Origin of the sequence: Roseomonas rosulenta (assembly GCF_016106005.1) — a bacterium.
Taxonomy (GTDB): domain Bacteria; phylum Pseudomonadota; class Alphaproteobacteria; order Acetobacterales; family Acetobacteraceae; genus Neoroseomonas; species Neoroseomonas rosulenta.
The window spans coordinates 1-56,084 of record NZ_JACADR010000004.1 but is presented as its reverse complement, the minus strand read 5'-3'; the positions used below and the strand labels follow the sequence as shown (position 1 = coordinate 56,084).

57 protein-coding genes (1 of these 57 running past the window's edge) are annotated in these 56,084 nt (G+C 69.4%); 46 read left to right on the top strand and 11 right to left on the bottom strand.

Annotation, left to right across the window (positions count from 1 at the left end):
- Positions 1-798 carry the 3' portion of a bile acid:sodium symporter family protein gene (locus HW578_RS01705; protein WP_198368793.1) on the top strand. 51 nt of this gene lie to the left of the window's left edge, so the window shows 798 of its 849 coding nt (coding positions 52-849); its start codon lies beyond the left edge, outside the window; it ends in the stop codon at positions 796-798.
- A gap of 71 nt (positions 799-869) precedes the next feature.
- Here HW578_RS01705 and HW578_RS01700 read toward each other — a convergent pair whose 3' ends face one another.
- From HW578_RS01700 to HW578_RS01690, 3 genes are read right to left on the bottom strand one after another with little or no spacing between them, the layout of a single operon-like run.
- The gene (locus HW578_RS01700) at positions 870-1,235 is read right to left on the bottom strand and encodes a hypothetical protein (RefSeq protein ID WP_198368792.1); all 366 of its coding nucleotides are present in this window, start codon (positions 1,233-1,235) and stop codon (positions 870-872) included.
- Positions 1,232-2,584: a recombinase family protein gene (locus HW578_RS01695; protein WP_198368791.1), complete on the bottom strand. Its 1,353-nt coding sequence runs from the start codon at positions 2,582-2,584 to the stop codon at positions 1,232-1,234. The genes HW578_RS01700 and HW578_RS01695 overlap by 4 nt, the downstream gene beginning before the upstream one ends.
- Positions 2,581-3,087, bottom strand: coding sequence for a DUF2924 domain-containing protein (locus HW578_RS01690; protein ID WP_198368790.1), 507 nt, complete (start codon positions 3,085-3,087; stop codon positions 2,581-2,583). The genes HW578_RS01695 and HW578_RS01690 overlap by 4 nt, the downstream gene beginning before the upstream one ends.
- Positions 3,088-3,456: 369 nt before the next feature.
- Between HW578_RS01690 and HW578_RS01685 the strand changes: the two genes are divergently transcribed.
- From HW578_RS01685 to HW578_RS01600, 18 genes are all read left to right on the top strand, one after another.
- Entirely contained in the window at positions 3,457-4,653 is a 1,197-nt protein-coding gene (locus tag HW578_RS01685; RefSeq protein ID WP_198368789.1) for a hypothetical protein, read from the top strand.
- On the top strand, positions 4,616-5,731 hold the full coding sequence (locus tag HW578_RS01680; RefSeq protein ID WP_198368788.1) for a hypothetical protein: 1,116 nt from the start codon (positions 4,616-4,618) through the stop codon (positions 5,729-5,731). The genes HW578_RS01685 and HW578_RS01680 overlap by 38 nt, the downstream gene beginning before the upstream one ends.
- Before the next feature lie 180 nt (positions 5,732-5,911).
- Positions 5,912-6,502: a sigma-70 family RNA polymerase sigma factor gene (locus tag HW578_RS01675; RefSeq protein ID WP_198368787.1), complete on the top strand. Its 591-nt coding sequence runs from the start codon at positions 5,912-5,914 to the stop codon at positions 6,500-6,502.
- 39 nt (positions 6,503-6,541) lie between these two features.
- The gene (locus HW578_RS01670; RefSeq protein WP_198368786.1) at positions 6,542-6,745 is read left to right on the top strand and encodes a helix-turn-helix transcriptional regulator; all 204 of its coding nucleotides are present in this window, start codon (positions 6,542-6,544) and stop codon (positions 6,743-6,745) included.
- Positions 6,746-6,903: 158 nt separating this feature from the next.
- Positions 6,904-7,203, top strand: coding sequence for a hypothetical protein (locus tag HW578_RS01665; protein WP_198368785.1), 300 nt, complete (start codon positions 6,904-6,906; stop codon positions 7,201-7,203).
- Positions 7,200-8,123, top strand: coding sequence for an ATP-binding protein (locus HW578_RS01660; RefSeq protein ID WP_369407790.1), 924 nt, complete (start codon positions 7,200-7,202; stop codon positions 8,121-8,123). The genes HW578_RS01665 and HW578_RS01660 overlap by 4 nt, the downstream gene beginning before the upstream one ends.
- A 3-nt stretch (positions 8,124-8,126) precedes the next feature.
- Positions 8,127-8,795 (top strand): hypothetical protein, encoded by a 669-nt coding sequence (locus HW578_RS01655; protein WP_198368784.1) that lies wholly within the window; start codon positions 8,127-8,129, stop codon positions 8,793-8,795.
- 14 nt (positions 8,796-8,809) lie between these two features.
- The gene (locus HW578_RS01650; RefSeq protein ID WP_198368783.1) at positions 8,810-10,495 is read left to right on the top strand and encodes a DEAD/DEAH box helicase; all 1,686 of its coding nucleotides are present in this window, start codon (positions 8,810-8,812) and stop codon (positions 10,493-10,495) included.
- Positions 10,496-10,864, top strand: a complete 369-nt coding sequence (locus HW578_RS27640; protein WP_198368782.1) for a DUF6511 domain-containing protein — start codon at positions 10,496-10,498, stop codon at positions 10,862-10,864.
- A complete protein-coding gene (locus tag HW578_RS01640; protein ID WP_369407789.1) occupies positions 10,861-11,625 on the top strand; it encodes a hypothetical protein in 765 nt (254 codons plus the stop codon). Before HW578_RS27640 ends, HW578_RS01640 begins: the two co-directional genes overlap by 4 nt.
- Positions 11,586-14,018 carry a phage/plasmid primase, P4 family gene (locus tag HW578_RS01635; protein ID WP_198368781.1) on the top strand — a complete coding sequence of 811 codons (2,433 nt, stop codon included), beginning with the start codon at positions 11,586-11,588 and terminating at the stop codon, positions 14,016-14,018. The genes HW578_RS01640 and HW578_RS01635 overlap by 40 nt, the downstream gene beginning before the upstream one ends.
- A 275-nt stretch (positions 14,019-14,293) precedes the next feature.
- Positions 14,294-14,842 carry a RuvC family protein gene (locus tag HW578_RS01630; protein ID WP_198368780.1) on the top strand — a complete coding sequence of 183 codons (549 nt, stop codon included), beginning with the start codon at positions 14,294-14,296 and terminating at the stop codon, positions 14,840-14,842.
- Positions 14,839-15,066 (top strand): hypothetical protein, encoded by a 228-nt coding sequence (locus HW578_RS01625; RefSeq protein WP_198368779.1) that lies wholly within the window; start codon positions 14,839-14,841, stop codon positions 15,064-15,066. Before HW578_RS01630 ends, HW578_RS01625 begins: the two co-directional genes overlap by 4 nt.
- Positions 15,056-15,631 (top strand): hypothetical protein, encoded by a 576-nt coding sequence (locus tag HW578_RS01620; protein WP_198368778.1) that lies wholly within the window; start codon positions 15,056-15,058, stop codon positions 15,629-15,631. The genes HW578_RS01625 and HW578_RS01620 overlap by 11 nt, the downstream gene beginning before the upstream one ends.
- A gap of 46 nt (positions 15,632-15,677) precedes the next feature.
- Positions 15,678-16,655 carry an HNH endonuclease gene (locus HW578_RS01615; protein ID WP_198368777.1) on the top strand — a complete coding sequence of 326 codons (978 nt, stop codon included), beginning with the start codon at positions 15,678-15,680 and terminating at the stop codon, positions 16,653-16,655.
- Between the two features lie 173 nt (positions 16,656-16,828).
- The gene (locus HW578_RS01610) at positions 16,829-17,122 is read left to right on the top strand and encodes an HNH endonuclease (protein ID WP_198368776.1); all 294 of its coding nucleotides are present in this window, start codon (positions 16,829-16,831) and stop codon (positions 17,120-17,122) included.
- Between the two features lie 117 nt (positions 17,123-17,239).
- On the top strand, positions 17,240-18,694 hold the full coding sequence (locus tag HW578_RS01605) for a site-specific DNA-methyltransferase (protein WP_198368775.1): 1,455 nt from the start codon (positions 17,240-17,242) through the stop codon (positions 18,692-18,694).
- Complete coding sequence (locus tag HW578_RS01600) at positions 18,684-20,054, top strand: site-specific DNA-methyltransferase (RefSeq protein WP_198368774.1); 1,371 nt, start codon at positions 18,684-18,686, stop codon at positions 20,052-20,054. The genes HW578_RS01605 and HW578_RS01600 overlap by 11 nt, the downstream gene beginning before the upstream one ends.
- Before the next feature lie 348 nt (positions 20,055-20,402).
- Here the strand turns inward: HW578_RS01600 and HW578_RS27635 are convergent, their stop codons facing one another.
- Together HW578_RS27635 and HW578_RS01590 are read right to left on the bottom strand one after the other, a co-directional pair.
- Entirely contained in the window at positions 20,403-21,305 is a 903-nt protein-coding gene (locus tag HW578_RS27635; protein WP_232478428.1) for a DUF3489 domain-containing protein, read from the bottom strand.
- Between the two features lie 96 nt (positions 21,306-21,401).
- Positions 21,402-21,626 carry a hypothetical protein gene (locus HW578_RS01590; protein WP_232478427.1) on the bottom strand — a complete coding sequence of 75 codons (225 nt, stop codon included), beginning with the start codon at positions 21,624-21,626 and terminating at the stop codon, positions 21,402-21,404.
- A gap of 165 nt (positions 21,627-21,791) precedes the next feature.
- Here HW578_RS01590 and HW578_RS01585 point away from each other — a divergent pair, with 165 nt between their 5' ends.
- Positions 21,792-22,190 carry a hypothetical protein gene (locus HW578_RS01585; RefSeq protein ID WP_198368772.1) on the top strand — a complete coding sequence of 133 codons (399 nt, stop codon included), beginning with the start codon at positions 21,792-21,794 and terminating at the stop codon, positions 22,188-22,190.
- A complete protein-coding gene (locus tag HW578_RS01580) occupies positions 22,187-23,827 on the top strand; it encodes a terminase large subunit (RefSeq protein ID WP_369407788.1) in 1,641 nt (546 codons plus the stop codon). The genes HW578_RS01585 and HW578_RS01580 overlap by 4 nt, the downstream gene beginning before the upstream one ends.
- A 69-nt stretch (positions 23,828-23,896) precedes the next feature.
- Here the strand turns inward: HW578_RS01580 and HW578_RS01575 are convergent, their stop codons facing one another.
- Positions 23,897-24,670: a sulfite exporter TauE/SafE family protein gene (locus tag HW578_RS01575; RefSeq protein WP_198368771.1), complete on the bottom strand. Its 774-nt coding sequence runs from the start codon at positions 24,668-24,670 to the stop codon at positions 23,897-23,899.
- A gap of 226 nt (positions 24,671-24,896) precedes the next feature.
- Here HW578_RS01575 and HW578_RS01570 point away from each other — a divergent pair, with 226 nt between their 5' ends.
- From HW578_RS01570 to HW578_RS01525, 10 genes are all read left to right on the top strand, one after another.
- On the top strand, positions 24,897-26,273 hold the full coding sequence (locus HW578_RS01570) for a phage portal protein (protein WP_198368770.1): 1,377 nt from the start codon (positions 24,897-24,899) through the stop codon (positions 26,271-26,273).
- Positions 26,273-26,938 carry an HK97 family phage prohead protease gene (locus HW578_RS01565; protein ID WP_198368769.1) on the top strand — a complete coding sequence of 222 codons (666 nt, stop codon included), beginning with the start codon at positions 26,273-26,275 and terminating at the stop codon, positions 26,936-26,938. Before HW578_RS01570 ends, HW578_RS01565 begins: the two co-directional genes overlap by 1 nt.
- 11 nt (positions 26,939-26,949) lie before the next feature.
- On the top strand, positions 26,950-28,248 hold the full coding sequence (locus HW578_RS01560) for a phage major capsid protein (protein ID WP_198368768.1): 1,299 nt from the start codon (positions 26,950-26,952) through the stop codon (positions 28,246-28,248).
- A 124-nt stretch (positions 28,249-28,372) separates the two neighbouring features.
- Positions 28,373-28,804, top strand: coding sequence for a hypothetical protein (locus HW578_RS01555; protein ID WP_198368767.1), 432 nt, complete (start codon positions 28,373-28,375; stop codon positions 28,802-28,804).
- Positions 28,801-29,079: a hypothetical protein gene (locus tag HW578_RS01550; RefSeq protein WP_198368766.1), complete on the top strand. Its 279-nt coding sequence runs from the start codon at positions 28,801-28,803 to the stop codon at positions 29,077-29,079. Before HW578_RS01555 ends, HW578_RS01550 begins: the two co-directional genes overlap by 4 nt.
- A gap of 285 nt (positions 29,080-29,364) precedes the next feature.
- A complete protein-coding gene (locus tag HW578_RS01545) occupies positions 29,365-29,961 on the top strand; it encodes a hypothetical protein (RefSeq protein ID WP_198368765.1) in 597 nt (198 codons plus the stop codon).
- Between the two features lie 68 nt (positions 29,962-30,029).
- On the top strand, positions 30,030-30,299 hold the full coding sequence (locus tag HW578_RS01540) for a hypothetical protein (protein WP_198368764.1): 270 nt from the start codon (positions 30,030-30,032) through the stop codon (positions 30,297-30,299).
- Position 30,300: 1 nt separating this feature from the next.
- Positions 30,301-31,038, top strand: a complete 738-nt coding sequence (locus HW578_RS01535) for a hypothetical protein (RefSeq protein ID WP_198368763.1) — start codon at positions 30,301-30,303, stop codon at positions 31,036-31,038.
- Positions 31,035-31,475 (top strand): hypothetical protein, encoded by a 441-nt coding sequence (locus tag HW578_RS01530; RefSeq protein WP_198368762.1) that lies wholly within the window; start codon positions 31,035-31,037, stop codon positions 31,473-31,475. Before HW578_RS01535 ends, HW578_RS01530 begins: the two co-directional genes overlap by 4 nt.
- 36 nt (positions 31,476-31,511) lie before the next feature.
- Positions 31,512-32,765 (top strand): phage tail tube protein, encoded by a 1,254-nt coding sequence (locus HW578_RS01525; protein WP_198368761.1) that lies wholly within the window; start codon positions 31,512-31,514, stop codon positions 32,763-32,765.
- A gap of 35 nt (positions 32,766-32,800) precedes the next feature.
- Here the strand turns inward: HW578_RS01525 and HW578_RS01520 are convergent, their stop codons facing one another.
- Positions 32,801-34,330: a GMC family oxidoreductase gene (locus HW578_RS01520; protein WP_198368760.1), complete on the bottom strand. Its 1,530-nt coding sequence runs from the start codon at positions 34,328-34,330 to the stop codon at positions 32,801-32,803.
- A 161-nt stretch (positions 34,331-34,491) separates the two neighbouring features.
- On the opposite strand from HW578_RS01520, the gene HW578_RS01515 reads away from it, so the two are divergent.
- From HW578_RS01515 to HW578_RS01465, 11 genes are all read left to right on the top strand, one after another.
- Positions 34,492-34,944 (top strand): hypothetical protein, encoded by a 453-nt coding sequence (locus HW578_RS01515; protein ID WP_198368759.1) that lies wholly within the window; start codon positions 34,492-34,494, stop codon positions 34,942-34,944.
- 41 nt (positions 34,945-34,985) lie between these two features.
- Positions 34,986-35,294, top strand: a complete 309-nt coding sequence (locus HW578_RS01510) for a phage tail assembly chaperone (protein ID WP_198368758.1) — start codon at positions 34,986-34,988, stop codon at positions 35,292-35,294.
- An 8-nt stretch (positions 35,295-35,302) separates the two neighbouring features.
- The gene (locus HW578_RS01505) at positions 35,303-38,623 is read left to right on the top strand and encodes a phage tail length tape measure family protein (RefSeq protein WP_198368757.1); all 3,321 of its coding nucleotides are present in this window, start codon (positions 35,303-35,305) and stop codon (positions 38,621-38,623) included.
- A gap of 3 nt (positions 38,624-38,626) precedes the next feature.
- The gene (locus HW578_RS01500) at positions 38,627-39,247 is read left to right on the top strand and encodes a DUF2460 domain-containing protein (RefSeq protein ID WP_198368756.1); all 621 of its coding nucleotides are present in this window, start codon (positions 38,627-38,629) and stop codon (positions 39,245-39,247) included.
- Positions 39,244-40,104 (top strand): DUF2163 domain-containing protein, encoded by an 861-nt coding sequence (locus HW578_RS01495; RefSeq protein ID WP_198368755.1) that lies wholly within the window; start codon positions 39,244-39,246, stop codon positions 40,102-40,104. The genes HW578_RS01500 and HW578_RS01495 overlap by 4 nt, the downstream gene beginning before the upstream one ends.
- Positions 40,101-40,550: a C40 family peptidase gene (locus HW578_RS28155; RefSeq protein WP_198368754.1), complete on the top strand. Its 450-nt coding sequence runs from the start codon at positions 40,101-40,103 to the stop codon at positions 40,548-40,550. Before HW578_RS01495 ends, HW578_RS28155 begins: the two co-directional genes overlap by 4 nt.
- A 3-nt stretch (positions 40,551-40,553) precedes the next feature.
- Positions 40,554-44,570 (top strand): phage tail protein, encoded by a 4,017-nt coding sequence (locus tag HW578_RS01485; RefSeq protein WP_198368753.1) that lies wholly within the window; start codon positions 40,554-40,556, stop codon positions 44,568-44,570.
- A gap of 10 nt (positions 44,571-44,580) precedes the next feature.
- On the top strand, positions 44,581-45,762 hold the full coding sequence (locus HW578_RS01480) for a hypothetical protein (protein ID WP_198368752.1): 1,182 nt from the start codon (positions 44,581-44,583) through the stop codon (positions 45,760-45,762).
- A 77-nt stretch (positions 45,763-45,839) separates the two neighbouring features.
- A complete protein-coding gene (locus HW578_RS01475; RefSeq protein ID WP_198368751.1) occupies positions 45,840-46,097 on the top strand; it encodes a hypothetical protein in 258 nt (85 codons plus the stop codon).
- Positions 46,094-46,807, top strand: a complete 714-nt coding sequence (locus tag HW578_RS01470; protein WP_198368750.1) for a lysozyme — start codon at positions 46,094-46,096, stop codon at positions 46,805-46,807. The genes HW578_RS01475 and HW578_RS01470 overlap by 4 nt, the downstream gene beginning before the upstream one ends.
- Positions 46,808-46,963: 156 nt before the next feature.
- Positions 46,964-47,170 (top strand): hypothetical protein, encoded by a 207-nt coding sequence (locus HW578_RS01465; RefSeq protein ID WP_198368749.1) that lies wholly within the window; start codon positions 46,964-46,966, stop codon positions 47,168-47,170.
- A gap of 237 nt (positions 47,171-47,407) precedes the next feature.
- On the opposite strand, the gene HW578_RS01460 is transcribed toward HW578_RS01465, so the two are convergent.
- Genes HW578_RS01460 through HW578_RS01450 form a run of 3 tightly spaced genes read right to left on the bottom strand, consistent with a single transcriptional unit; the run spans position 47,408 to position 50,765 of the window.
- Positions 47,408-48,307 (bottom strand): plasmid partitioning protein RepB C-terminal domain-containing protein, encoded by a 900-nt coding sequence (locus tag HW578_RS01460; RefSeq protein WP_198368748.1) that lies wholly within the window; start codon positions 48,305-48,307, stop codon positions 47,408-47,410.
- A 2-nt stretch (positions 48,308-48,309) separates the two neighbouring features.
- Positions 48,310-49,200: a plasmid partitioning protein RepB C-terminal domain-containing protein gene (locus HW578_RS01455; protein WP_232478425.1), complete on the bottom strand. Its 891-nt coding sequence runs from the start codon at positions 49,198-49,200 to the stop codon at positions 48,310-48,312.
- Positions 49,197-50,765 carry a recombinase family protein gene (locus HW578_RS01450; RefSeq protein ID WP_369407787.1) on the bottom strand — a complete coding sequence of 523 codons (1,569 nt, stop codon included), beginning with the start codon at positions 50,763-50,765 and terminating at the stop codon, positions 49,197-49,199. Before HW578_RS01450 ends, HW578_RS01455 begins: the two co-directional genes overlap by 4 nt.
- A 173-nt stretch (positions 50,766-50,938) precedes the next feature.
- Between HW578_RS01450 and HW578_RS01445 the strand changes: the two genes are divergently transcribed.
- The 4 genes from HW578_RS01445 to HW578_RS01430 all read left to right on the top strand — a co-directional run bounded on the left by HW578_RS01445 (position 50,939) and on the right by HW578_RS01430 (position 55,872).
- Positions 50,939-51,271: a hypothetical protein gene (locus HW578_RS01445; RefSeq protein WP_198368747.1), complete on the top strand. Its 333-nt coding sequence runs from the start codon at positions 50,939-50,941 to the stop codon at positions 51,269-51,271.
- A 406-nt stretch (positions 51,272-51,677) separates the two neighbouring features.
- Positions 51,678-52,781: a helix-turn-helix domain-containing protein gene (locus HW578_RS01440; protein ID WP_198368746.1), complete on the top strand. Its 1,104-nt coding sequence runs from the start codon at positions 51,678-51,680 to the stop codon at positions 52,779-52,781.
- Positions 52,782-53,204: 423 nt separating this feature from the next.
- Positions 53,205-53,516, top strand: a complete 312-nt coding sequence (locus HW578_RS01435) for a hypothetical protein (RefSeq protein WP_198368745.1) — start codon at positions 53,205-53,207, stop codon at positions 53,514-53,516.
- A 514-nt stretch (positions 53,517-54,030) separates the two neighbouring features.
- Complete coding sequence (locus HW578_RS01430) at positions 54,031-55,872, top strand: TIR domain-containing protein (protein WP_198368744.1); 1,842 nt, start codon at positions 54,031-54,033, stop codon at positions 55,870-55,872.
- 27 nt (positions 55,873-55,899) lie between these two features.
- On the opposite strand, the gene HW578_RS27630 is transcribed toward HW578_RS01430, so the two are convergent.
- Positions 55,900-56,084, bottom strand: a 185-nt coding sequence (locus tag HW578_RS27630; protein WP_232478424.1) for a hypothetical protein, incomplete at its 5' end; no start/stop codon positions are given.

Genomic DNA, 56,084 nt, shown 5'->3' with positions numbered 1-56,084 from the left:
GGGAACCTGCTTGGCCTCGGACTCGACCTTGTGTTGAGCGATGCGCGCAAGACCCTGACCGACCTGCGCTTCGTCGGGCACAGCCTCGTGTGGGGCTTTGTGCTCTGCCCGGCGCTGGCCTTCCTGATGGTGGCGGTGATCCCGATGCCAGCGCCTTACGGGATCGGCCTGATGCTGCTTGGACTCGCACCTTGCGCACCATTCGTCCCGATGGCCGCACGGGTGTCGGGTGGCGACCTCGGCTATGTCGCCGGGCTAATGGTGCTGTCGTCTGTCTGCGTCGTGTTCTACATGCCGCTCATGGTGCCGGTCCTGGTCCATGGATTCAGCGCCGACACCTGGACCATTGCGAAGCCGCTGGTGTTCTTCGTGGCGATTCCGCTTGTGGTCGGCGTGATCGTGCGCCTCCTGTCGCCACGGGGCGCCGACCATGCCAGGCCGGTCGTCAAGGCGATCACCTCGATCGACACCGGGCTGATGCTCCTGCTCATCTTCTGGCTCTACGGACGGGATTTCATCAGCTCGGTCGGGTCCTACGCGATCGGGTCGCAGGTCTTGTTCTATGCGCTGGTGACGGCTGCCGCCTACGGCTTCGCCCGACGCCTGCCGGAGGAACAGCGGACCGTTCTGGCCATCGGCATCGCGACCCGCAACATCGGCGCGGCGCTGGCGCCGCTGCTGTCCGTCGCGGGCACTGACCGTCGCGCCATCGCCATGTGCGTCCTCGCCATCCCGTTGACGGGCGCCGTCGCTTTCGCCGCCGCCGCGATTTTCGGCCGCGCGGCGCGGGCCGTGTAGTTCATGTAGGACACAGCGCCTGCTACACAGCATTGAGGATGGCGAATAACGAAGAGAAGGAATGCCATCCTTCATGCGTGCTGTTCGTCCCATCTTTCGGGGGAGCGTTCCATCAGCCCCGGCAACGTCACCCCCTCCGGCTGCCGCCCATCCAGGATCGCCTCGACGATGTCGGGCGCCAGCAGTGTCAGCCGCAGCACCCGCGAGACGTAGGACGAGTTGATCTTCTCGGCCGCTGCGAGGTCCTTGATTGTGGCGAACTGGCCGGACTCCAGCATTCGCCGCCACCGGAACGCCCGCGCCACCGCTTTGATCAGCGTGATGTCCTGCCGGCGCTCCAGCGCCAGCACGCCGGGCGTGAGCATCGCCTTCCGCCCGCCGCGCGGCTTCACGCGAAGCGGGATGACCACGGTGAGAGTCTGCGCTGCCTCACTCATGCCGCTGCCCTCCCGGCGTCGGGGGCCGGGGCGGTGAGTTCGCGGACCAAGCTGCCGAGCCCGTCCAGCCGCAGCCGAACCGCGGCGCCCTCGGCCCGGACGTCGACCCGGTCGACCAGCAGCCGCACGATCCGCGCCCGCTCGGCGGGGAAGAGCTCGTCCCACAGCGGCTCGATCCGCTCCAGCGCCAGCAGCACATCCTGCTCCGTCACATCCGGCGCTGTCGCGCGCGCCGCCCGCCAGGTCCCGACCACCATCTCGGGCTGCCGCAGCAGCGCGCGGACCTGTGCGACCACCGCCGCCTCGATCTCCCCGGCCGGCAGCCGCGGGATCGCCGGCCGCTCCGTCGCGCCGCCCTTCAGCACGGCCTGGCTGACATAGTAGCGGTACATCTGCCCGCCCCGGCCGCGGCTGTGGCTCGGCGACATGGCGCGGCCGTCACTGTCGAAGATCAGCCCGCGCAGCAGTGGCGCGGTGGTGTTCCGCGTCCGGTTGACCCGCACCCGCGGGCTAACCTGCAGGACGGCGTGCACCGCGTTCCACTGCGCCTGCGTGACGATGGCGTCGTGCTCGCCAGGATAGGCCGTGCCCTTGTGCACCGCCTCGCCGAGGAACACACGGTTGCTGAGGATCCGGTAGACGTCGCTCTTTGTGAGCGGTCGGCCCCGCTTCGTGGTGGCGCCCTCGGCGCGCAGCGCCTGGACTAGCTTGGTGCAGGATTCCGTCTCGACGAAGCCCTGGAAGATCCGCCGCACCAGCGTGGCCTCGGCTTCGTTCATTACCAGCTTCCGCTCGCGCACGTCGTAGCCGAGGGGGACGAACCCACCCATCCACATGCCGCGCTTGCGCGACGCCGCCACTTTGTCGCGGATGCGCTCGCCAATGACCTCGCGCTCAAACTGCGCGAAGCTCAGCAGGATGTTCAGCGTCAGCCGACCCATGCTGGTGGTGGTGTTGAATGACTGAGTGACGGAGACGAACGTCACATTGTTCGCGTCGAACACCTCGACTAGCTTTGTGAAGTCGACCAGCGAGCGCGAGAGGCGGTCAATCTTGTAGACCACCACGACGTCGACCAGCCCCTCCTGGATATCGGCGACCAGGCGCTTGAGCGCGGGACGTTCGAGCGTGCCGCCGGAGATGCCGCCATCGTCGTAGTGCTCGCGAACCAGCACCCAGCCCTCGGCGCGCTGAGACGCGATGTAGGATTCACACGCCTCACGCTGGGCATCGAGGGAGTTGAACTCCATGTCGAGCCCTTCCTCGCTCGACTTCCGGGTGTAGACCGCGCAGCGCAGCTTTCGCACGGTGGCCGGCATCGCAGCGGCTGGCTTCGCGTCGCGCTTCATGCCGCGCTCCGGCTCGGGCGCAGCCCGAAGAACACGCGCCCGTTCCAGCGCGTGCCGGTGATGGCGCGGGCGATGGCGGAGAGCGACTGGTAGGGCTGGCCCCCGTACTCGTAGCCGGCGCGCGTGACGGTTACCACGTGCTCGACCCCTTGGTATTCCCGGATCAGCTGCGTGCCGGCGATCGGCTTGTCGTCGCCGCGCATGCGGCGGACGGTGATCTTCCCGCCGTCGAGCTGTTCGCCGAGCGCCTCGAGCCGCGCCAGCGTCTCGGGCTTCAGGCCGCCATAGGCCAGTTCCTGGATCCGATAGGCGAGCCGGCTTTCCAGGAAGCGCCGATTGTAGGGCGGCGGCTCCGTGCCGAAGAGTTCCCGCCACTGCTGCTTGAGCGCGGGCGTAACGGCCGTCTTCAGGTCGGCGAGCCGGCCCAGCACGTCGGCGGGCGGGATAGCCGGGGCGGTGAATGCCGGCGGCGTGCCGGGCTTGGGCTTGGTGGTTCGCGTCATGCGTCTCTCCGGGTGGTCCGGTTCGCATGCAGGCGCTGGGTGGCCGGGAAGTGTAGCAACCGCTCTCCGCGGTCCGCGGCGTCGCGCGCGAGATCCGCAGCAGCGCGGCTGCGCAGCCGCAGTAGGCCGCGGGCTAGGAGGTCACAGACCTCACGGAGGTGAGGTGGCAGCGATGAGGGCAGCGCGCGGTTAGGCGCGGTGGTCGACTTCGTCATGCTCGTCGTCGCCTGGGGATCGTGGCCGCACATACCGGGGGGCGAGCAGCACCTGTCGGGGTACCCGCTGGAAGGCTTGAACAAAATAGGAACATATGCCAGGAAGGAAGCCTGTTCACACTGCTGACCTCCCCCCAATCAGCGATGGCGACACATGGCTTCCTTCAACCCCAGGAAGTTCTCTGATCCGGACCGCCTGAAGGCCGCCGCGCCTGAGCGGCTCAGGGCCTTCCTCGTCCCGTGGCATGACTACCTCGCCGCCCGCGGCTTCCAGTTCCCCACCCTGCCTGGCGCGGAAATCGACTATGCCGCGCTGGCGCAGATCTTCCTGACGCCAGACCGCGATACGCCGAAGGAGATGGTGGACGCGCTGTACTACGTGCACGAAACCGCCAGCGCGTCAGACGTGGACGAACTGATTGCCGCGGTGCAGGCACAGGGCATCGACATTGCGGATGACCCCGGGGCGACGCCGCTTGATCTGGCGATCGACGTGTGGTGCGCCGCTCCCGATCTGGTTCGGTCGCGCCATGCCGAGGCGCTCGCCATGCGGCAGCGGAATTTCGAGTATTTCGGGCCGCAGCAGCCGCTCAAGGCGCCGTTTCCCGATGTCGACGACGCCCTTCGCCTGAAGATCGAAGCCGAGCTGGACGATTGGTTCGAGGCGCATCGGCGCGGGCGCGGCTGCCGGATCTTCGTCTTCCGTCATTCGCCGATGACCTGGATCCTCGTACGGCACGGCGAAACGATGCGCCGGGAGGCGAGCCAGCGGGACGACGGGGGCGCGGGCACCGAATTCTATCGGCCGCAGTGCCACGATGTCCTGCTCTATGATGAGCGCAGCGGCGACATCGGTGTGCACGCCAAGACCAAGGGCGAGCGCAACCTCTACCTCCGGACCTTGGGGCGCTTGCTGTTCGACGACGAGGAGCACTTCCCGCCGGCGGGACGGTTCACGCTTGATCCGTTGGTTCATCACGGCAGTGCGGCGCTGAACGTGGAGGACATCGACGGCATCACCGGCGTGCGGCTGGTCGAGTATCGGCGCTACTGGGGTGGGGCATTCCGCGAGACGGAGACGCGGAAGGCCGAGGATGTGTTCGGCGCGCTCGCCGCGCGCGCTGGTGGCAGCCTCTCTGGCGGCCGTCTGGTCAGCGCGACCTTCAAGGTGGCATTCGACGGCGCCGAAAAGGAGCGGTCGGTGACCATCAGGCCGCCCGGCATCGCGCGGTTCGAGCGGAACGAGGACAGCGAGCTCATCGAATGCTGGTTGCGTGAGCGCGGCTTCATCCTGACGGGCGTGGACACCGACGATGACGAAGCCGCTACGGCAGTTCTGGCAGACGCTTGATGAGCTCCCTGGTGCGGCCACGGATCGCCGCGATTGGATGGCGCGCCTCGGGGACGAGTTTCCAGCGGCGCAGCGCTACTTGCGGAAGACCGGCCGCCGCGCGACGGCGATAGACTGTCCCTCTCCCGGCGGCGATGGCTGCCCGCGCTCCGTCATCCGCAACGCCGCCGGGACCTTCCGCGCGGTCTGCCGGTCGGTCACGGGGCGATGCGATCCCGTGGATCTCGATCCGCCGGACCTGGACATCCTGGAACTCGACGCTGCGCGCCTGCATAAGGATCTCGTGGCGGCCCTCGCGGTGCAGGCCGCCACCGGGCAGTCACGCGTGGGGCGCGTCCTCCGGGTGGGCGAACACGGCGTCGCCGCGGGCCTCGCAGCACCGGTGTTGTTGGTCCTCCCGGGGCCAACCGAGCCGCTTGTAGAGGAGGAACTGCGTCAGGGGGGGCTGGCCGCGGAGCGCAGTGTGGTGCTCGCGCCGACCGCAGCGGCGCTGCCCGCGTTATTACGCGTGCGCTTGTTGGAGCATGGACACCAGGTGCTCCATCTCAACGACGTCACCGTGATCGACCGCGCCGACGGGCTGCGGCTCGTCCAGCCTGTTGATGTCCTCCTCCACGACGTGCGGACAGCGCTCCAGGCCCGCGTTGGTGCCACGTCGGCCGGTCCGCGCGTTGCGCTGCCGCCGGGGACGACGTGGAGCCAGATCACGCTGCGCTTCACCAGCACCGAGACGGTTGTGTGCAGCGGGCCAGGAGTCGCGCGGCAGATGGATCCCGGTGACTTCGATATGCGGAGCGGCAAGAACGCAAAGGCCATTGCTGCCTGGACCTTCTTCCTGCTGCTCGCGACGAAGAACGGAACCCTCGAGTTCAGGGAGGGGTCCATCGCCCCTCGTGTGCGCAAGCAAAAGGAAGCTCTTTCGCGGCATCTGCAGGAGACATTCGGGATCGCCGGAGACCCAATACCGTGGGATGTGCAGCAGCGTGCCTACGTCGCGGCCTTCGTCGTCGGCGACGAACGCCCTCAGCGTGAACGGGAGCAATGGTTGCGGGGCCTCGCTCAACGACGCCGCCGGTGAATTTTCACCGGCCCTGATCCCGCCATCTGTACATTTTTCGTCGCCCCTAGCGCCATGATTCCGCTGGCCTTCGCCTGCGCCGCCGCGCGTTCGCGCGTCTGATCCGCCCCCCTTCAGCGAAATTTCGCCGGTCCCCATCGATCGGGCCGCGAGCCCGTCCTCGATCGACGGCGAAATCCCATGGAGCATCTCAATCGGTACGACGGGATCGACCCCCGCGTGCTCAAGCACATTCGCGCGACGGCGCGCCGCCTGGCCCGTCAGCATGCCGTGCCCGGCATGGACGCCCAGGACCTCGAGCAGGATCTGGTGCTTGATCTCTGGTGTCGGATGGAGGCCTTCGATCCGGCACGCGCCTCGTTCCGTACCTTCGCGCACCGCGTCATCGCGCATCGCGTGGCCACCCTCACCAGTCCGACGGCCCGCCGCGCGGCGGAGCGGGCGACGGTGCCCCTCGACATGCCGGTGGTGCCGGGCAGCGACATCACGATCGCGGAAATGCTGCCCGCCGATCCGGAGGATGCCGCGCCGGGCGACTCCCACGCCCTGCGGCTCGACGTCGCGCGCTTTATCGCATCGTTGACCCCCGCGCTGCGGCGCTGCTGCGACATCCTGCTGTCGGAGAATGTCGCTGCCGCCACCGAGGCGGCCGGCCTGCACCGCTCCTCCGTCTACGAGAACGCGAAGCGCCTCAAGCGCCAGGCCATCGCAGCAGGGCTCGGCGGGTACCTCGCCGGACCCCGACACTTCGCCAACCGCGCCGGTACGTGACCCGCAACGGACACGCATCATCGGACGGAGCCCTTGGCGATGCGCACGACGACGGCGCGAGCTGACACTCATCTCAATCAGCGGCAGCTCGCGACGCGCTGGGATCTCAGCGCGCGGACGCTCGAAAGGTGGCGCTTCCTCAAGCAGGGGCCGCGCTACCTCAAGCTCGGCGGCCGCGTCGTCTACCGCCTCGATGACGTTGAAGCCTTCGAGAAGGCTCAGCTTCAGGAGGGTGGCCAGTGAGCACCTCCTGACCCCGCCCGGCATCACTGTCGGGTCCTCCTGGGAATGCAACACCGCCGTGCGGCGGAAATACCAGGACGGTCCGCTCCGACCGCGTCGGGGCCCGGCAGTTCCATCCATGACGGCACGGAGCGTGACGCGACAGGAGCCACGTTCCCATGTTCAGGACCATCAAGCCGCTCGATCGGCTGCGCCAGGCGTACGGCCTGTCGGCGCTGCCCGACATGATCGAGACCGAGACCTTCGGCGAGTTCGGTCACCCGATCAGCAAGCCGCTCGTGCAGGCGACGATCGACGACATCGCCTTCGCGATCCAGGCGCTGACGGCGGAGAACAACGCGGCCACCGACCGCCTCTACGCCCTGCGGCGCCTGCATGATCGAGCGCGCCGTGCCGGCGGGCTCGGCAGCGCGCTGGCAGTCGATGCCGCGCTGCGCATCGTGGAGGCCGGCCGGTGAGCGCGCCCTTCAACTCGTCCCCGCCCGGCGGCTTCCGCATCATCACGGCCGATGAACGTCTCGCCGAGCAGCGCGGCATCAAGGGCGTGCTGACCGGCATCTCCGGCATCGGCAAGACGTCGCAGCTCTGGACCCTGGACGCCACGCGCACGTTGTTCGTCAACCTCGAGGCGGGCGAGCTCGCCGTGCAGGGCTGGCCCGGCGACGAGGTCCGCGTGCGCAGCTGGGAGATGGCGCGCGACCTGGCCTGCTGGATCGGCGGCCCGAACCCGGCGATGCGCGCCGACCAGCCGTATGACGTCACGCACTACGCCCGCGTCTGCGACGCCTTCGGCAGCCCCGACCAGCTGGCGAAGTACGACACCATCTTCGTGGACAGCATCACGGTCGCCTCGCGGCTCTGTTTGCAGTGGTGCAAGGGCCAGCCGCAGGCGATGTCGGAGCGCAACGGCAAGCCCGATCTCCGCGGCGCCTACGGCCTGCTCGGCCAGGAGATGATCGGCTGGCTGACGCATCTGCAGCACACGCCGAGCAAGAATGTCTGGCTGGTCGGCCTGCTCAACAAGCAGCTCGACGACTTCAACCGGCCGTACTTCTCGCTGCAGATCGAGGGCAGCAAGACCGGCCTCGAGCTGCCCGGCATCGTCGACGAGGTCATTACCCTCGCCGAACTGCCGCGCGAGAACGAGACGCCGATCCGCGGCTTCGTGTGCACGACGCTGAACGCCTTCGGCTATCCGGCCAAGGATCGCAGCGGCCGCCTCGGCATGATCGAGGAACCGCATCTCGGCCGGCTGATGGACAAGATCCGCCGCCCGCAGACGACGCCGCCCACCGAGCGGCTGCAGTTCACCCCGCTGCCGACGGGCCCTGTCGAGCCCGCCATCACCAACACCACCGCGACGACGACGGAGGGCTGAGCCATGTCCGGCATGAATCCGCTCGACTACAACACCGCCGACGCCCAGAGCGCAGCCTTCGACCTGCTGCCGGCCGGCACGCTCGCGAAGGTCCGTCTCTCCATCCGTCCCGGCGGCGCCGGGCCGGAGGGCTGGCTCACCCAGAGCAAGACCTCCGAGGCGCAGTACCTGAACTGCGAGGCGGTGGTGCTGGAGGGGCCCCACGCCAAGCGCCGCATCTACACGCGCATCGGCCTGCGCGGCAAAGGCGGCCAAGGTGCCGAGGACACCTACGCCAACCGCGGGCGGGCGCTGATCCGCGGCATGCTGGAAAGCGCCCGCGGCGTGCCGGCTAAGGATACCAGCGACCGCGCCCGCGTCGCGCGCACCATCCGCGGCTATGGCGACCTCAACGGTCTCGAGTTCGTCGCCAAGATCGGGATCGAGAAGGACAAGGCCGATCCGCGCGACGAGGGGCGCAACGTCATCGCCGCGGCGATCGGCCCGGAGCACGCCGACTACCTCCGGCTGATGGGCAACCCGCCCGCCATGGCGCAGCCCACCCTGCTGCAGGCGTCGTCCGCGGCCACGCCTGCGGGCACCGCACCGTCCTGGGCCGCGCCGCCGGCACCCGGGACGCAGGGCGCGCCGGGTGCGCCCACCGGCGGCAACGCGCCCTTCTGGGCGCGCTGAGGGGGGACGCCGCCATGATCCCTCGTCCCTACCAGCGGGCGGCGGTCGCCGCCGCCCGCGCCAAGACGGCCGAGCACGGCAACACGCTGGTCGCCCTGCCCGTTGGGGCCGGCAAGACCGCCGTGGCCGGCTTCTACATCAACGAGGAGGCCGCGGCGCAGCCCGACGCCCGCTTCCTCGTGCTGCAGCACACCGATGAGCTGATCGAGCAAAACCGCACCACCATCGGCCGCGTCGCCGGCCTGCCGGCCTCGGTAGTCAAGGCCGAGCGCGATGACTGGTCCGGCCAGATCGTGTTCGGCAGCGTGCAGACCCTGGCCCGTGCCAACCGCCGTGCCCGCATGGGGCAGGTCTCGCATCTCGTCATCGACGAATGCCACCGCGTCGCCGCCGACAGCTACCAGGCGATCATCGCCGCCGCGCGCGCCACCAACCCGGGCGTGAAGCTGCTCGGCCTCTCCGCCACCCCGGAACGCGGCGATCGCCGCAGCCTGCGCAAGACCTTTTCCAACATCGCCTACCACCTGCCGATCTCGGCGCTGATCGCCCAGGGCATCCTGGTCCCGCCCCGGACCCTGACCCTCGACCTCGGGGTCGCCGACGCGCTCGACCATCTCGGCACCGCCGGCGCCGATTTCGACATGGACGCCGCGGCCAAGGTGCTGAACCGGGCGGTGCTGAACGAGGCGGTGGTCGAGCATTGGCGGGACCACGCGGCCGACCGGCGCACCATCGTCTTCTGCGCCACGGTCGCCCATGCCGAGGCGGTCGCCGCCGCCTTCCGCGACGCCGGCATCACCGCCGCCACCGTCACCGGCGAGATGCCCGGCAAGGAGCGCGCTGACCTTCTGGCCCGGTTCGATCGCGGCGAGGTGCAGGTCATCACCAACTGCATGGTGCTGACCGAGGGGTTCGACAGCCAGCCGGTCGGCTGCATCGCCATCCTGCGCCCGATGCTCCACCGCGGCACCTTCATCCAGGCGATCGGGCGCGGGCTGCGCAAGGTGGATCCCGAGCGCTTCCCCGGCGTCATCAAGACGGACTGCATCGTGCTCGACTTCGCCGGAGCGGCGCAGCGGCATGGTTCCATCGAGGGCGACGGCACCCTGCCGGAGGAGGACGAGGAGGAGCCCGGCGAGCCGCCCTACAAGATCTGCCCGAGCTGCGACGCGGAGGTGCCGATGGGCACCGTCGCCTGCCCCTTCTGCGGGCATGTCTGGCAGCGCGCCTTCCGCGACAAGACCCCGCTCAAGCGCTTCCAGCTGACCGAGATCGACCTGCTCGACCGCTCGCCCTTCCGGTGGTGGGACATGCATGGTGACGGCCAGTCGATGATGGCCTCCGGCTTCGAGGCCTGGGCCGGCGTATTCTTCGACGGGCAGCACTGGCACGCCGTCGGCAAGGCGAAGCTCGGCCGGCTGCGCCACATCGATGTCGGCGACCGCACCCAGGTGCTGGCCAGCGCCGACGACTTCCTGCGCCAGGCGGAGACCAGCCTCGCCGCCGGCAAGAGCCGGCTGTGGTTGTCGCATCCGGCGACGGCACGGCAGCGGGAGCTCCTGGCCCGCGCCGGTGACAGCAATCCGGCGCTCGACTTCGGCCTGTCGAAATACGCCGCCAACTGCCGGCTGAACTTCCTGTGGAACCGCGCCGCCATCACCGCGGCGGTGCTCGGCGAGCGGATGGGGAGGGCGGCATGAATGCGGCCCGCCCCGTCCTCGCTCTGCGCGCTCTGCCGGCGGCGCGCGCGTGGCTATGGCTGGGTCGACCCGAGGCAGGCGATGCCGCCACGGCCCTCGGCCTCCTTCTGCTGCATGGCGTGCCAGGGCTTCTGGACACGCTTGGCCGGGAGGTCGCCCGCCTTGGTTGACCTCACCGAACAGGAGCGCGCTGGCATGCGCGCCGCCCTCAAGCCGGTCGCCGAGGTCATGGCCGAGATCGGCTGGACCACGCCGCTCAACGCCCTGACCGCCGAGCAGGTGCTGACGCTGATCGAAGTCGCCATCGGCGGCTTCCAGGACGCCATGCGGGCCGTCGCCGGGCCCGGAGAGCCGGAGATCCCGCTGTGACCAACGTCATCCCGCTTGACTTCAACCACCGTCCGAAGCCACCCACCACCGCCGAGGCGATCAACGCGCTGATCGACATCGCGCTGGTGGCGGAGAACGGCTCCCGGCCGCGGCGCGACTATCTCGGCGGCTCGCGCCTCGGCGATCCCTGCGCCCGCCGCCTGCAGTACGAGCACCTCGACCTGCCGCGCGATCCCGACACCGGCTTCTCGGGGCAGACGCTGCGGATCTTCGCGGTGGGGCATGTCTTCGAGGACCTGGCGATCGGCTGGCTGCGCCGTGCCGGCTTCGACATCCGGACCCGCGGGCGTGACGGCGAGCAGTTCGGCTTCTCCGTCGCCAATGGAAGGATCCAGGGGCACATCGACGGCGTCGTGGTGGGAGCGCCGCCCGAGGCCGCGAGCCTGGTCGCCGCGCCCGCGCTGTGGGAGTGCAAGTCGGCCAACGCGCGGAACTGGAAGGAGATCGTCCGCCGCGGGGTCGCCGCCGCCAAGCCGGTCTACGCCGCGCAGATCGCGCTCTACCAGGCCTATATGGGCCTCGCCCAAACCCCGGCGCTGTTCACCGCGGTGAACAAGGACACCGCCGAACTGCACCACGAGCTGGTGCCGTTCGACGCGGCGCTGGCGCAGGCGACCAGCGACAAGGCGGTCCGTGTCCTGCAGGCCTGCGATGCCGGCGAATGGCTGCCGCGGATCTCGGCCGAGCCGGGACACTTCGAATGCGCCCGTTGCCCCTGGCAGTCGCGGTGCTGGGCATGAGTGCGGCGGAGGTGGAGCCGCCCATGCCCATCGTGCCCAACGCCGCCATGGTCGCGGCCTATGCCGAGGCGCTGTTCGGCTATTGCGAGGGCTTCGTCGCCGTCCGCGCCCTCGCCGAGAAAGGCGGGCCGGACCGCGCGCCGCACACGCCGTTTCTCCCCGCCGATGGCGAGCTGGCCGCCAAGCTGACGGTACAGGCGCGCTGGGCAGCGGACAGCGGCATGGCCCTCTACGTCATCCCCGGCACGGTGGCGGCGCCGGGCGAGGCGCGGGCCGAGCATGTGGTCCAGATGCAGACCGTGCTGGTCGATCTCGACCATGGCGACATCGCCGCCAAGCGGGCGCACCTGCTGCAGCATCTCGGCGTGCCGAGCCTCGAGGTCGCCTCCGGCGGCGTGACGGCGGAGGGCCTGCGCAAGCTGCACCTCTACTGGCGGCTGACGGAACCCGCCGAGGGGCCCGACCTCGCCACCGTCTGCCGGCTGCGGCACGCCATCGCGGTCAAGGTCGGCGGAGATCCCGCCTTCCGGTCTGCGCACCAGCCCATCCGTGTCGCCGGCACGGTGCACGGCAAGGGCACGCCCCGCCTGGTGGAGGTGCTCGCCTCGGGCGGCCCCGATCGTGACCTGACCGACCTCGCCGAGGCGGTCGTCGCCATGCCGCCTATGCCGGGCGAAACCGGCGTGCTGCCCGACGTCGCGCCCACCGATCCAATGGACTTCAACGGCGCCGGGGAACTGCGCGGTGATGTCACCGCCCTGTTCGGGCAGCGCATCCGCGAGGGCGGCGTCGACGGCACCACGCGCTTCGACGCGCTGTCGCGGGTGATCGGCTACTGGATCCGCCGCTGCCGCGAGGGCCACACCACCCCCGCCCAGGCCTGGCAGGAGATCCTCGCCTACAACACCGCGCGCATCGATCCGCCCTGGCCGGAGGACCGGCTGCGCCACGAGGCCGAGCAGCTGTGGCGGCGCGACGCGGCGCGGCAGGGCGCGGAGGCCGCCGCCCAGGACACTGCCGCGGCAGCGGGGGATGGCTCCGGTGACGCCGGTGGCGGCGATGACGAGCCCATCCCCGTGGAGTTCACCGAGGACGCGCTGGCCGCCGCCTTCAGCGACCTCCATGCCGAGGATTGGCGCCACGTCGCCCTGTGGGGCGCCTGGCTGACCTGGACCGGCACGCGCTGGGAGCGCGAGGGAACGCTGCGCGCCTTCGACCTGGCGCGGCGGATCTGCCGGACGGCGGCGAACCGGGCCAACAGCACCAAGGTGCGCGCGAAGCTGTCGCAGGCCTCGACCGTCGCCGCGGTCGAGCGGCTGGCACGCGCCGATCGCCGCCACGCCACCACCACCGAGGTCTGGGATCGCGATCCCTGGCTGCTGAACACGCCCGCCGGGGTGGTCGACCTGCGCGCCGGCACCGTCGCGCCGCACGACCGTGCCCTGCACATGACGAAGATTACCACCGCGGCGCCCACGGGCGATTGCCCGACCTGGCTCGCCTTCCTGGCGCAGGTCACCGGCGGCGACGCCGAGCTGCAGGCCTACCTCCGCCGCGTCGTCGGCTACTGCCTGACCGGTGTGACCACCGAGCACGCGCTGTTCTTCCTCTACGGCACGGGGGCGAACGGGAAGTCGGTCTTCGCCAACACGCTGACCGCCATTCTCGGCGACTACGCCACCGTCGCGCCGATGGACATGTTCATGGCGACCACCGGGGAACGCCACCCGACCGACATGGCGGGGCTGCGCGGCGCCCGCATCGTCACCTCCATCGAGACCGAGCAGGGCAGCCGCTGGGCGGAGAGCAAGCTCAAGGCGCTGACCGGCGGCGACCGCATCACCGCGCGCTTCATGCGGCAGGACTTCTTCGAGTTCACCCCGCAGTTCAAGCTGCTGGTCGCCGGCAACCATAAGCCCGCCATCCGCAACGTCGACGAGGCTATGCGGCGCCGGCTGCACATGGTGCCCTTCACGGTCACCATCCCGCCGGCCCAGCGCGACAAGCGCCTGCCGGAGCGGCTGCTGGCCGAGCGCGACGGCATCCTCGCCTGGGCCCTGCAGGGCTGCCTCGAGTGGCAGCGCGCAGGGCTGCGCGCGCCGGCCACGGTGCTGGCCGCCACCGAGGAATACTTCGAGGCGGAGGACGCTCTCGGGCGCTGGATGGAGGAATGCTGCGAGCGTGTGCCGAGCTCTGTCGAGCCCACGGCCACGCTCTTCGCGTCCTGGAAGGCATGGGCGGAAGCCAACCACGAATACGTCGGGTCCGTCCGGCGGTTCTCGGACAACCTGTTGAACCGGAACTTCGAGCGCGATCGTGACAGGCGCGCGCGGGCATTCCGCGGCCTCCGCGTGCGGGCTCCGCTCGTGCCCACCGACCTCCTGCAGTTCTGAGGGGTGCCGACCATGCACGGCACCCAGGCGGCGTCAGAGGTCATTCCGGTGACGCAAGTGACACAGTCCCAGGAAATACCCGTTCACGCGCGCACGCGCACGCGCGTGACGGTGTTTACCGGAGCCTGTGTCACTTGCGTCACCGAAACAAATAATTGGCCGACCGGCCCCCCGCGAGCGCGTGTCACTTCGCTCTGCCGGGCAGCGACGGCGAGCTCCGCCAAGAACCGCGCCGTCGCCGCCCTCACCACGAACATCCCCTCTCGGAGAACACCATGGCTTCCACGACTCTCTCCATGCCCGCGGGAGGCGCAACCGGTACGCTCGCCGCGCCAGTCGCCGACGGCGCCGCGCGCGGCGCCACCATCCTCGCCCTCGACCTCGGCACCACCACGGGCTGGGCGGTTCGGCTCGGCGAAGACGGCATCACCTCCGGCACCATGACGTTCCGGCCATCACGCTTCGAAGGCGGCGGCATGCGCTTCCTGCGGTTCCGCGGCTGGCTCGACGAAATGCAGCGCGTCACCGACGGCATCGGGCGCGTCGTCTTCGAGGAAGTCCGCGCCCATGCCGGCACCGATGCCGCCCACATCTATGGCGGCTTCCTCGCGCACCTCTCCGCCTGGTGCGAGGAACGCAGCGTCGCCTACGAGGGGGTGCCCGTGGCGACCATCAAGCGCTTCGCGACAGGCCGCGGCAATGCGGACAAAGCCGCCATGGTCGCGGTCATCCGCGCCCGTGGCTTCGCACCGACCGACGACAACGAGGCGGATGCCATCGCCCTGCTGCTCTGGGCCATTGAGGCTGGGGGAGGTGTGGCATGACCCTGCCCGGTGCTCCGCAGCCGCCACGGTCCTCGCTCGACCTTGCGCGCAGCCCGACCACCGACGCGGATGTGAACGCGATGCGGGCCGCGGCCTGGCATCGGCTCGGCGTCGTCGCGATCCCGGTCGACGAGATCACGGACCCCTGGCTTCGCCAGGCGATCATCAACGAAGCCAATCGCCGCTGGGGGCGGCGCAATGGAGGGCAGGGGCATGGCCGGTAAGCGCAAGGCGAAGCGGCCGGCGGCGCCGCGCGAGGATCTGTCGAAGCCCTCCAAGTGGCGGCTGCAGCATGGTCCGGTGGGCGAGCCGGTGCGGGAGGCGGATCCCGAGACGGGGTTGCCGACCGTGCACCGTCGCGCCGTCGACACGCTGGGTCAGATGCTCGCCAACGGCACCATTACGCAGGAAATGCACGATGCCGGCGCGGTGTTCCGGGGCAGGTTCCGCGTCGCCGCGTTGGACCAGCTGCGCGCCATGCCGCTTGTCCGTGTTCCTGGTGGAACCGGAGACCGCCTCACCGACCGCCAGGTGACGGCTCGGGAGCAAATCGCGCACGCCATGACGGCACTCGGCGGCTTTGATAGTGCGGCCGGCTCCTGCGTCTGGCACGTCATCGGCCTCGAGTGCTCGGTCCGCGAATGGGCGTTGCGCCAGGGTTGGGCCGGCCGGACTGTGCCGGCATCACAGGCGCAGGGGATGCTGGTTGCGGCGCTGGGTGTGCTGGCGGGGCACTATGGCTTGCTTTCTCACAGACAGGCAGATCGAAGAACCAGCACTTCCTCCTGAGCAATCCGGTGACTACGCTTTCGTATCGGGAAACTTGGTGTGTTGAATGACGGTAGCCACAATCGCAGATCTTCCTGCGCGAGTTACCGCGGCGAAAGCTGACTGGCTGGCCGCGTCGCACTGGATTGGCTTCACCCCTGTTGGGAACGGCCCTGACGCACCCGGGCAGTGCCAAGCGACCATCGCCGGTCAGGCTGGCAACGGCTACGTGCTTGAGTACATCACCCGCAACTTCGGGACACCCAACGCTGCGTACATCAATGATCCCGAGTACCTAGCCGAACGTGCTCAACATGCCACGGTAGCAGGGCGGCTTGTGGCAGTGCATCGGCTTCGGGCCTCGGCGCTGTCCCTGAAGACCATTATCGGAGAAGCAGACTACGCTCGATTGCAGGACATGTGGGACGAGGATGGAAAGCGCCGGCGGTGGTCTGTCGCCTTCCCAATCATCGAGAGCTTCGAGATCACGACACGGCCTCTTGCCCGAGACGTCTTCTCGCCCGAATCGATGCAACGAGTCTTCGCACATCCGTCAGCGACACTGCGGCCACTCGGTGACGAGGAGCGCGCCGCGATCGCCGGGCTTCCATTGTCACGTCGCCCCACGTCGAATGCCTGGATCGGAATCGAGGCAGATATCGAGGCAGCGGAACTCAGCGAAATTGAGTCGAGGTTTCAACGGCATATCGATGCCGAGCTGGGCGAGACCGCGATCGAGGGAATGACGAAGGAGCAGTGGGGGAAGGTCCGTCTTCGCGCGGCGTGGCTAGCGCAGAAGTTCATCCGAATGCGTCAGAAGAAGGGGACGCTGCGGTGTGATGACTGTGGCTTTGACCCGGCGACCCGGATCAATGGGACGGCCATAAAGCCACGCTCTCTCTTGGACGTGCATCATCTCCATCCGCTCGAAGAGGGACAGCGCGTGACGACCTATGCTGACTTCACGGTGCTTTGCCCGACGTGCCATCGTCTCGCGCACGCCCTGCTACGATCGAAGCAGGCTAATGAGCCGGTCGCCAGCTAGGATCGAAGAAGAAGGAAGCCGCGCGAATGAATGTCGTGTGGCAGGATGAAACTCACATCGCGTAGATTCCTCTCACGATGACGAAGTGCGGGCAACGATCCGCACGACAATCGCCCTGAGCCAATGGCCCGGGCGTTTCGCGTTGATGGGGGCAGGCAGTGGCGAGGCTGCGCATGCTCTCGTCGCGCATCGCCCGCTACGACACGCGCACCGCGCTGCCGCCGCCGAAGCAGCCTGACCCGCGCTACGGCTCCGCCGCGCACCGTGACTGGCGCGCTGCCGTGCTCGCCCGTGCCGGCCATGCCTGCCAGCGCTGCGGTCGGCGCGGCGTGCGGCTCTTCGCGGACCACATCGTCGAACTGCGCGACGGTGGTGCCGCGCTCGACGTGACCAACGGCCAGGCGCTGTGCGGTGCCTGCCACACGACCAAGACCGTCGCAGCCCGGGCCGCGCGCATGGCGCGCTGACCCCGCGCCCCCCTGCTGATGGGGAGCGGGGGATCGGATCTCTGGCGCCTTGGGGCGCCCCTCCGCGACGGGGGACACGCAGGGATTTTTCCCTCCCTAAAAAGGCGGAGTTCACGCATGCAGCGAGCCTGGCCGGCCGATACGGTCGAGCGGCGTCTGGTGGCCTCGCTGCTGCCCTACGCCCGCAATGCGCGCACCCACAGCGAGGCGCAGGTGGCGCAGATCGCCGCCGCCATCCGCGAGTGGGGCTGGACCGTGCCAGTGCTGGTGGACGAAGCCGGGCAGCTGATCGCTGGCCATGGCCGTGTGCTCGCCGCCAAGGCGCTCGGGCTGCTGGATGTGCCGGCCATGGTCGCGCGCGGCTGGTCGGAGTCCGACAAGCGCGCCTACGCGCTGGCCGACAACAAGCTGACGCTGAACGCCGGCTGGGACGCAGACCTGCTCAAGGGCGAGCTGTTCGAGCTGCGCTCCGAGGGCTTCGACCTCGGCCTGACCGCCTTCGGCGCCGACGAGGTGGCGGGGCTGCTCGGCGACCTCGCCGAGGTGGCGGTTTCGGACGCGGGGGAGCCTGGGAGCGGATCCAGCGGCGGTGCCGGCATCGGTGTCGGTGGTGAGACTGAGGGGGACGAGGATCCCGCCGACGCCGAGCCGGTGCCGCCGCGCCAGGCGGTCGCCCGCCTGGGCGACCTCTGGCTGCTGGGCGAGCACCGCCTGCTCTGCGGCGACAGCACCGACGCCGCCTGCGTGGCCCGCGTGCTCGGCGCGGATCGTGCGGCGCTGCTGTTCACCAGCCCGCCCTACGGCAACCAGCGCGCCTACACCACCGGCGGCATCTCGGATTGGGATGCGCTGATGCAGGGCGTGTTCCAGCACCTGCCGGCGGCCCTCGCCGAGGACGGCCAGGCGCTGGTGAACCTCGGCCTGATCCACCGTGACGGGGAGTGGCGGCCCTATTGGCAGGGCTGGGTGGAATGGATGCGCGCGCAGGGCTGGCGCCGCTTCGGGCTGTACGCCTGGGACCAAGGGCCCGGCCTGCCGGGCGACTGGAACGGTCGGCTGGCGCCCGCCTTCGAGCTGGTGTTCCACTTCAACCGGAAGTCCCGCCAGCCGAACAAAATCATCCCCTGCAAGTGGGCGGGGACAGAGAACAAGGGCAGCGGGTTGCGCGCGGCGGATGGGGAGGTGAAGGCGTACACCCATGCCGGCCTGCCGGTGCAGGAGATGCGCATCCCGGACAGCGTGCTGCGCATCACGCGGCACAAGGGGCGCGGCATCGAGACCGAGCACCCGGCGGTATTCCCGGTCGCCCTGCCTGAACTGCTGCTGCAGAGCTACGCCAATCTCGGCGACGTGGTTTTCGAGCCCTTCGCCGGTTCCGGTACGACGATCCTGGCTGGCCAGCGCACGGGGCGAAAGGTCAGAGCGATCGAGCTCGCGCCGGCCTATGTCGACCTCGCCATCGCGCGCTACCGGATGGTGTTCCCGGAGCTGAAGGTCAAACTGGACGGCGACGGGCGCGACTACGACGCGGTCGCTGCGACGCGGGCGGCGGAGATGGCCAATGCAGCCTGACCTCCGCGTCGAGATGCTGCCGACGGCGGCGCTGGCGCCCTATGCGGCCAATGCCCGGCAGCACCCCGAGGCGCAGGTGCAGCAGCTGGCGGCGTCGATGCGCGAGTTCGGCTTCAACGTACCGGTGCTGATCGATGATGCGGGCGTGCTGATCGCCGGCCACGGCCGCGTGCTGGCGGCGAAGGCGCTGGGCCTCGCTAGCATCCCCGCCATCCGGCTCGGGCATCTCACCGAGGCGCAGGCCAAGGCCTATCGGCTGGCGGACAACCAGCTGGCGCTGAATTCCACCTGGGACGAGGGATTGCTGGCCGGCGAGCTGCGCGGGCTGCTCGATGCCGAGTTCGACCTCGGGCTGATCGGCTTCGATGCCATGACGCTCGACCGGCTGCTGGCCGGCCCCGCGGAGGACGAGACCGGCGGTCCAGATCCCGACGCGCCGGCGCCGGAGCCCCCCGCGGTCCCAGTGTCGCGTCCAGGTGATCTGTGGATCCTCGGCCGTCATCGGCTGCTGTGCGGTGACGCCACCAACGTCGCGGACGTCGCCCGGCTGCTCGACGGCGCGAAGCCGCACCTGATGGCGAGCGATCCGCCTTATGGAGTGGAGTACGACCCGTCCTGGCGCAACGAGGCCGGCGTGTCCGCCACCACTCGTACGGGTAAGGTCGCCAACGATGACCGCGCTGACTGGCGCGAGGCTTGGGCCCTGTTCCCCGGCGACGTCGCCTATGTCTGGCATGCCGGCGTGCATGCGCGCACGGTGATCGACAGCCTCGAGGCGGCGGGCTTCGCGATCCGCAGCCAGATCATCTGGGCCAAGCCGCGCTTCGTACTCGGGCGCGGCGACTACCACTGGCAGCACGAGCCCTGCCTCTATGCCGTCCGCAAAGGGGCGACGGGCCATTGGCAGGGGGCGCGCGACCAGGCAACGCTGTGGTCGATCGGCTTCGGCGGCGACGAGGATGCCGAAACGATCCACGGCACGCAGAAGCCGGTCGAGTGCATGCGGCGGCCGATCGTCAACAACAGCGCGGTGGGCGACGCGGTCTACGAGCCCTTCTCGGGCAGCGGCACCACCATCATCGCGGCGGAGACCACCGCGCGGCGCTGCTACGCGATGGAGATTGATGCGCAATACGTGGATGTCGCCGTGCTGCGCTGGCAGGCGCTGACCGGGAAGGCAGCGCTGCTTGCAGGCGAGGATCGGACCTTCGACGACATGGCAGCCGCCCGCGGGTTGAACGAGCCCAGGACGCCAAGACGATTGAACGTCCTTCCTCGAACTACCGTCGCACTATCGCTTTCTCGCGGCCCCAAGCCCCCGAGCACCGAATGCGAAAGGGCCCATCCACCGCGTACGTAAAGACTTTGCGCTCCGGTTCATCCGCGGCGCGCCAACCGAGAATCGTGCCGCCGTGCCACGCAGGTTCGTCTTGGCGCTCATGCAGATAGACTCGGCCGCCTATCGCCTCGTCTGCCGTCGCGTCGCTGACGACCCAATCGCCCGTTTCGTAGCGCTGTAGCTCGAGCCTTCGGTGGTTTTCACCGTGCTTGCAGATGAAATGCAGGTCGACTGCCATCGAGTATCTCCTTGGGATCCGCGGCAGATCAGTTGCGATCGCGCGCGCGACGCTTCAACGCTGACCGATGCCAGGCAGGCCGCCCCGGAGCGCAAACTCGAGCACTCCGGGAGCGGTAGTTGGCGCTCTGCTTATCGCGCTGAAGGTACACGATAGACGCTGTAGGACCCGCGGGCGCCTTCCTTGTTCGGCCCGACCTGGCGGACCCGCTCCAGCACCGTGACCTCGACGCCCTTCTTCTTCAGTCCGGCGAAGAACCCGCGCACCGTGTGCTGCGCCCAGCCGGTCGCCTCGGCGACCTGCGCCACCGTCGCCCCTTCGGGGCGGCGCAGGAGGGCGAGCACCGCCTCCTGCTTCGTCCCCTCGCGCGGCTTGCGCGGCGCGCCCGGCTCCCGCGGCGGGCGACCCGGCTTCGTGGCCAGCGCGGCACGCAGGGCCTCCATCGGGCCATCGAGGGCGCCGATCTTGTCGCCCTCGCGGTTGGCAGCATCGTCCCATGCATCGAGGAGGCGCTGGGCCGCGGTGCGCAGGGTGGGGCGCGCCGCCGGGCGCGGCATGGCGAGGGCCTGGTCCAGCAGGGCCGCCTCCTCCGCCAGGGGCGCAGCCTGGGCGGGTTTGGTCGGGGCTGCGAGGGCGTCATGCGGCGCGGCGCTCTCCGCGCCCGTGGGCGCCGTGTCGCCAACCGTGGCCGGCTCGCCGTTGTCGTCCCCGTCGATGAGGCGGGGATCCACCCCGTTGCGCTCGTCCCGCGGGCGGGTGTCCTCGACCTCCTCCGTCTCGCCCTCCGGCGCCACACCGATGGCGCGCAGTCCCGCGTCGGTGATGCGCAGCAGGCGGGTCCGCCCGTCGATCTGCCAGGCGTCTCGCGCGGCGTAGGCGCTGGCGTGCTCGTCGCTGACCAGCCCCTGCTTGAGCAGGGACTTCGCCACCGTCTGCCGTGCCGCGGCGGGGAGGCGCTCGGGCGGGATGGCGAGGCGGTCGTCGCGCTGGCTCGCCTGGCTGAGGATGATCCGCTGGGTGTCGGAGAGCTTCATGATCGGGCTCCTGGTTCGGCACCCGAGGATCCGGGTGCTACCAGCCCGAGCCCCGCCGGCTCGTGCCGGTCGGGGCGGTGCGGGGGCGGCGTCCCGTCAGGGCGCGTATTCCCCGCGGCGGAAATGCTGGTCGGCGATGTCCTTCAGCTTCGCGGTGGCGTCGGTAAGCCAGGCGGCTTCGCCCCAGAGCACCGCGTTGGGGTCTGCCCCAAAGTGATCCGCGCTGGCCTGCTGCAGTTCGGCGAGCAATTCGTCGAACTCGGCCTTCTTCATCAGGAAGGCCTCAAGGCTGTTGAGCTGGTTCGCTGCGCGCTTGGTCATCGTGGTCTCCGTCCTCCGCATCGCGTGACGGACCATTCGCGCTGAGCCGCGCCCGAGCCAAGCGCATCTGCCGATCATGATGTTGCTGAGTTCAGCGCGATCCGATCATCTCGTGACGCCGTAGCGTCGCGCATCAGGGAGCCGCGCATCGCGGCGCTGCACCCCATGCCCCGCAAGCCCGGCCGCCCGGCCTACACCCCCACCGAGAAGGACCGCGCCACCGTCAAGACGATGTCCGCCTTCGGCATCCCGGACTACGACGTCGCCAAGGTGATCGGCATCGACCCGAAGACGCTGCGCAAGCACTTCTGGACCGAGCTCGAGGTCGGCCATGTCGAGGCCAATGCCAAAGTCGCCGCCTCCCTGTTCAAGAAGGCCACCGGCGACGGCCGCGAGGCGGTGGTGGCGGCGATCTTCTGGCTGAAGTGTCGCGCCGGCTGGCGCGAGCGCCCTGCCACGGACGATCTCGGCAAGAAGGAGCAGCGCGCCCTCGAGGCGGAGACCGCCGAGCGCGGCACCTCCTGGGAGAGCCTGCTCGAACCGGCGAGCACCCGGCTGCAGTGACGGCTTGGTCGCTGGCCTGCCCGGACTGGATCACCCGCATCCAGGCCGGCAGGACGCTCGTGCCTGACCTGCCCCTGCTCAAGGGCGAGGCCGAGCGGGCGGTCACCATCTTCAATCGGCTGCGGTTGCCGGATGTGCCGGGCCGGCCGCCGCTATCCACCGCGGGTGGCGATTGGCAGCGCGACATCGTCCGCGCGCTGTTCGGCTCCTGGGATGGCACCGAGCGGCACATCCGCGAGATCTTCGCCCTCGTCCCCAAGAAGAACGCCAAGACCACCGCCGGGGCGGCGATCATGGTCACCGCCCTGCTGATGAACCGGCGCCCGCGGGCGGAATTCATCATCGTGGCGCCGACGCAGGATGTCTCCGACCTCGCCTACCGCCAGGCAGTCGGGATGATCGAGGCCGATCCGGTGCTGGCGGCGAAGTTCCACGTGCAGGAACACCTCAAGCGCATCACCTACCGGCCGACCAATGCCTTCCTCAAGGTGAAGTCCTTCGACCCGAAGATTGTCACCGGCACCAAGCCGGCGGGAATCCTGCTCGACGAGCTGCACGTCATCGCCGAGGCGCCGGACGCCGACCGGGTGATCGGCCAGATCCGTGGCGGACTGATCTCGCAGCCCGAGGGGTTCCTGATCACCATCACCACCCAGTCGGAGCGCCCGCCCGCGGGCGTTTTCCGCGCCGAGCTGATGAAGGCCAGGAAGGTCCGGGACGGTATCCTGCAGGCGCCGATCCTGCCGGTGCTCTACGAGTTCCCGCCGGAGATCGAATGGCGGGACCCGGCCAACTGGAAGATGGTCACGCCGAATGACGGGCGGTCCATCACGGTCCAGCGGCTGATCCCGGACTACCACGCGGCGGTCGAGGCGGGGGAGGAGGAGCTGCGCCGCTGGGCGTCACAGCACCTCAATGTCGAGATTGGCCTGGCACTGCTGTCGGACACCTGGGCCGGGGCGGAGCATTGGGAGCCGCAGGCGGATCCCGACCTGACGCTGGATCAGTTGCTCCGCCGCGCGGAAGTGGTCACCGTCGGCATCGATGGCGGCGGGCTCGACGACCTGCTCGGCCTCTCGGTCATCGGCCGCGACGCCCTCACGCGGGACTGGCTGCTGTGGTCGCGCGCCTGGGCGCATCCGATCGTGCTGGAGCGGCGGAAGTCGGAGGCTGCCCGAATGCAGGACTTCGCCCGCGACGGCGACCTGCGCATCGTTGGGCGCCTCGGCGAGGATGTGGAGGAGGTCGCGGACCTGGTCGCCGACATCGACCGTGCCGGCCTGCTGCACGCCGTGGGGCTCGATCCGGTCGGCATCGGTGGCATCGTCGATGCGCTGGCAGAGCGGCACATCACTGGCGATCGTGTGGTCGGCATCCCGCAGGGCTGGCGGATCAGCGGGGCGATCAAGACGCTGGAACGCAAACTGGCGGACGGCACGCTGTGGCATCCCGGCCAGGCGCTGATGGCGTGGTGCGTCGGCAATGCGCGGGTCGAGCCGCGCGGCAACGCGATCACCATCACCAAGCAGGCGGCGGGCAAGGCGAAGATCGACCCGCTGGTCGCCGCCTTCAATGCGGCGGAGCTGATGTCGCGGAACCCGGAGGCGCGGTCGGCGCCGGCGGTCTTTGTCATCTAGCCGCAGGCGGGCTGGTGCTTCCGCCGTCGGCGGGTAGCTCGCTTGGCGCGGCGCGGCTGTCCGGACGGACTATCTCAGCACGCTATCCCACACCGGCAGACCGATGATCGCGGCCAGTCCGATCATCGCGTAGCAGGCGTGCCGGAAGACCTTCTCGTCCGCCAACCCGAACATGCGAAGGCCGCCCCAGATCCCCGCGGCATAGGCCGGTACGGTCACAGCCAAAGGAACGAGCAGCGTGTGGTCCAGCAGACCTGCTGCAGCAAATGCTACCGCGACAACGATCCAGTTCACGGCGAGGAACAGCGCGAAGGTGGCGCGGGCCTGCCGCGCATCTCCGTCACGCCCGAGCAGATAGGCGATGACCGGAGGGCCTGGCGCCATGGCGATTCCGCTAAACACGCCGCCAGCCGCGCCCACGCCCGCGGTCAGTGCCGGTCGGCGCGGGCCTCGGAAGCGCCATCCCGAGATCAGCAGCACCAGCATGGCCAGAATGGACAGCGCCACGAGCCACCGCAGGGTCAGCGCATCGAAGGAGACGAGCGCGAGCGCCCCAACGGGTGTGCCGAGCAGGACACCGAGCCCCAGCCAGCCGGCTTCCACCCGGTCGCCCTGCCGCCAAGCCGGCGGCGTGAGCTTGACCATCGCATAGGCTTCCAACGCCCACATGAGCGGCGCCGCCACCCGCGGGCTCATCGCCACCGCGGCGACCGGCACGAAGATGAGGGCCTGGCCGAAGCCTGAGAAGCCGCGCGCCAACCCCGCTGCGAAGGACGCGGCCAAGAGCCACGCCAGCGCGGCGCCCGAGGGGACGAGACCGGTCAGATCCCCGATGGTGGCCATTCTGTAATGTGCCATGCCGGCAATACGAGATGAAAGAACTCAGATGTCCGCCACGGATCGTCAGCGGCCGCCATCAACTGCCTGACTCCTCTGTACCCCTGTCGATGAGGCGCCGCATGGCACGAGACCTTCGCCGGCATCGATCCGGCGTCGTCGGCGCACGCGCGCACGCCTGATGCCTGGTCTGATCGGCAGCCTCGCCCGCCTATGGCGGGAACGGAAAGCTGTGACCTTCGCGCCGGGCTTCTGGGACGCGCTGCGCCCGCCCGCGAAATCTGGCGCCACGGTGAACGCGACCTCCGCGCTGGAGTGCACCACTGCACTCGCTTGCGTGCAGGCCATCGCCTGCGGCGTCGCCATGCTCCCGCTCGACATCTACCGCCCGCGCGATGGCGGCGGACGCGACGTCGCGGTGGACGAACCGCTGTGGGACTTCTTCGCCGGCCAGCCGAATGAATGGCAGACCTGGCCCGAGTGGATCGAGACGACGCTGATGCACGCCGTGCTCTGCGGCGACGGCATCTCCTTCATCAACCGCCCGAACCCGCGCGGTCCGATCCGCGAGCTGATCCCGCTGGTGCCCGGCACCGTCTCGATCGAGCAGCGCCAAGGCTACGACCTCGTCTATCATCTGGTCCTCGCCGACGGCCGCAGCCTGACGGTCGGCCGCGAGCAGGTCTTCCATTTGCGCGCGCCGTCGTGGAACGCGTACTCCGGCCTCGACGCCACCAAGCTGGCCCGCGAGGCGATCGGCCTGGCGCTGGCCACCGAGGAGGCGCACGCGCGGCTGCACGCCAATGGCGCTCGCCCGGGCGGCATCCTCACCACCGAGCAGCGGCTGACCCGGGAGCAGGTCGATGAACTCCGCGCCGCCTGGCAGCAGACCCAGGGCGGATTGTCCAACGCCATGCGCACCGCGGTGCTGTCCTCCGGCCTGAAATGGGAACCGATGGGCATGACCGGCGTCGATGCCCAGCATATCGAGACCCGGCGGTTCCAGATCGAGGAGATCTGCCGCGCCTTCGGGGTCTACCCGGCCATGGTCGGGCATTCCGACAAGGCCAGCACCTACGCCTCGGCCGAGCAGTTCTTCATCGCCAATGTCGTCTACTCGCTCGGCCGCTGGACCCGGCGCTTCGAGGAGCGGATCCGCGTCGACCTGATGACGCGGGAGGAACGGCAGCGCCGGCTCTACGCGAAGTTCTCCCTGCAGGCGCTGATGCGCGGCGATGCCCGCACCCGCTCTGACTTCTACAGCGCGCTGATCACCCTCGGCGTGCTGACGCGCAATGAGGCCCGCGGCCTCGAGGACCTGAATCCGATCCCCGGCCTCGACGAGCCGCTGCGACCGCTGAACCTGGCGACGCAGGCAGAAGCAGAGGCGGCCCTCGCGGCGAAGCAGGCGCCTCCGGTGGCGCCGGCATCCCCTCCCGACGCGGAGGGCAAGGCGGCGGCCATCGCCGCCGTCGCGCGCGTCATCGGCGCGGAGGATCCCGCCTTGGAACAGAGGATTGGCCGGATCCTGTCGGCGGCGAACGAGGCCCGCATCCGCGGCGCCCGCGACGCGCTGGACGTGGTTCTGGGCCAGTTGGAGACCCCGTGATGCGGCATCGTGGCGACATCCGCGCCCGCTTCGAAGTGAAGTCCGTCGCCGCCGACAGCGGTGCCTTCGAGGGCTACGGCGCCGTGTTCGACGTGGTCGACACCTATCGTGACGTGATCCTGCCCGGTGCCTTTGCCGAGACGCTGGCCGAACACGCCCGCCGCGGCACTGCCCCGCGCATGCTGTGGTTCCACGACCCCGGCAAGGCGATCGGCGCCTGGTCGGAGTTCCGTGAGGACGAGCGCGGCTTGTACTGCGCCGGCCAGCTCGACCTCGAGCACCCCGATGGCCAGAAGGCCTACGGCACCCTGCGCGGTGACGGCGCGATGGACCTGTCCATCGGCTACACCGCCATGCTGTTCGAGGTCGACCGCGCCGCAGAGCTGCGTCGCCTGAAAACCATCTGGCTGGACGAGGTGTCGCTGGCGCCCCGTGGCCATGGCGTAAACCCGGCTGCGGTGGTGACCGACTTCAAGGCCCGCGCCGGTGGGATCCAGACCATCCGAGACTTCGAGGACTTCCTGCGGGAGGCAGGGTTCTCGCGTGACCGCGCCAAGGCGATCGCCTCGCGCGGCTTCAAGGCCAGTGCCGACCCTCGGGATGAGGACGGAAGGGCCGATGTGCTCGCCGGCATCCGCCGGCTGCAGCAGATCCTCCAATCCTGACGGGATACCCCATGGAAACCGATGTGAAGGAGGCCCTCGACGGCCTCGGCCGTGCCTTCGAGGAATTCAAGGCGACCAACGACAACCGCCTCGCCGAATTCGGCAAGAAGGGCGCCGTCGATGTCGTGCTGGAGGAGAAGCTCCAGCGGGTAAACACGGCGCTCGACCAGTTCGAGACGCTGAACCAGCGCCTGACCAAGGCCGAGCTCGAGGCCAAGGCCGGCCGCGACGCGGCGGAGGGCTCGAAGGAGGCCCTGGAGCGGATCGAGACCCGGCTGAACCGCCCCGGCATGGGCTCGGGCGACCGCCAGGCCGAGCTCAATGCGAGGGTGAACACCTGGGCGCGGGCGGTGATCAACGCCCACACGCTCGGCGTGCCGAACCTCACCGCCGAGCAGCAGAAGGCCCTGTCGGACGTCGCGGCCGAGCACAAGGCGATGTCGATCGCCGACGACACCACCGGCGGGTACCTGGCCCCCTCGGAGTACGTCCGCGAGATCATCAAGGGTGTGACCGAGATGAGCCCGGTCCGCTCCCTGGCGCGGGTCCGCGGCACGTCCAGCAAGTCGATCATGCTGCCGAAGCGCACCGGCCAGTTCGCCGCCCGGCGCGTCTCCGAGCAGGGCACCCGCACCGAGACCCCCGGCCTCGCTTACGGGATGATCGAGATCACCGCGCCCGAGGTCTACGCCCTGGTCGACATCTCGCAGCACAACCTGGAGGACAGTGCCTACGACCTCGAGAGCGAGATCCGCGCCGAGGCGGTCGAGCAGTTCGCGGTCAAGGAGGGGCAGGAATTCGTCGGCGGCTCCGGCGTCGGCGAGGCCGAAGGCATCCTGACCAACCAGGACATCGCCTTCACGCCCTCCGGCTCGGCGGCGACCATCTCCGATGCTGAGGGCCAGGGGAACGGGCTGGTCACCCTATTCCACGCCCTCAAGACCGCCTATGCGCGCAACGCGGTCTGGACCCTGAACCGAGTGACGCTGGGCTCGGTGCGCAAGCTGAAGGACGCCGACAAGAACTACGTCTGGATGCCCGGGCTGGCGAACGGGGTGCCGAACACCATCCTCGGCGCGCCGTACGTCGAGTGCCCGGACATGCCGAACGAGGGGGCGGATGCCTTCCCGATCGCCTTCGGGGACTTCCGCCGCGGCTATGTCATCGTCGACCGCATCGCCATGACCATGCTGCGCGATCCCTTCACGCAGGCGACCAGCGGCAATGTGCGCTTCCTGTTCCGCCGGCGCATGGGCGGGGCGGTCGTGCTGGCCGAGACCATGCGCAAGCTGAAGTGCGCGGCGGCGTGACGCGCGTCCGCCGCGGCCACTGACGGCGACAGCAAGAGCGAGGCTCCGCCTCGCGCTCCGCCGGGGGGCGTGGCGCCCCCCGGACCCCGCCGAGACCTTCCATTCCAACGACAGGGGATCCTCCATGGCGACCCGAGACCTGTGCAACAACATCCACCCCGTCCGGGCCATCGCTCCCGGCGCGGCGGTGATCGACAACACGCCCTTCGTGTCGGCGATCATCGACACCAAGGGCTATGAGAGTCTGACCTTCCTGATCGCCGCCGGCAGCCTGGCCGATGCCGACGTCACGGTCACGGCGCTGGTCGAGGCCAGCGATGCCGCCAACATGGCCGGCGCCGTCGCGGTGGCGGACAAGGAGCTGATCGGCACCGAGGCCAAGGCCGGGCTGACCTTCGCGGACGACAATGCGACGCGAAAGATCGGCTATGTCGGCGGCCCGCGCTACGTGCGGCTGACGCTGACGCCGGCGAACAACACGGGGAACATCTCTCTCTCCGCGATTGCACTGCTCGGCCATCCGCGCAACGCGCCGACGTCGAACCCGCCGGTGTGAGCATGACGCCGGAGGGGCAGCGGCGGATCCGGGCGCTGCGGGCGTTCTCCTACTCGCTGGACGGCGTACGGCTGATCGCCGTCGCCGCCGGCGAGGAGGTCAGCCTGCGCGCCGGTGCCGCGGCAGGGCTGATCTCGGAGGGGTATGCCGAGCCGATCCTATCGGTCGCCGCGTCGGCGCTTCCCCCGTCCGCGGATGCCCTCACCAACGCCGCGCCCCCGAGCAGTGACACCCTGACCGCGCGCCGGCGCCGCGCTGCTGACCGGAGGACTTGATTCCCGGCCTGTGCAATCACCTCGGTGCCCTGCTGTACCAGAGGCACCTCAGGTACCGCCGTTGGCGTTGTTATATGCGCTGGGCGGAAGGACCGTGCAGGTCACTCGCTCGCAACAGCCGGCCGCCAGCAGGGGCAGGCTCAAGAGAACTAAGACAAACACCCGCATGGAGCTTCTTCCGCGGATAGAGATGCGGGCGGCGCCGGTCGCGCCGTCCAATCCCAACGTAGCGGAGATGCAGCCCTTCAAACCATAGGCGTTTCGGGCCGCTGGGGAACCGACATCATGCTCGAAGTCCTTACTCCAGCCGGCAGTAGTGACCTCACGACGCTGGCCACCGCCAAGCGCGAACTCGCCGTCACGGACACGGTGCAGGACGCTCGCATCGCGGATTTGATCCGCGAGGCGTCGGACCTGGTCGCGCAGTGGTGCAACCGCGGTGGCTTCGGACGGGAGACGCTGCGGCAGACCGATCGGCTTTCCGCCGCTGTCGATGTCATCGTGTTGCAGCGTGACATCGGGGTGATCGTCTCCGCCGTCACCGAGGACGGCGTCGCGCTGGCCGCCGCTGACTATGAGCGGGTCGGCGTACTGCTCTATCGGTTGCGCGAGGGGATGCGCGTGCCATGGACCGGGCGGCTGGTGGTTGTGGAGTACCTGGCTGGCTTCGCGTTGCCGGACGAGGCGCCGCCCGCGCTGGAGCGGGCCTGCCTCGACCTGCTCGCCGAGCTCTGGCACGGCCAGGGGCGCGATCCCGCTGTCCGCAACGAGACGACAGAGGGTGTCGGCACGGTCGGCTATTTCGAGCATCGCGCTGACACGCTGCCGCTCGCCGCGGATCGCCTGGCCGCCCTCGAACGCTACCGGCGGTTCCATCTCTGATGGGCGCGTTGCGCGATGCCCGTCGCCGTGCCCTTGCGCGGCGCGGGCGGTCGATGACGCTCCGGCGGATGGTCTTGCCGCCCGGCACCTATGCCAGCGCCATCGTGACCGGCTTCTCGGCCGACTACGCGCCCGACGATCTCGCGCCACCGCTTGTGCAGGGCGACCGTCGCCTCGAGATCCTGCATGCCGATCTGGTCGCCGCCAGCTTTCCCTGGCCACCGCGCGAGCCGGACGAGGTGCTTGATGGCGGCGAGAGCTTCACCGTGAACTTCGCCGCCCCGGTGTGGGAGGGCAGCGAGCGCATCGGTTGGACGTTGGTTGTGCGGGGAGGCTGAGTTGGCCTTCACGCGCGGCCAGTTCCGCAACTTCACCCGCGAGATCGAGGTGGCCACACGCGGGCTGACCGGGCCCGAGGCCAGCCGGCGACTGGCTGCCATGGCGCGGGTCCATATCGCCGAAGTCGAACGGCAGCAGGCCGCTCGCTCCGGCGGCGTGGTGCCGGACCACACCACCACGGTGGACGGCCGGGTCGGCGCCGCACCGGAGCAGGTTCGCCCTGACGGCGTGATCCTGATCGCCTGGCACTACCTGACCGAGGCGGTGATCCGCACCGTCACCTACCTCGAGGAGAACGGCCCCGAGCGCAAAGGCGGCTGGAAAGCCAGCATCACCACCTTCGTCGATGACACCGCGGTGCCGCGCACGGCGCGTTTTCCGGCCGGCGCCACCGAGGCGGTGGTGGTGGTGCGGGCGGACTACGCCCGCCGCCTCGAGGTCGGCAAGCGCGACAGTGGCGGCCCCTTCGTGCTGCAGGTGCCGATGCATTTCGTCGAGCAGGCGGCGGTTGCCTTGCGTCCGGTGATGCGCCCGCTCGGCTGGGAGCCGCGCTTCACCTATGTCGATGTGCCAGACGCCTTTGCGCTCAGCGTCGAGGCAACGCGGCGGCGGCGCTTCGGGAGCCGGGGGATTGTCACCGAGCGCTCGCCGCGCCGCGTCCCAGGCAGCCGGGACGTCGAGAGCCAGGTCCGCTACCCGGCGATCGTCATCCGCCCGCTGCGGGCCACCCGCTCGTGACCGCCTCGCCCTACGCCGACAGCATCGCTGCCATCGCTGCGGCCTGGGCGGGTGGCTGGCCGGCGCCCGCCGGCGTGCCGGTGCTGTGGCATCACAACGGCAGTGATGCCGTCCCCTCCCGCGCCACAACGGCGCACTGGCTTCACCTTGCCGTCGAGCACAGCAGCGAGCGGCTGGTCGCCTTCGGTGGTGGCCGGGGCGCGCACGAGAAGGAGCTGCACGGCTCCGTGGTGATTCGGGTGATGGCCGCACGAGGCCTCGGCGAGACGACGCAGCTTGCCTTGCTCGACCAGGCGCTTGCGGTGTTCCGCAGCCGCCGCGACGGGCCGCTCTCCTTCCTCGGCACCTCGGTGATCGAGATGCCCGGCGCCTCCGCCGACGGCGCCTGGTGGGTGCGCAGCGGCATCGCCGTCTTCGTCTATCGCTTCCGCGGCTGATCCGGCCGCGTCCCTCTTTCCCATCGGAGAGTTCCCATGCCCCTCGCCGAAGGCAGCGCGGCCCGCTTCGCGTACAAATTCTACGCGGACGGCACCATGATCACGAACGCGGAGGCGGACATCGCCACCGCGCCGGGGTCCACCGGCGGCCGTATCCTCCGCCGCGTCAGCGCGGGGCTGAACCTGCGCAAGAACGCCACCCGCTCGGCCGAGATCCTGCCCTCGCGGCAGGTGCGGAGCGCGCGCCACACCTCCCGCCGGGTCGAGGGGCCGCTGGATGGCGAGTTCTCGCCGGGCAGCTACTTCGACTTCATCGAGGCGGCGCATCGCGACACCGCCGCGCCGATCCTGCCATCCGGCCTGACCGAGGTGCAGCTGACCGGCGTCGCCGCTGACGCCGCCACCTCGAAGCTCACCTTCGGTGGCGGCGATCCCGTCGCGCTCGGCCTGCGCAAGGGGGCGATCATCCAGTTCGCCAGCCTTTCCGCGGCCGGCAACAACGGCGTCCGCTTCCTGGTCACTGGCTTCGGGGGGACTTCCAATCGCGAGGTGAGCGTGTTTCCTGCGCCCACCACCATGGCAGCGGATACCGCGTTCACTCTGACCACGCCGGGGAAGTCCTCGATCATCCCGGCCAGCGGCCACGTCCGCCGCAAACTGGCGATCGAGCGCTACCACGAGGATCTCGACCGCGCCCGGCTCTACACCGAGCTCCGCGTCACCGGGTACCGCCTGGCCGTGCCGGCGGAGGGCAACAGCACCTTCGGGATCAACGTCACGGGGCGGAACCGCCGGACGCTGACAGGCGCGGCGGCGCCCTATTTCACCTCGCCGGCCGCGGCGACCACCACCGAGGTCTGCAACAGCCTCAACGGCATCCTGCGCATCGCCGGCAGCACCGTCGGCACCGTCACCGGACTGAACCTGAACCTCGCCATGGCGGCGGACGCGCCGGCGGTGCTCGGCCAGGCCTTCCCGCCGGATGTGCTGCTCGGCACCGCCGACGTCACCGGCGACTTCACAGCGCTGGTGGACGACACCGATGCGATCAGCGCCGCCTTCGAGGAGGAGCTCGAGGTCGAGCTGCTGTTCATGCTGACCGCCGGCGGCGCCGCGGCGGACGCGGTGGCCTTCCACCTGCCGCGGCTCAAGCTGAACGGCGACGAGGAGAACGTGCAGGGCGAGGGCTCGCAGACCATGAACGTGCCGTTCCAGGCACTGGAATACTTCGGCAGCGCGCCCGGCATGACCGGCACCACCCTGCGCTGCACGGACACCGCGGCGGTGTGAGGCCTCAAACCAGCGTGTGGTTGTCCGGGTCGCTCCTATGTGACCTCTGCGCGCATCCATTCAGCAACGCGCTCAGCGATCATGAGGCAAGTCAAATGGGTGTTCGCGCGTGGTATCGTCGGCATGATGGACGCATCTGCCACGCGAAGGCCTATGGCGCCGTGTAACCGCCCATGCTGGTCAACCACGGCACCAGGATCGTGAGTGGGGCCCATCCGGGCGGTGCCGACCGGGTGAACATAGTGGGTGACTGCTCGCACGACCTGCGCAGCCGTCCAATCGTCATCCCGAAGCAGGGCCAGGAATCGCTCCGCCGGCATCGACTGGCCGTCGTCGAAGGAGCAGACATCGGCACCAAGCACTTTCATCTGCGGAGACTGGACGAGCTTTCCGAGCATCCGGAGGCCTTCGCTCAGCCGCCGTACGTCCTCAGCGTCCGTGGCTAGGTTGAGCCGGATGTCGGGGCAATCGGTAGCCCTATTTGACCGCAGCCTGATTGTACCCCGTGACAGCGGCTTCATTAGGCTTGTCTGCAGCCATAGCGATGGCTGGATTGGCCATTGGAACAAGAACGCCTGCATATCGTTGCGAACACTCGAGCCTGGCGCAGTATGTGTGAGGAGCACCTGCAGGTGCGCGGCCGCCACGTCGACCATGCCAACAGGCGAGTTCCATTTCACCCTTATGCAAGCGTGATCGATCAAGTTGCGGCCAACCCCGGGCAGATGAATCCGGGGCTCAATGCCGATGGCACGAAGCTCTTCCGAATGCCCGAGGCCGGATCGCATCAGAATCGCCGGTGACCCGATCGCGCCGGCACAGAGCGTCACGCGTTGACCGAGGATCTGCTGCACGCGTCCTTCCGCCTCGATCTCGATGCCAATAGCTCGCGTGCCGTCGAACAGCACACGGCATGCGAGGCAGTCTGCGCGGATCGTCAGGTTCGCACGTTCTTGCGCCGGATGCAGATATGCCATCGCGCTGGAGAACCGGACGGCATTCGGCCCAAGGTTCGACGGAACAGGCCCGACCCCCGTTGCCTCGGGGTGGTTGTGGTCGTGCACCTTCGGGTGGCCGAGATAGCAGCAGGCGTCGAGGAATAACTTTTGGGCGGGGGCCAAGTCTGCTTCGGCGCAACGCCGGATCGGTGTGGGACCGCTTCTGCCATGATGGTCACCCGATGCGTCTACGTCTTTCTCGAGGCGCACAAAGGCGGGCAGCACGTCCCTCCAGGTCCAGTCGGGATTTCCTAGCCCCGCCCACTCATCGTAGTCGGCCGGAGAGCCGCGCAACGCGAGGCAGGCATTCACGCTCGACGAGCCGCCAGTCACCTTGCCACGGTGGTAGGCGGCCAGCCGTCCGGGAACCATCTCGGCCGCGTAGCCCCAATCGTGATCCCAGGCCATTTGCCGCCCATTGAGCAGGCTCTTCGGCATCGTCTGGAGGTCTTCGTAGTGAGGCCCCGCCTCAACCAGCAGAACCTTGCGTCGCGCGTCTTCCGAAAGCCGCGCAGCTAGCACCGCGCCTGATGAGCCCGCGCCGACGACGATGTCGTCAAATTCCATGGCCGTCTCTCCGCTGCAGAGTTTCGGCTTTGCACCGAGCGTAGGAGCGAACCGCCATCGGGTCTCGATGGGTGTGTCCAACCTGCGCCCGGCCGAACGCTATCAGAAGCGGCTGCAGAGTTTTTCGAAGAAGTGTCCATGTACTTCGGAGGAAGGACCCGATGCCTGCCATCTTCGACACCCTGGCGCTGCCGACCGATCGCAGCGCTAAGCTGCTGCTTGTCCACCCCGTGACGCGCGCGCCCCTCACCGACGAGGCCGGCGAGCAGGGCTGGATCGAGCTCTATTCCTGGGAGAGCGAACAGGCGCAGGCGCATCGCCTCGCCCGCGACAACGCGCAGCGCAAGCTCGGCCGCGAATTCACCGCCGAGGAGGAATGGGAGGATATGGGCCAGATGCTGGCGCGTCTGACCAAGGCCTGGCATCTGGTCGGGCTGGATGGCCGCGCCATCGCCGCGCCCTGCAGCTTCGATCTCGCCACCGGTGCCTACAACGCCACCGGACTGCGCTGGCTGCGCAACGCCGCGATCGCCTTCCTCAACGTCAGCGGCAACTTCTTCCCTTTGGCTGGCTCGACGCCCTCCGCGCCTATGGCCGGCACGCCTTCTGGCTGAGCCAGCGACTCAAGGACGGCGGCACGCGCCGCCAGCATCTCTTGGCGGCGCAGCGGCAGACGGGCCGCATCCCGGCCGGGTTGATGGGGCCGCCACGTCCGGCCGGCTCCGACGCGGTGTGGCGCGCCTTCGGTGAATTGGACGCGCAGCGCCAACACAGCGACGCCGGCATCCCGCAACCGATCCAGCACCGCGACGTCGAGGCCTGGTGCCGCACCATGCGGGTGCCGCTGCACCCGGCCGAGATCGTCGCCGTGCTGGCGCTCGATGGCGAGCGCCGCGCGGTCGAGGCGGCGCGCCTGGCCGCGACCCGCCCCCGTGATGTCGAGCTGGAGGACGACGATCCATGAGCGGCACCATGGGCGGCGTCGAGCTGCTGTCGATCATCCGCTCCTCGCTCGACGCCTCCGGCTATGTCGCTGGCGCGCGGCAGGTCGAGGGCGCCAATGAGCGCCTGCGTGCCTCCGGCGACAAGGTCGCGGGGACGCAGGACCGCATCACCCGCGGGATGGACCAGACGGCGCGCCAGGTGGCACAGCTGGCCCAGCGCACCAATCCCGCGGTCAAAGCCACGGTCGAGCTGGTCGATGCCGAGGCCAAGCTCGACCGCGCGCTGAAACTCGGCCTGATCAGCCTCGACGACCATGCCCGGCTGTTGGTGCCGCTGCAGCAGCGCCACCAGGCGGTCACCACCGCGACCAACCAGACCGCCAACGCTTTCGGGGTGACGGCGCGGCAGGCGCAGCAGCTGGCGCCGCAGATCAACGACATGGTGACCTCGCTGCTCGGTGGGATGAGCGCCTTCCAGGTGCTGACCCAGCAGGGTGGCCAGATCACCCAGGCCATGGGCGGGGTGGGCAACACCTTCCGCGCCATCGGCGGGCTGTTCACCCCCGTCCGGGTCGGCGTGCTTGCCGTCGGCGGGGCGCTGATCGGCACCTTCGCGGCTTACGAGGGCACCGAGCGCCGCGTCGCCCGGCTGCGCAATGAGCTGCGCGGCTATGCCGCCGATTACGAGAGCCTGGCGCGCAGCCTGGAGCGCCGCGCCCGCGAGCAGAGCCTGCTGACACCGGGCGCGGGCCGCAGCGAGGTGCGCACCGCGCAGGCCCGTATCGCCCAGGTCGTGCGGCCGGAGGATCGGGAGAACCTGGAGCGCTACGTCGCGCTCGCCCTCGACCTCTCCCGCACCCTCGACAAGGACCTCTCCGCCGCGGCCGAGCGGGTGGCGCGGGCTCTGCGTCGGCCGGAGGAGGTGGCGCGCGAGCTAGCCGAGCAGGGCGTGCGCGGCTTCGATGAGCAGTTCCGCCGCCACATCGAGCTCATGGTCCGCGCCGGTGATGCCAGTGGCGCCGCGGCGCAGGTGATCGCCCGCCTGACCAGCGTGGTGCAGGGCGCGACCAATGGCGGCACCGCCTTCGAGCGGGCGATCAACAACGTCGAGAAATCGCTCGAGGGTCTGTGGAACCGGATCACCGACGGGCTGACGCGGGCCGGCGGACCGTTCATCGACTGGCTGGCGCGGTCGGAGCGGAACTCGCGTTTTCTTGTGGAGCAGGGTGGTCTCGCCGTGCTGCAGGCGCTGCCCGGCGGGGCACCGGTCGCCCTCGGCCTGCGGCTGCAGCAGATGCTCGGCCCCTCGACGCCAAGCGCGCAGACCGCCCGGCCGGCACCGGCCGCCGACATTGCCGGCCTGCTGGAGGAGGCCGCGCGGGTCTCCGGCGTCGACCGTGCCCTGCTGGAGCGGGTGCAGCGCGCCGAGGGCGTGCGCAACCCGGACGGCAGCTGGCGCACCAGCACGGCGGGCGCGCGCGGCCCGATGCAGGTCATGCCCGGGACCTTCGACGAGCTGGCCAGGCGCTACGGCATCCAGGGCGGCATCGACGATCCCCGGGCCAACATGCTGGCCGGCGCGCTCTACCTCCGGGAGCGCCTGCAGACCCGCGGCGACGTCGCCCTGGCGCTCGCCGACTACAATGCCGGCCCGGGGCGGGTGGACCGCGTGCTCGGCGGCCAGGCGGAGCTGCCGAACGAGACGGCGCGCTATGTCCGCGGCATCCGGAGTGGCTATTCCGGTTCGGGCATTGCCGGCCCGGTCCAGCCGGTCCCCGCGACTCTCTCTCCCCCAGCTGCTGCCGCTACCAACCCGCAGCCGGCGCCGGTCTCCGGACCACCCACGCCGACGCCGGAGCAGCGCTTCTATGACAGCGCGCTGTCCGAGGTCCGCCGCCGTGGCACGCCGACCGGTGATGTCGCCGAGCTAACGCGGGATCTGGAGCGTTTCCAGCGGGCGCAGCGCCAGGCCGCGCCGGACAGCGCCGAGTACCGCGAGTTCGGCGACGCCATCGAGCAGATCCGCGCCCGCATCACCGGCACGGAACGGCCGATCGAGCAGTTCATCCGCGGCCAGCGCGAGGCGGCGCGGATCGCCACCACCAGCGAGGGCGCCGCGCGCGAGCTCGCGCAGGCGATGCAGGGCCTCGAGGAGGCCGCTCGGGCCCAGGGGCGCGACCCCACCGCCGAGGAGCGCGCCGCCGTGCGCGAGGCGGTACTGGCGCGCGCGACGGGCCAGTACCGGGATCTGACCGCCAACGTCGATCGCCAGATAGCGGCCGAGGGGCGGCTCAATGAGGCGCTGGGTCGCGGCGCCGGAGCGATGCAGGAGGCCGAGGCGCGAGCCAAGGCCCTGGAGGACGTTCGCCGCGCCGGGCTCGCCGGCACGGAGCAGGAGGCGGCGGCCGTTGCCGAACTCACCGAGCGCTATCTGCGTCTCGCCCGCGCCCAGGCCGACCGCGTCACCGCCGCCTCGCTGGAGGAGCAGCGCCGGCAGATCGACCTGGTGCGCGCAGAGAGCGGCACCATCGGTCTGGGGGAGCGTGAGCGGGGAGAGGCCCTCGCTGCCATCCGGGCCCGCGCCGAACTCGAGCGTCGGTCGCCGGGTTCCTCCGAGACGGACACCGGGCGGCAGTACATCGCCAATGCTGTCGACCTCGCCCGTGCCCAGGACGATGTCCGCGTGCTCAAGGAGATCGAGGGGTACGGCCGTGAGACCGCGGGCGTGCTCGTCTCCGGTTTCCGCGCGGTCGCCTTCGAGGGCCGGCGCGCCAGTGACGTGCTGCGCGATATGGAACGCGCGCTGCTCGACCTCGGCACCCGCGCCCTGCTGCTCAAGCCGCTGGAGGATGCGTTGGGGCGTCTGGCCTCGACGGCATTCGGCGGAGGCGCGGGAGGCAGTGGTGGCGGCCTCGGCGGCGTGCTGAACCTGATCGGCTTGGGCGGCGGTGGTGCTGAAGTTGCCGGCGTCGGCCTGGCCAAGGGTCTCGAGGGCGCCGCCGGCCTGGTCACTGCCGCGGCGCCGCTGCTGCACGAGGGCGGCCTGGTGGGCGAGCCGGTGCGGCAGCACCGCGTCGTTCCGCTGACCTTGTTCCATGGTGCACCGCGCTTTCACCAGGGTGGCGGCTTTCTCACGCGAACAGAGTTCCCCGCCATCCTGGAACTCGGCGAGCGGGTGCTGACGCAGCGCCAGCAGGCTGCGGTTGGCGCTGCCGTCGCCGATCGGCCGCGTCCAGTGGTGCAGAACATCACCATCCAGACCCCCGACGCCGGCTCCTTCCGGCAGAGCCGCGGCCAGGTGCTGGCGGAACTGTCCCGCTCGATCGCGCGCGGCGCGCGGAACCGTTGAACCATGGCCTTCCACGACGTCCGCTTCCCCGACCGGATCGCCGAGGGGGCGGAGGGCGGCCCCGAATTCTCCACCTCGGTGATCGTCTCCTCCGGCGGCCATGAGCAGCGCCAGGGGAACTGGTCCGCCGGCCGCGGTCGCTGGAACGTCGCCACCGGCCTGCGGGAGGACAACGACCTCGCCGTACTGATCGCCTTCTTCCGGGCGCGGGCGGGGCGGCTGCACGCCTTCCGGTTCAAGGACTGGTCGGACTACCAGCTCGACCGACAGGTGATCGGCACCACCGGCGGTGGCGATGCCACCTGGCAGATCCTGCGCACCTACATCTCGGGCCCGACCTCGGTAACGCGGACCATCACCCGCCCCGTCGCCGGCACCGTGCGGTGCTGGGTCAACGGCGCCGAGCGCAGCCTCGGCACCGGCTCCAGCCAGTTCCAGGTCAACCTCGCCACCGGTGTCATCACCCTTGGCAGCGCGCTTGCCGGCACGACTGGCCAGGCGATCGAGGCGGCCTGCGAGTTCGATGTACCGGCGCGCTTCGACACCGACGCGCTGCCGCTGCGCCTGACCGCGTTCCAGATCGGCGAGTGGTCCGACATCCCCGTGGTGGAGATCCGCGAATGAAATCCGTCTCCGCTGCGCTCGCGACGCACCTCGCCGGCGAGGCGACCACGCTCGCCACCCTCTGGCGCGTCGTGCGCCGCGACGGCGCGGTGTTCACCTTCACCGACCACGATCGCGACCTCGTCTATGGTGGCGAAACCTATGCCTGCGCGCTCGGCTATCAGCGCGCCGCGATCAGCGCCGGCGCCGAGCTTGCCGTCGATGAGACCGAGCTGCTCGGCCTGCTCGACAGCAGCGCCATCGATCCCGCCGAGCTGCGCGCCGGGCTTTGGGACCACGCCGAAGTGCGGATCTTTGCGGTCAACTGGGCGAGCCTCGGCGACGGCGAGCTGAAACTCCGCCGCGGCCGGCTCGGCGAGGTCATCGCGCAGGATGACGGCAGCTTCCGCGCCGAGCTGCGCGGCCTCGCCCAAGCGCTGCAGCAGTCCATCGGCGCCATCTACCAGCCGGAATGTCGCGCCGATCTCGGCGATGCGCGCTGCAAGGTCGACCTCACCTTCGGCGCCGGCTGGACGCAGCAGGCGACGGTAGAGACGGTGACGGACAGCGTGACGCTCGTGATGTCCGCCGCCATCGCCGGCTTCGCCAACGGCTATTTCGAGGGCGGCGTCGCCATCTGGCAGTCTGGCGCCAATGCCGGCGTCGCCCGCGAGGTGCTGGCCTGGAACCAGGCCGGCCGCGTGCTGTCGCTGTTCGCGCCACCGCCCTTCGCGCCGACGGTCGGTGACGTGCTGCGGATCCAGCCCGGCTGCGACAAGCGCAAGGCGACCTGCCAGGCGGTGTTCGGCAACTACCTCAACTTCCGCGGCGAGCCCTTCATCCCCGGCGCGCTCGCCGTGCTGGAGACGCCGGCGTGAGCCCAGAGGCCTTCGTCGCCGCCGCGGCCTTCGTCGCCGCCGCGCGCAGCTATGTCGGCGTGCCGTGGCGCCATCTCGGCCGCAGCCGCACGGGGGTGGACTGCATCGGCCTGGTGCTGCTCGCTGCGCGGGAGGTTGGCGTGGAACTCCCCGACCCGGCACCCTACGCCCGCGAGCCGCAGGGCACCCGCCTGCTGGAGGGGGTCCTGGCGCATGCCGAGCGCGTCAGTGAGATCCTGCCCGGCGACGTGCTGCTGTTCCGCATGGGCCTGTACGGCGGCCATGTCGGCATCGCCTCCGTCCACCCCGCCTGGGGCGTGCCGGCGTGCCTGCATGCCTATGCGCCTCGCCGCCAGGTGGTCGAGCAGCCGATGGACGCGGAACTCAGCAAGCCCCTGCTGGGCGCCTTCCGGCTGCCGTCTCTCTCAATCTCCGCGGAGGCCTGAGCCATGGCCCAGCTTGCCGTGGCCGGCGCGGGCGCGGCAATCGGCTTCGTCGTCTCGGGCTTCAACCCGCTCGGCGCCTCGATCGGCTGGGCACTCGGCGGCGCCGCAGGCGCGCTGCTCTTCCCGCCGAAGGGTCAGGACACCCAGGGCCCGCGGCTCAACGACCTCACCGTCCAGACCTCCGGCTACGGCCTGCCCATCCCGCTCGCGGTCGGCCGCGTCAAACTGGCCGGCAACGTCGTCTGGAAAACCGACCTGCGCGAACGCGCCACCACCCACCGCCAGGGCAAGGGTGGCGGTGGGGCAAAAACCACGACCTACAGCTACTACCTCTCCTGGGCGGTCGGCCTGTGCGAATGGCTGATCCCACCCAGCAACCCGCAGGTGCTGCGGATCTGGCTCGATGCCCAGCTGGTCTACGACACCACCGGCTCCAGCGAGGTGGTGCAGATCCCCGGCCTGGTCTGGCGCTTCCATCCGGGGAGCGAGACCCAGCTGCCCGATCCGCTGCTCGCAGCCACCCTCGGCGCCAACGAGGCACCAGCGCATAGGGGCCTCGCCTACCTCGTCTTCGAGGAGGTGCCGCTGGAGCGCTTCGGCAACCGCATGCCGAACGTCACCGTGGAACTCGCCGGCGACGCCGCGCGCAGCTTCCCGCAGGTGGCGACCATCCCGCCGGCGGCGCCGCTGTGGCCGTCCTCGCCCTCGGGGCGCACCTATATCGGCAACTGGGCCTGCAATGTCGCCGTCGATTACCGCCGCGGCCGCATCTACGAGGGGCGCGTCCGCACCTCGACCTCGGGCGGCGGCGCCAATGAGATGATCCGGGTCTACGACCTGGTGACCCTGCAGACGCTCGGCGAGCACACGCTCGACCGCATCCTCGGCCCACTGTTCCCCCTCGGCAGCACCCCTGGACCGGACAGCACCGGCACCGGGCTGATGCATCTCGGCGTCGACGGCTTCCTCTACATCACCGGCGGCGGCGCCAACCGCGTCCCGCTGTTCAAGATCGACCCGGACGCCATGCGTGGGGTCGGGGTCTTCGGCAATCCGCTCGGCGACGGCTTCGGCTTCGGCGATAACGGCACCCGGCTGGTCAACCCGATGGCGATCACCAGCCTGTCGGTGCCGCGGCTTGGGGCGCGGCCGCGCAGCTTCGTCATCGTGCAGGGCTCCTACTCATCGACCCTGACCATCGACGCCGACCGCATGGAGTACGTCTGGGGCGCCGGCGACGTCGCCATCGAACCGCCGCCGGTGCCGATCGGGCTCGGCATTGGCCCGCTGACCTTTCCGGTGATCCTCGTCCCCGGGCGCACCCGCGACGATGGCGGCGTCGAGCTGTGGTATCTGCGCGCCTCGGAACTCGCCACGCCCTTCCGCATCGATGTCGCCCGCTTCCGCTACTACTCGGGGGCGGCGAGCCTCGGCGGCGGCGCCGCCATGGGCATCTTTCGCGACGATTTTGCCAGCATCGACGTCCAGGCCGAGATCGACCCGCTCGCCGTCCGGCCGTTGCTGCAGGCCGCCTTCTGGGATCAGAGCGACGACACGCTGGTCATCACGCTGTCCGGCATCGGCGGGCCACTCAGCGGCTGGGGACGCTTCTCCACCATCAAGTGGGCGCCCGGTGGCGGCGTGGTCTGGAAGGTGGTCGACCATGTGCTGCCGGCCTTCCACGACGGCCGCGGTCAGATCACCCGCGTGCTCGGTGCCACCTGGGGCCTCGGCGGCAACTTCCTGCTCCAGACCGGCTCGGGCGACGTGCTGGTCAACCAGGCGGGCGCGAACTTCAAGACGCTGTTCTGGCTCGACGAGCAGCAGGCGGTGCTCGGCCAGGTCTCCGCCGGCGCCGGCGTGCGCGAGATCGCCAAGCGCTACCTCTCCCGCGCCGCGGCCAACACCCTGACCGTCGGGCAGGTGGTCACCGCGCTGTGCCAGCGCGCTGGCCTGACGGGGACGGACATCAATACCGTCGCGCTGACCGATAGCCTGCGCGGCTACATCCTGCCGCGGCCCACCTCGGCGCGCGACGCCATCACCCCGCTCGCCAGCGCCTACCAGTTCGACGCCGTCGAGCAGGACGACGTGCTGCTGTTCCGCAAGCGCGGCGGGTCCGTCGTCGGCACCATCCCCTACGCGGAGCTGGTGCGGGAGGAACCCGATGGCTCCGTGCTGCAGGAGCAGCGGGCGCAAGATGCCGACCTGCCGCGCGAACTGGCCGTGCGGTTTCTCGATGTCGATCGCGGCTTTGAGCAGAACGCCCAGTCCTGGCGCCGGCCGACCAGCCCGACCGCCACGGTCGGCGCCAATGCCTCTGCCGCCATTGACCTCCCCATCCCGCTGACCGCCGGCGAGGCCAAGGCGGTGGCGCGGCGGCTGATCACCGGCAGCTGGCGCGAGCGCACGCGCCTGTCCTGCGCCGTTGGCCCCAGACACGCGCGGCTGGTGCCGACCGATCCGGTGACGCTCACCACGCGCGACGGCGCCGCCATCCGCTGCCGCGTCCTGTCGACGCAACTGGGGGCGAACTGGGTCACGCGGCTGGAGGCGGTGACCGAGGATGCCGCCAGCTACGCCCTGACCGCGCCAGCCGAGGGCGGCGCCGGCTGGGCCGAGCCCGGCATGCCGGCGCCGTACTTCGCTCGCCTGCTGCTGCCCGACCTCGCCCTGGTCGATGACGGCGACGATCTCGGCCAGGCCGGCTTGCGGGAATACGCCCTGGTCGGTGCCTATGATGGCCAGCGGTTCCGCGGCGTCGTGCTGAACCGCAGCCCGGACCAGGCAAGCTGGGCCAGCCTCGGCGCCATCACCACGCCAGTCACCTGGGGCAGCGTCCAGGTAGGTCCCGCCGTGTCCGTCTCGCCCTGGATCTGGGACGAGGCCAGCGCCATCGAGGTGCAGCTGGCCGATGGCGAGCTCGACAGTGCCACCGAGCTCGAGGTGCTGAACGGCGCCAACCGTGCCGCGCTGATCGGCTCGGACGGCCGCGCCGAGATTGTGCAGTTCCGCGACGCCACCGACCTCGGCGCCGGGCGGTATCGCGTGACCGGCCTGCTGCGCGGGCGGCGCGGCACCGAGGACCTGATCGCCTCCCGCGCCGCCGGCGACAGCTTCGTGCTGCTGGACAGTGCGCGCTTCCAGTTCCAGGCGCAGGCCAGCGAGGTATCTGCCACCCGGCATCACCGCGCGGTCACCGTGTTCGAGACGGTGGAAACCGCGGCCAGCACCGTCACCAAGGCAGCGCGCGGCCGGGCGGAGCGCCCCTATGCCCCCTGCCAGGTCACCGGGAGCCGGGACGGCAGCCAGAACCTGACCATCAGCTGGATCCGCCGCACCCGTCTCGGCGGCGAATGGCTCGACGGCACCGGCACCGTGCCGCTGTCGGAAGCCTCGGAGGCCTATGAGATCGATGTGCTGAACGGGCCGCCGGCGGTCACCAGGACCTACGCGGCATCAGGCGGCACCGCCTCCGTGATCTTCGATGGCAATCCATCTACCTGGACCATTATCGGCGCCTCGCCTTCGCCGCGTACCGCCGAGGTCACCTTCGCCACCCCGCAGACCGTCCGCCAGTACGGGTTGCGCGGCGCCGCCGGGGCCACCTCCGAAAGCCCCAACGCCTGGACTGTCGAAGGGTGGAACGGCACCGCCTGGGAGCTCCTCGACACCCGCAGCGGCATCACCGGCTGGGCCGTCAACGAACTGCGCAAATACAGCCTCGCCGCACCCGCGACGTATGCCCGTCTCCGCATCGCGGTGACCGCGCTGAACGGCGGTTCCTGGTGGAACATCCCCGAGCTCGCATTCTACGCCACCGTCGGCGGTCCAGACATCGCCGCCGTCACCTACACGCAGGCGGTGGTGCGGACCATCGCCGTCACCGCGCCCACCGCGAACTACTCGGCGGCGAACCAGACCACCGACTTCGGCGCCACCCAGGCCGCAGTGTTTGTCCGCTTGCAGCAGATCAGCGCCCAGGTCGGCCGCGGCCTGCCCGCCGAGGCCGTCCTGTGAGGAGCAGCCCATGAGCGGCACCACCAGCCTCGGCATTCCCTTCATCCAGGCGGCTCAGAACCAAAAGGAAGTGACTGCCAACGCCGCCTTCGAGGCGCTTGACGCCAGCGCCAATGCGGCGATCGCCATCGCCATGGGCGATGCCAACATCACCCTGACCGACGCCCAGGCGCTGCGCGCCGGCCTGGTGACCCTGACCGGCAGCAACACCGCGGTGCGCAAGGTGACCCTGCCGAGCAAGGCGCGGCGCCTCGCCATCCAGAACAGCACTGGCGGCGCGCTCGACATCACCGTGGGCTATGCAACGGGCACCAGCGTCACGATCGGCAACGGCGCCATCGTGCTGATCCAGGGCAACGGGACGAACTGCTATGGCGTGGGCGGTGCCGCCGCGCTCGGCGATCTCACCGATGTGGTCGGGCCGTTCCTGAACGGCGACCTGCTGCAATTCGACGGCTCCGCCTGGCGGCCTGCGGGCAGCGGCATCCTGGCGCGCGTCATGCTGCCCTTCAAAGGTGCGCTGGTGCGGCGGGCGACGACGCTCACAATCACCACCACCGCGACGGCCCTGGCCTTCACGGACGCGACCTACGACACGGACGGTTTCTGGAGCGGTGCGGCGCCGACCCGCCTTACCGTGCCGGCCGGTGTGACCAAGGTTCGCCTCTGGGGCCGGATCAGCTGGACCGGCGGCAGTGCCAATCATGGCGCGCGGATCTTTCGCAACGGCGCCAGTTTCGTCGGCCAGGCGGATTTCATCGCCGCCTCGGGTTACACCAACGCCGACGTCAGCCTCGTCTCGGCGGTCGTCGCCGTGACGCCGGGCGACTACTTCGAGATCCTGGCCTTCGCCTCGGCGAACCGCACCAGCGTTGCCAACGGCCTGCAATTCGCCATCGAGGTGGTCGAGACCGCGGACGCGGCCAACCCAACCCTGCTCGCGCTGACCGATACCCCGGCCTCCTACGCCGGCGCGGCAGGGAAGCTGCTGCGGGTGAACGGTGCCGCCAACGGCATCGAGTTCGGGCCGCGGCACAATCTGACTGCGACCGTCGCGCCCAGCGCCAGCGACGACAGCGCGGCCGGCTACGGCGTCGGCTCGCAGTGGCTCGATACCGTCGGCGACAAGATCTGGTTCTGCACCGATGCCGCCGCCGGCGCCGCGGTCTGGAAAGGCGTGACCATCGCCTGAACGGCCTGCCCACGCCCGGCGGTCCGCCACAGCACCACGCCCCACCCGGCCGGCTTCACACTCCCCTGGAGGACATCATGGACCTCACCCCGACCCTGCTGTGGCAGGTGGTGACGACGCTTGCCATCGCGCCGCTGGCCTATTTCCTGAAGGCATCGCTCGATCGCCTGCGACAGATGGAGCTCTGCCTGTCGCGCACGCGCGAGCAGCTGGCCCGCGAATACGCGACCAAGGCGGATCTGTACGCCGATGTCGGCCGCGTCCTCGCCCGCCTCGACAAGCTCGACGGCAAGCTCGACCGGCTGCTCACCGCGCGGTTCGGAGGTGGGGAATGACCGCCCGCCGAATCAGCGCCGAGGCGCTCGACCTGCTCAAGCGCTGGGAGGGCTGCGTCCTCCACGCCTATGACGACGCCGATCCGTTGCGGCCGCCGCGGTTCATTCAGCCTGGCGATGCCGTCCGCGGGACTCTGACCATCGGCTATGGGCACACCCGCACCGCGCGGCCGGGGCAGCGGATCACGCAGGCCGAGGCAGAGCGGCTGCTCCTGGAGGACCTGGCGCCGGTCGAGGCGGCGATCGCGCGCAGCATCACCGTTCCGCTCACCGACGGCCAGCACGGCGCGCTGGTGTCGTTCGCGTTCAACCTTGGCCACAGCACCGCGACGGGGAAGCCCCTGGCCAACATCGCGGCCGTCCTGAACCGCGGCGACTATGACGGTGCGCTCCGCCGCATGGGGCTGTACGTGAAGCAGCGTCGGAATGGCCGCCTGGTCACCGTGCCGGGGCTGGTGAACCGCCGCGCCGCCGAGGCCGGGCTGTGGGCGCGCGGGGAGTTCGTCGCCAGCCGGCATGTCGCGCCCGCCGCGCCGCCTACGGAAGGCGCCGAGGCGGCGAAGCTGGGCGGCTATGCGGCTGCGGCGGCCACCGCGGCGCCGGCGCTGCAGGCGTTGGCCGGTGTGCCTGTGTGGATCGGTGTCGCGCTGGTGCTGGCCGTTGCGGCCGTGGCCGTGGCGGTCCTGCTGCGCCGGGAGCGCGCGGTGTGATCGCCGCGGTCTGGGCGCGGGTGCAGGGCTGGCTTGCGTTCGCGGGGGCAGCACTGGCGGCCATCGGCGCCGCCTACCTGGCGGGGCGCCGCGACGGACGCGATGCCCGCAGTGTCGAGGCCATGCGCGAGGAACAGCAGACGAGGAAGGTTGGAGATGCGGCGGCTCGTGATGCTGAGCGTACTGGTGCTGTTGAGCGGCTGCGGAGCGGGGATTTCTGATCGGCCCTGTCCGCGCGTGACAGAGTTCCCCACCGAGCTGCAGCGGCAGGCCGTCCTCGAACTCGGCAACGCGCCGGCGCTCGCCCGCATGATGGATGCGATGGCGGCGGACCGCGCGTTCAATCGGGCTATCTGTCGGTGAGGTTCATCGCGCCGACCGTGCCCGGCGCTCCAGGCGGGTGTGCCGAGCGGCGGCAGGCACGGTCGGACGCTGATGGTACGGCCGGCCCTATGCCGGCCGGCCTGGCGGGCACCAGCGGGTTCGCCGCCATCCCCACCACCGCCCTCGATCTGCCCCACAGTGCAGCGTCTCCGGCGGTCCCCGCGCTTTCGGGTCCGGGTCCCCGTAGCTCCTTGGGCTTTCAATGGCCGGGTACGGTCACGCGGCCACGCTGTCCATCTCCGCAATCTTTTGGAATTCGGCCAGAAACTCAGGCCGCTGCTGCGCGAGATAGCGAACGACACGCGCATTGCCGAGCAACCGCGCGAGGTATCCGCGCGCCAGCACGAGATGGAGATGGTCACCTCCATAAGATTGCTCGGCGACCTTCATCTCGCGGTTCAGTTGCCCCGACTCCCTCTCCATCAGAGCTAATTGATCATCACTGAGGCCCTTCACCTGCTTGGGCTTTCCATCAGGGATCAGCTGCGCCTGCGGCGTTGCAGCAAGCAAGGCCCGGGCGTAGTTCTCTGTGTATCGGTCCATGGCCACCATGAGCTCGACCGCCTCGATCTGACGCATCGGAGCCATCTTCTTCAGTGCGGCGAAGACATGCGACGAAACGGGTTTGTCCTTCAAAATCTCGACAGCCTCCGGGCACACACCGTGCAGCAGCTTCTTCTTGTGGCGCAGCGTGCTGATGTCGATGTTGAGAGCGCGGGCGATGCGCTCCTCGGGAACCCTGTCCTCGATTGCCTTCAGAATCATCCGATGTTCCTGGACGATGGCGAGCCGATTGATGCGCTTGTTGTAGGTGAACGCTTCGTCATCCGTCGCAATCAGGCACACCACATCGACATCACCGCGCTCCTCCAGCACCGCCATGCGCAGGTGACCGTCGAGCAGCAGGTAGCGTCCTGGCTTTGAGGGATGGCGCGCGATGACCGGCGGCTCGATCACGCCGACTTCTCGAATTGAGGCGGCAATCCGGGCGTACTTCGAAGACCGTTTCACCTTTGCTGGGACCGAGTGCAGCATCTCGATGCTGGTGATCGGGATCCTGATGCCCGCGCTCTCGAAGGCCGAACGAACTGGACCGGTGATGGGATCGACGGCCATGGTCAATTCGTCCCCTTGCTCTGCAGGCGTTCGGCGAGGCCACGCGGCAGGGTTTCCAGTTGCTCCGCCCGAAGCAGATTGACGAACGCGTCTTCGGAGAACAGCGCACGTAGCGCCTCCGTCACGAAGACGAGGCGATCTCGTGTCGCCTCCGCCTTCCGGACGATCATGCGCTTTTTGTCCGTGTCCTGCTGGTAGGTGCGAACGAGGGCCTCGACCGACAGCGTGCGATGGCGCTTCGGGTCGGTCGGACTCAGCCCCTTGCCGCGGCGTCGGCGCAATTCCACAAGGCGCTTGGCCGCGATCAACCTATGGCCCCGCAGCAGGTTCCGCTCATACGCGTCCTGCAGGACGTTTTGGGTCTCCTCATCCTTGGCCATGGCGATGTCCACCGCGATGCTCACGGGGATTTGGCCGCCTTCCACGGCGCGGATCAGACGTGTTTCGCCCTTGCCGAGCAGGCGAAGCACCCCTCTCACATACTCGCCAGTCAGTCCGGTCTTGCGCGCGATGTCCGCTTCGGAATGACCGCGCTGGCGCATGCCATCGATGTCATGCAGCAGATCGAGAGCCTGGTGTTGTCGCCGGGCCAAATTCTCGACCAGGCTCATAACCAGGCAATCCTCGCTGTCTGCCTCGACCACGATCGCCGGGATTGCGGTTTGGCCGAGGACACGAAACGCCTCCAGTCGACCCTGGCCGCAGACCAGATCGTACCGCGCCGCCCCAGCAGTCACGCGCCGCGCCACGGTGATCGGCCTCTTGAGACCGATGGCTGCGATGCTCGCGACGATCTCCTGGAAGGTCTTCTGGCTTCTGGCTCGCGGGTTGATCACTTCTATCAGGTCGATCGCAACGGACTGAACCATCGGCGGCTGGGCATCGGCCATCATGCGACCTCCAGAATATGAGTTCGCGCTGCCAAATCGAACAGCGCGTCGAGTCTGTCGAACCGGTATGCGTCGAGGGAGATGCCATTGCTCTCGCGGAGCCGAAGGCGCGGCAGGTTCATGTCGAGGCGCGGCAAGAGATAGTAGTCGAGCGCCTCGGAATTGCCTGGCGCCATCCGAACCGCGACGGTGATGTCGGGAGCAATGCCCGTATCAAAGCGGACATGCCACCGACGCCCGCCCGACGCTGTCTCCTGGCAGCGCGCCAGAACGACCGATGTGGTGAACTCGTGGTTGACCGTCAGGAGCTCCGTCTTCGGATCCTGCTCCACCGAGCCACCGGCAGCGCGAATTCCCTCAAGGACGGCTGCCACGACTGAGGGATGCATCGCCCGCAGAAGGCGGTTGACTTCGATGTAGCGGTAGTCCCGGTCCGGCGTGAAGCCGACCATCTGGTAGGCGCTGATCAGGCTTCCAAAGCGAAGCTGGTACGCGCTGCTGGAGGGAGCGTCGTCCGTCTCGTCGATGACCAGGCCAGACAGATATCCGTGATGCGCGAGGGCACGGCGCAACACGTCCAGCATCTCGTCGTTCGAAAGCCGGCGCGAGCGCTCCTGGATGATGACCTGCGCAGCGTCAAACAGCAGGCGATCGACCACGGCCTCGAACGCGGCGTCGCGACGCACCCACATATCGCGTCCATTGCGAACTCGTTTGCCATGGAGCTTGCAGGAGATACGGTTCCAGACGTTGTCGCCGACGTACTTCTCGTTGATGAGAACTTGGTGGACCGTGCCACGTGTCCAGGGGCGGTCCAGGTCCGTGCGCAGATTGCGGGCGTTGAGCATGGCCGCGATCTCACGCTCCGGCCGGGCGTCCTCGACGAAAGTGCGATAGATCCAGCGCACCGTCTCGACCTCGTCCAATGGTCCGGGCACGAGCACGACACGGTCGGTGTGAATGCTTTTCTGCTGGCCCCGCGTCAGCACGCCCTTCGATGCGCCAGCCTCATCGAGCAGCTCTCGCCGAAGGCCGAACCCAGGTGCTCCGCCTTGGCGAAAGCCCAGCTCGATCAGCCGGCACTGACCGATGAAGGTCTTGTTGCCCAGGTCCCGGCTGTACTCCCGCGCCATGACCCGCTTGACGCTCTTGAGGATGTCGGAGCCGACGCTGCCGTCGTTCTCGAATTGCTCGGCGCAGTACTCGACCGTGACGCCGGCGCGCTTGCAGACGTATTCGTGATAGGCACTTTCGTCCGCGTCCTGGAAGCGACCCCAGCGGCTGATATCGTAGACAAGAATGGTGGTGAAGTCGGCACGTCCAGACCGCACATCATCGAGCAGCCGCTTCAGCGCGTCCCGGCCAGCGATGCTGAGGCCGCTCTTGCCGTGGTCCGCATAGGTGCGGACGATCTCGATGCCGCGTCGCTTGGCGTACTCCCGGATCGCGTCGGCCTGGTTCTCCGTGGAGTAGCGCTGGTGATCGGTCGACATCCGCACGTATTCCGCGGCACGGATGGTGGTGGGCACCGATGGATTGTCGTCGTTCGCGCCGGGAGCCTGCGTCACGCTGCGTCCCTCTCATTGTCATTCGCTCCGCGTAGGGACCCTGCCGCTCCTGCTGAGAAGCAGAAGCTGCGCGACAGTTCGGACCGCGTTGCAATTTCGTCCCGAGGATAGCGAGGGCGAATCGTGCTGTGCGGACAAAGAAGGGCAATCGGTTGCACTCGAAGGGCAACAGGTTGCCCTTCTTCGAGAATGCGCGGGAAGCGCGTGAGTGCTACGCGCGCGAGATCGGGTTGGCGCTGCGAAGTGAGATCGCCGCCACTGGCCGGTCGGCGAAGGACCTCATGCGCGGGACCTGGGCGAGTGAGCGTGCGGTGAAGGGGTGGATCAGCGGAACGCGGGGACCAAGTGGCCTACACCTGGTCTTGCTGATGGCGTGCTCCGATGCCGTGCATGGGGCAGTCCTCAAAGTCAGTGGCCGAGATCGATCGCCGCGGGGCAGGCAGATTGCAAAGCTCAAGTCGGTCGTCAGCGAGGCCGCGAAGCTGCTGGACGAGATTGATCGATGAGCTGCGGTGCGAGCGGCGCCCAAACATCTACCTTGACCTGGGACGCCAAAAGCATGCACCTAAGAGGTTCATCAATCTTGAATTTCCCGAGTCGTGGATATATCTTTCGCATCGAGGAAGCTTGCAAAGCTTTGTTCGGATCCCCGAGAGGCCACAAAGGCGCTTGGAGCCGACAGCGCTCGAAAGCTTCGGTCCCGCCTCGCGGATCTCCAGGCAGCCGACACGGTTGCTGAGCTGGTTGCTGGCAGGCCGCATCCACTGACTGGATCCCGCGCGGGTCAGTTCGCGCTGGACTTAGCTGGTGGGCATCGCTTGGTTTTCCGCGCGGCAGGCCAGGGAGGGTCGACAACCGGGCCTGATTGGAAACGGGTCACTGCAATCGAGATCGTCTTTGTTGGGGATTACCATGACTGAGACCGCCTTTGCCCCGGATTGGGTCTCCCCGCCTGGCGAGACCATCGCGGACGTCCTCGACGAGCGGGGCTGGACGCAGGCTGAGTTGGCGGATCGCCTTGGCTTTACGCGTAAGCACGTCAACGATCTCATCCAGGGCCGCACGGCCATGACGCCGGATGCGGCGGAGCGGCTGGCGACAGTGCTTGGTTCGACCACGGGGTTCTGGCTTCGAAGGGAGGCGCAGTATCGCGCGGCACAGGAGGCGCTTCGGGCACGTGAACAGCGGCAAGCGCAGACCGAATGGCTTAGCGAGTTGCCGCTGCGCGACATGGTTGGCTTCGGGTGGGTGCCGAAGGTCAAGGACCGGGCCGACCAATTGACCGAGTGCTTGCGGTTCTTCGGGGTAGCATCTGTCGATGCGTGGAGGCAGCACTATGCGACCCCCGTCGCGGCGTTTCGCGCGGCCAAGTCGCAGGCGATGGCAGTGGGAGCGGTGGCGGCCTGGCTGCGGCAGGGAGAGCGAGCGGCCGAAGCGTTGGCATGTCGGCCGTTCAACGAGGGAGTCTTTCGCGCTGCGCTTGGGGAGTTTCGCGCACTGACCACCGAGCCGCCGGAGCGGTTCGTCGATGTGTTGGTTCGGCGGTCGGCGGAGTGCGGTGTCGCTGTGGTCTTCGCGCAGGCACCGAAGGGTTGTCCTGCTAGCGGGGCAACGAGGTGGCTTGCGCCGGACAAGGCTCTGCTCATGCTGAGCCTGCGGTATCGTACCAACGACCACCTATGGTTCACGTTCTTTCATGAGGCGGCGCACATCCTGCTGCATGGCAAGCGGATGCAATTTGTAGAGGGCGTTGCACCGCTCGACCCCGAAAGCGAAGCCGAAGCGGACGCCTTTGCCAGGGATTGGCTCGTGCCGCCGGCTTACGCTCGGAAGCTGCACGCGCTGTCGAAAGAAGGGTCGGTGTCAGCCGCGCGTGTCCAGGCCGTCGCCAAGGAAATGGGCGTTGCCCCGGGGATAGTGGTGGGGCGGATGCAGAAGGAGCGTTGGCTTCCTTGGAGCCACCTTAACAGCCTGAAGGTCTCTTACGCTTGGGCGAAGGAGGACGCGAAGGGCTGATCGTTGGAGAGGTGCCTTCTACGCCAGCGACGGTTCGAATCGGGGCGCACTCCCTCCGCCAGTTTCGCTTTGGTTCGCACCGCTACGCCGCTTTTCGCGCTGGCTCGCGCATCCCCTCGCGTGGCCAAGGATCACGCGCTGGGTGTCGGACAGCCTGGTCATGGTCGGGTGCTTCTGGTCCGCACCCGATGATCCGAGGTGCAACCGGTCCGAGCCCCGCGGCCTGAGCTTCAGCGGCGCAGCGCGCTGTTCTGAACGTGAGCGACCTTTCGCTCCGCATCCGCGCGAAGCCAAGCGAAGGGTGAGATCATGATGGTGCTCTCTTCCTGATCGGGGCTGGGCCGCAACAAACACCGGGGCGGACCACTCTCCGACATCGTTGCCCCGCTCTACCACGGCGACGATGACGGCGCGCTCAAGCGAATGGGGCTCTACGCGAAGCGCCGGCGCAACGGGTGGCTGATCACCTTGCCGGGGCTGGTGAACCGGCGTGCCGCCGAGGCCGGGCTCTGGGCGTGTGGGGCGGTCGTCGCCAGCCGACATGTCGCGCCCGCCGCTCCGCCCTCGGAAGGCGCCGAGGCGGCGAAGCCGGGCGGCTGTGCGGTTACGGCGGCGACCGCAGCCCCGGCGGTACAGGCGCTGGCGGGCGTGCCGGGCTGGATCGGCGTCGCGCTCGTGCTGGCAGTCGCCACCAGCGCGATCGCCATCCTGCTGCACCGGGAGCGTGCGGCGTGATCGCGGCGGCCGGGGCGCGCGCAGGGCCGGCTGGCACTCGTCGGGGCGCCCCTGGCCACGCTCAGTGCCGCGTATCTGGCCGGACGCCGCGAGGGCCGCGATGCGCCGAAGGTGGCTGCGGCCATAGCAGAGCAACTGACGAGGAAGGCCGGCGATGCGGCAGCATGCAGTGCCGAGCGCGCTGGCGCTGCTGAGCGCCTGCGGCGCGGGGTTTTCCGCGTGGCCCTGCCCGCGGGTGATGGAGTTCCCCGTCGAGCCGCAACGGCCGCCGGCCACAGAACTTGCAAGCGCGTCGGCGCTCGCGCGCAAGCGCGCCGGCGTTCGCGCGCAAGACAGGCGCCGCCCATATCACCTCGTACCGGGACACGACCGATCGACATCGGAAGGCGGCGGCCACACCGCTCGATGATACCTCACCAAGACGCCCTCGACGGCCTTTCTCTGCGTGGCCAGAATACGGTCCGCGGTCGGCACGCGCCTGCGCAGCGATCGCGGCACGGAGCCCGGAGTGCCTATGGCCGACGTGTTCATCAGCTACAAGTCCGACAGGCGCACCACCGCCGAGCAGATCGCGCACGTCCTCGAACGACGCGGCTACAGCGTCTGGTTCGACCGCGCGCTTCTGGCGGGGGAGGAGTTCTCGCAATCGATCGAGCGGGAACTGCGCGATGCGCGCGCCGTCCTCGTGCTCTGGTGCAGCCTTTCCGTCCGCAGCGATTGGGTCCGCGAGGAAGCGACCCTCGCCAAGCGGCTGCGGACCATCATCCCCGTCCGGCTCGAGCGCGTGGATGTGCCCCTCGGCTTTGTATCGCTCCAGGCCGTGGACTTGACGCGCTGGGATGGCGCGTCGCGCGGCCCCCCGGTCGAACGGCTTGTGCAGGAAGTGGCGCGCCTGGTTGGCAGGGCTCCCCTGCCGCAAGGCGAGGACGCACCGCTCCTGCCGGTCGGTGCCAGCGCGCCAAGCGCAGGAGTGCCGGCTGGCAGCACGGCGGCCGCAGGCGCGAAAGCAGGCTGGTCTTCCTCCGCACGCGCCATCGCCCGCGTGGTCTCGGGGGGGCTGTGGGGAGGGCGATCAGTCTTGGCAAAGAGCCAGGCACGGAGCAGTTCGGGGAACGCTCCGCCCGCCACGATGGACCCACCTACGACTGCTTTCCCCGCCCTGCCCGATCGGCCCTCTCTTGCAGTGCTGCCCTTCGCCAACCTCAGCAACGATATCGACCAGGACTACTTCGCCGACGGCATCACCGAGGAACTGACGACAGGCCTGGCGCGGCTGCGGTGGTTCTTCGTCATCGCGCGCAATTCCGCCTTCACCTACAAGGGCCGCGCGGCGGACGTACGGCAGATCGGGCGCGAGCTCGGCGTGCGCTACCTCCTGCAGGGCAGCGTGCGCAAATCAGGCGACCGGGTCCGCATCTCCGGCCAGCTGATCGAGGCCGAGACGGGCCACCATCTCTGGGCCGACCGCTTCGACGGCGACCTGCAGGGCATCTTCGACCTGCAGGACCGCATCACCGAAACCGTCGTCGGGCTGCTCGATCCGAGCCTGCGCAACGCCGAGATCGAGCGTGCGCGCCGCAAGCCGCCCCGAAGCCTCGACGCCTACGATCTCTATCTCCGCGCATTGCCCGAGTATCACGCCATGACTGAGCCGGGCAGCACGGAGGCGGTGGCGCTGCTGGGCCGCGCTCTCGAGCTCAACCCGCACTTCGCGCGCGCGAAGGCTCTGCTGGCCGCCTGCCACGTGCGGCGCGAGGCGGAAGGCTGGGCGAGGCCCGGCGAGCGGGAGGAGGCGATACGCCTCGCCCGCGAAGCGATGGCCGAGATGCCGGACGACCCGACCGTGCTTGCGCAGGCGGCCCTTGCTATCGCCTACCTCGCCTATGCGCATGAGGAAGCGCTGAGCGCGGTCGAGCGCGCGGTCGCGCTGTGCCCGAACTCCGCGCTGGTCGAAGGCAGTGCCGGCCTCGTGCATCTGTATGGCTGCCGCCCGGAGCCGGCGATCCACCATTTCGAGCGCGCCATGCGGCTTAGTCCGCTCGATCCCTGGATGGGCTCGTTCCTCATGGGCATCGCCTTCGCCCACCAGATGGCTGAGCGCCTTGAGGACGCCATCGCCTTCGGCCAGGCGGCGATCCGCGCCTCTCCGCGCTTCGGGGCGCCGCGGCGCGTGGTGGTGGCGAGCCTTGCGATGCTCGGGCGGATGGACGAGGCGCGGCAAGCTGCGGAGGAGTTGCGGCGGGAGACTCCGGCGGCCTATCGGGTCTTCGCTGAGCGCGTCTATGCGCAGAACCCGGACAAGGCGTATGCGGAGCGGATCATCGGGGCGTATCGGGCGGTGGGGTTTCCCGAATAGCAGGCGCGGCGGCATCGCCACGGCGGGTCAAGGCAGGGCGATTAGCCTCTGCAGGTTCAGCATGCCTGCCCCGATGCGCGACCGGTCGGCGGGGCGGGCGAGGAGCTGCTGCGCGGTCGCGACGGCGCGGGCCCGCATGGCGGCCGGCGTAAGAGGCCGGACGTGCCTCACGCTGCGCGCCGCCGCGATGGCGCCCGCGGCGAGCGCGCAGG

Bases quoted from the DNA above. Each gene is read 5' to 3' on its own strand.
- HW578_RS01700 (WP_198368792.1), bottom strand. From the start codon at position 1,235: ATGAGTGAGGCAGCGCAGACTCTCACCGTGGTCATCCCGCTTCGCGTG.
- HW578_RS01695 (WP_198368791.1), bottom strand. From the start codon at position 2,584: ATGAAGCGCGACGCGAAGCCAGCCGCTGCGATGCCGGCCACCGTGCGA.
- HW578_RS01690 (WP_198368790.1), bottom strand. From the start codon at position 3,087: ATGACGCGAACCACCAAGCCCAAGCCCGGCACGCCGCCGGCATTCACC.
- HW578_RS01685 (WP_198368789.1), top strand. From the start codon at position 3,457: ATGGCTTCCTTCAACCCCAGGAAGTTCTCTGATCCGGACCGCCTGAAG.
- HW578_RS01680 (WP_198368788.1), top strand. From the start codon at position 4,616: ATGACGAAGCCGCTACGGCAGTTCTGGCAGACGCTTGATGAGCTCCCT.
- HW578_RS01675 (WP_198368787.1), top strand. From the start codon at position 5,912: ATGGAGCATCTCAATCGGTACGACGGGATCGACCCCCGCGTGCTCAAG.
- HW578_RS01670 (WP_198368786.1), top strand. From the start codon at position 6,542: ATGCGCACGACGACGGCGCGAGCTGACACTCATCTCAATCAGCGGCAG.
- HW578_RS01665 (WP_198368785.1), top strand. From the start codon at position 6,904: ATGTTCAGGACCATCAAGCCGCTCGATCGGCTGCGCCAGGCGTACGGC.
- HW578_RS01655 (WP_198368784.1), top strand. From the start codon at position 8,127: ATGTCCGGCATGAATCCGCTCGACTACAACACCGCCGACGCCCAGAGC.
- HW578_RS01650 (WP_198368783.1), top strand. From the start codon at position 8,810: ATGATCCCTCGTCCCTACCAGCGGGCGGCGGTCGCCGCCGCCCGCGCC.
- HW578_RS27640 (WP_198368782.1), top strand. From the start codon at position 10,496: ATGCGGCCCGCCCCGTCCTCGCTCTGCGCGCTCTGCCGGCGGCGCGCG.
- HW578_RS01635 (WP_198368781.1), top strand. From the start codon at position 11,586: ATGCGCCCGTTGCCCCTGGCAGTCGCGGTGCTGGGCATGAGTGCGGCG.
- HW578_RS01630 (WP_198368780.1), top strand. From the start codon at position 14,294: ATGGCTTCCACGACTCTCTCCATGCCCGCGGGAGGCGCAACCGGTACG.
- HW578_RS01625 (WP_198368779.1), top strand. From the start codon at position 14,839: ATGACCCTGCCCGGTGCTCCGCAGCCGCCACGGTCCTCGCTCGACCTT.
- HW578_RS01620 (WP_198368778.1), top strand. From the start codon at position 15,056: ATGGCCGGTAAGCGCAAGGCGAAGCGGCCGGCGGCGCCGCGCGAGGAT.
- HW578_RS01615 (WP_198368777.1), top strand. From the start codon at position 15,678: ATGACGGTAGCCACAATCGCAGATCTTCCTGCGCGAGTTACCGCGGCG.
- HW578_RS01610 (WP_198368776.1), top strand. From the start codon at position 16,829: ATGCTCTCGTCGCGCATCGCCCGCTACGACACGCGCACCGCGCTGCCG.
- HW578_RS01605 (WP_198368775.1), top strand. From the start codon at position 17,240: ATGCAGCGAGCCTGGCCGGCCGATACGGTCGAGCGGCGTCTGGTGGCC.
- HW578_RS01600 (WP_198368774.1), top strand. From the start codon at position 18,684: ATGCAGCCTGACCTCCGCGTCGAGATGCTGCCGACGGCGGCGCTGGCG.
- HW578_RS27635 (WP_232478428.1), bottom strand. From the start codon at position 21,305: ATGAAGCTCTCCGACACCCAGCGGATCATCCTCAGCCAGGCGAGCCAG.
- HW578_RS01590 (WP_232478427.1), bottom strand. From the start codon at position 21,626: ATGACCAAGCGCGCAGCGAACCAGCTCAACAGCCTTGAGGCCTTCCTG.
- HW578_RS01585 (WP_198368772.1), top strand. From the start codon at position 21,792: ATGCCCCGCAAGCCCGGCCGCCCGGCCTACACCCCCACCGAGAAGGAC.
- HW578_RS01575 (WP_198368771.1), bottom strand. From the start codon at position 24,670: ATGGCCACCATCGGGGATCTGACCGGTCTCGTCCCCTCGGGCGCCGCG.
- HW578_RS01565 (WP_198368769.1), top strand. From the start codon at position 26,273: ATGCGGCATCGTGGCGACATCCGCGCCCGCTTCGAAGTGAAGTCCGTC.
- HW578_RS01560 (WP_198368768.1), top strand. From the start codon at position 26,950: ATGGAAACCGATGTGAAGGAGGCCCTCGACGGCCTCGGCCGTGCCTTC.
- HW578_RS01555 (WP_198368767.1), top strand. From the start codon at position 28,373: ATGGCGACCCGAGACCTGTGCAACAACATCCACCCCGTCCGGGCCATC.
- HW578_RS01545 (WP_198368765.1), top strand. From the start codon at position 29,365: ATGCTCGAAGTCCTTACTCCAGCCGGCAGTAGTGACCTCACGACGCTG.
- HW578_RS01540 (WP_198368764.1), top strand. From the start codon at position 30,030: ATGGTCTTGCCGCCCGGCACCTATGCCAGCGCCATCGTGACCGGCTTC.
- HW578_RS01525 (WP_198368761.1), top strand. From the start codon at position 31,512: ATGCCCCTCGCCGAAGGCAGCGCGGCCCGCTTCGCGTACAAATTCTAC.
- HW578_RS01520 (WP_198368760.1), bottom strand. From the start codon at position 34,330: ATGGAATTTGACGACATCGTCGTCGGCGCGGGCTCATCAGGCGCGGTG.
- HW578_RS01515 (WP_198368759.1), top strand. From the start codon at position 34,492: ATGCCTGCCATCTTCGACACCCTGGCGCTGCCGACCGATCGCAGCGCT.
- HW578_RS01505 (WP_198368757.1), top strand. From the start codon at position 35,303: ATGGGCGGCGTCGAGCTGCTGTCGATCATCCGCTCCTCGCTCGACGCC.
- HW578_RS01500 (WP_198368756.1), top strand. From the start codon at position 38,627: ATGGCCTTCCACGACGTCCGCTTCCCCGACCGGATCGCCGAGGGGGCG.
- HW578_RS01495 (WP_198368755.1), top strand. From the start codon at position 39,244: ATGAAATCCGTCTCCGCTGCGCTCGCGACGCACCTCGCCGGCGAGGCG.
- HW578_RS01485 (WP_198368753.1), top strand. From the start codon at position 40,554: ATGGCCCAGCTTGCCGTGGCCGGCGCGGGCGCGGCAATCGGCTTCGTC.
- HW578_RS01480 (WP_198368752.1), top strand. From the start codon at position 44,581: ATGAGCGGCACCACCAGCCTCGGCATTCCCTTCATCCAGGCGGCTCAG.
- HW578_RS01475 (WP_198368751.1), top strand. From the start codon at position 45,840: ATGGACCTCACCCCGACCCTGCTGTGGCAGGTGGTGACGACGCTTGCC.
- HW578_RS01470 (WP_198368750.1), top strand. From the start codon at position 46,094: ATGACCGCCCGCCGAATCAGCGCCGAGGCGCTCGACCTGCTCAAGCGC.
- HW578_RS01465 (WP_198368749.1), top strand. From the start codon at position 46,964: ATGCGGCGGCTCGTGATGCTGAGCGTACTGGTGCTGTTGAGCGGCTGC.
- HW578_RS01460 (WP_198368748.1), bottom strand. From the start codon at position 48,307: ATGGCCGTCGATCCCATCACCGGTCCAGTTCGTTCGGCCTTCGAGAGC.
- HW578_RS01455 (WP_232478425.1), bottom strand. From the start codon at position 49,200: ATGATGGCCGATGCCCAGCCGCCGATGGTTCAGTCCGTTGCGATCGAC.
- HW578_RS01440 (WP_198368746.1), top strand. From the start codon at position 51,678: ATGACTGAGACCGCCTTTGCCCCGGATTGGGTCTCCCCGCCTGGCGAG.
- HW578_RS01435 (WP_198368745.1), top strand. From the start codon at position 53,205: ATGGGGCTCTACGCGAAGCGCCGGCGCAACGGGTGGCTGATCACCTTG.
- HW578_RS01430 (WP_198368744.1), top strand. From the start codon at position 54,031: ATGGCCGACGTGTTCATCAGCTACAAGTCCGACAGGCGCACCACCGCC.